Below are 57671 nucleotides of genomic sequence, written 5' to 3' on the forward strand. Positions count from 1 at the left end.
TGCTGATGCCCGGCGAGACCCTCGGGGCCTTCGACGGCTTCCGGATCTGTTTCGCCCGCGATCCCGAGGCCGTGACCGAGGGGCTGAGACGGATCGAACCGCTGCTCCGCCCCGTCCTCCAAGTTCCCCCGTCCGCTGCTGCCTTCAGCGGACCGAACAGCAATCTGCCGAACGGAGTCCTGTGACCATGAGCGCGTCGGACGCTGACGAGTCCCGTATGCATCTGTCCTTCGGGCAGGAGCAGTTGTGGTTCCTGGACCAGATGAACCCCGGGGAGACCACCTACAACGTCCCCACCGCCTACCGGCTGCGCGGCCCGCTGGAGCTGCCCGCGCTGGAGGGGGCGCTCAACCTGCTCGTCGCCCGCCACGACCAACTGCGGGTGACCCTGCACGCGGTGGACGGCGTGCCGCACCAGGTCGTCGCGCCGGCCGAGGACACCCCGCTGCCGGTCACCGATCTGTCGGGGCTGACGCCGAAGGAGCGGGAGCAGGCGCTCGACGCGGCGCTGAAGGTGGAGGCCGACACCCCGTTCGACCTGGCGGTGGGCCCGGTGCGCCGGTTCCAGCTGTTCAAGCTGGCCGACGAGGAGCACGTCCTGTCCCTGAACTACCACCACATCGTCACCGACGGCTGGTCCGGCGGGGTGATCAGCCGGGACATCACCGAGGCGTACCGGCAGCTCCGGGCGGGGCTCACCCCCGACCTGCCGGCCCCGGCCGCGACCTACGCCGACCATGTGGAGCGCCAGCGGGAGCAGCGCGCCTCGGGGCAGTGGGAGAGCGAGCTGGACTTCTGGCAGGAGCGGCTGGCCGGTCTGGAGGCGCTGGAGCTGCCCGCCGACCGGGTCCGCCCGGCGGAGCCCACCCGTAACGGCGAGACCTTCACCGTCAGCTTCCCGGCCGACCTGCTGAGCCAGGCGCGTTCCCTCGCGCAGGAGCAGGGCGCCTCGCTGTACATGGTGGTGGCGGCGGCGCTGAAAGTGGTGCTGGCCCGGTACAGCGGGCAGGACGACATCGCGATCGGGGTGCCGATGCTCGGCCGCACCGATCCCGAACTCGAAGACGTGGTCGGCCTGTTCATCAATATGACGGTGCTGCGCTCGGACCTCTCCGGCGGAATCACCTTCGCCGAGCTGATCGAGCGGATAGCGGACAACAACCTGGACGTGTACGACAACCAGGACGTGCCCTTCGACCATGTCGTGGACCGGGTGCAGCCGGTGCGGGACGCGGGGCGCAACCCGCTGTTCCAGATCGCCGTACAGCTGCTCGGCGAGACGACGACCGGGGACGCGCTCCAGCTGGACGGGCTGGAGACCGAGTCGATCCTGGTCTCCGGCGGGCGCTCCCGCTTCGACCTGTCGTTCAGCTTCATCGAGGGCGCGGACCGGCTGCGGCTCATCGTGGAGTACGCCACCGACCTGTACGACCGCCGCCGGGTGGAGGCGATGGTCCAGCACTTCCGGACGGTGCTGGGCGCGGCGGCCGCCGACCCGGACACCCCGGTCTCCAAGCTGCCGCTGCTCTCGGAGGACGAGCGCCGCGAGCTGCTGGAGGTGGGGTGCGGGGCCGACTTCGACTATCCGACCGAGCCGGTGCACGCCACCATCGCCCGGATCGCCCGGGAGCACCCGGAGCTGGTCGCCGCGGTGTGCCGCGGCAAGGAGATGACGTACGCCGAGCTGATGCGGCGGGCGGACAAGCTGGCCCGCCACATCCGCTCGCGCGGTGTGAAGCAGGAGCAGGTCGTCGCCATCGCGATGGACCGGGACCTCGACGCGCTGGTGGCGATCGTGGGCGTGATGGTCTCCGGGGCCGCGTACACGATCATCGACCCGTCGCACCCGAACGCGCGTCTGGACCACATGCTGCGGGACACCGCCGCCCCGCTCGTCATCACGCGGGACGCGAACGTCGGTGATCTGCCGCCGTCCAGCGGGTGGGAGGTGCTGCGGATCGACACCGAGTGGGAGACGGTGGAGGCCGAGCCCGACGACGTCGCCCTGGAGGAGTGGGCGGAGCCGACGTCCCTCGTCTACGTCCTCTACACCTCCGGGTCGACCGGCAAGCCCAAGGGCGTGATGATCGAACAGCGCGGGCTGCGCATGTTCATCGAGGCCTACCGGCGCACCTTCGGCGAGTGGGGCCACACGGACCGGCTGCTCCAGCTGCCCGCGCTCACCTTCGACATGTCGCAGGGCGAGATCTTCGCCGGGCTGATCAGCGGTTCCGCGATGGTGCTGGTGGCGCCGGAGGACGCCTCCTCGCCGGAGTCGCTGGGATCGCTGATGCGCGACCAGCGGGTGACCTACGCGGGTCTCTCACCGGCGATCCTGTCACTGGTGGAGGCGGAGCCGTATCCGGACCTGAAATACATCATGGGCGGGGCGGAGGCGCTGCCGGCCGAGCTGGTCAACAAGTGGAACCTGCCGGGCCGGATGTTCGTGAACCTGTACGGGCCGACCGAGGCGTCGGTGGCGACGACCGAGTACCTGTGTGAGCACCGCGAGTGGAAGTCGTCGCCGCCGATCGGGCGCCCGGAGTTCAGCCGGCTGCACTACGTGGTCGACAAGGAGTTCAACCTGGTGCCGGTCGGTGTCCCGGGTGAGCTGCTGATCGGCGGGGACGAGGGTCTCTCCCGCGGCTATCTGAACCTGCCGGAGCTGACGGACGAGAAGTTCGTGCCCGACCCGTTCCTCGGTGAGGGGCGCGTCTACCGCACGGGTGACCTGGTGCGCTGGACGCCCGACCTCCAGATCGACTTCATCGGGCGCCTGGACAACCAGGTGAAGCTGCGCGGTCTGCGTATCGAGCTCGGCGAGATCGAGTCGGGGCTGCTGACCCACCCCAAGGTCCGGATGGCGCTGGTGCTGCTGCGTGAGGACGACGGGGAGAAGCAGCTCGTCGGGTACTACACGGTCCTCGGCGACACCTCGCCGACGGTGGCGGAGCTGCGGGACCACCTGGGGCGGACGATGCCCGAGTACATGGTGCCGACCGCGTGGGTGGAGCTGGAGGAGTTCCCGCTGACCCCGGCGCGCAAGATCAACCGGGCGGCGCTGCCCGCACCCGCCAGCGCGGGCGGGGCGGTGGACTCGTACATCGCCCCGGTCACCCCGACCGAGGAGAAGGTCGTCGAGGTGTTCGGGACCGTGCTGGCGCAGGAGCGCGTGGGCACCGGTGCCAGCTTCTTCGAGCTGGGCGGCAACTCGCTCCAGGCGATGCGGGCGGTGAGCCGGCTGAACAAGCACTTCACGGTGAAGGTCAACGTGCGGCTGCTGTACGGCGGTGCCACGGTCGGCGCGCTCGCCACGGCGATCGACGAGCTGGTGGCGAAGGCCGGGAAGGCGGGCTCCCGTGCCTGAACCGGTCGCCTCACAGGCGGAGTTGGCACAGGCGGGAGCGGTCGCGCTGGGGGCCGCCGACCCGGAGCTGGCGCGGCTGCTGGACGCCGAGGTGGTGCAGCAGCACGCGACGCTGGCCATGGTGGCGTCCACCAGCATCGCCGACCCCTCGGTGCTGGCGGCAGCCGGATCGGCCCTCTCCAACGTCACGGCCGAGGGGTACCCGGGAGCCCGCTACCACCCCGGCGCCTCCCAGTTCGACCTGGTGGAGCGGCTCGCCGTGGAGCGGGCCAGGCAGGCCTTCGGCGCGGCGTACGCCAACGTCCAGCCGCACTCCTGCTCCTCGGCCAACCAGGCGGTACTGGCCGCGCTGGTCCGCCCGGGCGGCACCATCCTCGCCCTGGACCTGGACTCCGGCGGGCACCTCACCCACGGCTCCCCGGCCTCGGTGACCGGGATGCACTACCGGGCCGTGCACTACGGGCTGGACGCCGAGGGGCGGATCGACTACGGGCAGGTGGCGGCGCTGGCCGAGCGGCACCGGCCGAGCGTGCTCATCGCGGGAGCCAGTGCCCATCCCCGTACGCTCGACTTCGCGCGCTTCCGCGCGATCGCGGACTCGGTGGGCGCGTACCTGGTGGCGGACATCTCGCACATCGCGGGGCTGGTGGCGGCCGGGGAGCACCCGACGCCCATCGATCTGGCGCACGCCACGACGACCAGTACGTACAAGCAGCTCGGCGGGCCGCGGGGCGGGCTGATCCTGATCGGGCGGGAGCACGCGACACCCGGTCCCGACGGCCGTACCCCGCTGTCGCGGCTGATGCAGCGGGCGGTGTTCCCGCTGTCGCAGGGCACCCCGAACCCGGCGGCCATCGCGGCCAAGGCCCGGGCCCTCGCCCTGGTCGCGGAGCCCGCGTTCAAGGAGACGATGCGCCTGGTCGTGGACAACGCGGCGGCACTCGCGGACGTCCTGTCGGCGCTGGGCCACCGGGTCCTGACCGGCGGCACCGACAACCACATGGTGCTGATCGACCTGACGGGCCGCCCGATGACCGGAGTGGTCGCGGAACGGGCCCTGGAGGAGTGCGGCATCCTCGCCAACCGCAACCGGGTCCCCGACGACACCCGGCCGCCGCTGGTCACCAGCGGGCTGCGTCTTGGCACCAACATCCTGGCCCAGCGGGGCATGGGCCCGGCCGGGATGCGCAGCTGTGCCGCGCTGCTGCACCGGGTGCTGGAGGCGACGACGGTCCGGGGCGAGCGGGAGTACGTGCTCGACGCCGGGGAGCGGGACGCGGTCCGGGCGGGGGTCGCGGAGCTGTGTGCCCGCCATCCGCTGCCGCTGGGGGCATCGTCCGGGGAGCTCGCTCCGGCGGTCCCCGGGCCGCGGTCGGGAGGCTCGGCGTGACGCCGCGTCAGGACAACGGCGCGGCGCCGCCCGCACTGCTGCCGACCGACCGGCCGCGACAGAGTGAGCCCGCCGGGTGCACCGCCCGCCAGCGGGTGGTGCTCGACGGCGCCGCCGGGGCCGCCCCGGAGGAGGTGCTGCTCGCCGGGTTCGCCGCGCTGGTCCACCGGTACACCGACCAGGCGGAGTTCGGCTTCCGTGTCCGCACGCCCGGTGCGGGCTCCTTCCGGCTGAGCTGCGCCATCGGCGAGGGGACGACACCGGCCGATCTGGCCAGGTCCGTCCTGGAGAGCCGCGCACCGGTGGCGGACAGCGCGGAGCCGGCCGACTTCGAGCTGGTGCTGCTGCCGCGCAGCGACGGGGCGTACGTCCACCGCATCGTCCAACTCCGCTACGACGGCACGCTGTTCGACCAGGAGACCGTCCTGCGTCTGCTCACCCACTTCCGTACGCTGGTCGAGGACGCCATCAGGCGTCCGGAGGCCGCCGTCTCCCGGCTGCGGCTGCTCACCGACGGCGAACTGCGCCGCACCCTGGTGGACTGGAACGACACGGCGGCCGGACTCCCCTTCGACCGCTGCCTGCACGAGGCGTTCGAGGAGCGGGCGGCCGCCGCACCGGAGGCCCTCGCGCTGATCCGGGGCACCGAGCGGTGGACGTACGGCGAGGTCAACGCGGCGGCGAACCGGCTGGCGCGCCATCTGCGCGGGCTCGGCGCGGGCGTCGGCGGCCGGGTGGGCATCTGTCTGGACCGGTCGCCCGAGCTGCTCGTGGCGGTGCTGGGCGTCCTCAAGTCGGGCTCCGCCTACGTGCCGTTGGACCCGGACTATCCGCAGCAGCGGATCGCGGCGATGGTGACCGGCACCTCGTGCGCGGTGATCGTCTCCCGGAGCGGGCTCGCGTCCCGGCTAGCCGAGGCGGGTCCGCGGATCGTGGAGCTGGACCGGGACGCGGAGCTGTGGGCCGCCGTACCGCCGGAGGACGTCGACAGCGGGGTGGCGCCCGGGGATCTCGCCTACGTCATCCACACCTCGGGGTCGACCGGGGCGCCCAAGCCGATCGCGCTGCGCCACCGCGGGGTGATGAACAACATCGCGGACCTCAACTCCCGCTATGCCGTGGGCCCCGGGGACCGTGTCCTCGCGCTGTCCTCGCCCAGCTTCGACATGTCCGTCTACGAGTTCCTGGGCCTCACGGCCGCCGGGGGCACGGTCGTGCTGCCGGAGCCGGCGCTCGCCAAGGACCCGCAGCACTGGGCCGACCTGCTGGCCACGCACCGGATCACGGTGTGGAACTCGGCACCCGCCCTCCTCGAACTGGTCGTCGAGCAGCTGGAGCAGAGCGGCGCCCCACCGCTCGACGCCCTGCGCCTGGCGCTGCTGGGCGGGGACTGGGTGCCGCTCTCCCTGCCGGACCGGACCCGGAAGGTCGCGCCCGGGCTGCGGTTCGTCGCGCTCGGCGGGGCGACGGAGTCCTCGATCCACTCCACGCTGTACGAGGTGGGCGAGGTCGATCCGGGGTGGACGAGCATCCCGTACGGGCGGCCGATGGCCAACCAGCGCACGTACATCCTGGACGCCTCGCTCCAGCCGGTACCGCCCGGGGTCGCGGGCGAACTCCATCTGGCGGGCATCGGTCTGGCCACCGGCTATCTCGACCGGCCCGAGCTGACCGGGGAACGGTTCTTCGACTGGTCCTACGGTGAGGTCACCGGGGAGCGGCTCTACCGGACGGGGGATGTGGCCCGCTACGGCCCGGACGGACTGATCGAGCTGCTCGGCCGGTCCGACTTCCAGGTCAAGGTGAACGGTCACCGCATCGAACTCGGCGAGATCGAGGCGGTGTTGAGATCGCATGAAGCGGTCAGGGAGGCGGTGGTCGCCACCCGCCGGGACGCGGCCGGTGACCTGCGGCTGGTCGCCTACGTCGTACCGCGGCCGGGCCGCACGGTCCGGCCCCGGGTGATCAGCGCCCATCTCGCGGGCGCCCTGCCGCAGTTCATGGTGCCGGGGGCGGTCCTCGTCCTGGACCGGCTGCCGCTCTCCGCCAACGGCAAGACCGACCGCAAGGCGCTGCCCGCACCACCGCCCCCGGAGGACGGGGAGGCGTCCTACGTCGCGCCGAACACCCCCACCGAGAAGGCGGTCGCCGATATCTTCGCCACCGTGCTGTCGGCTCCGAAGGTCGGGGCGAACAGCTCCTTCCGCGCGGCCGGCGGCGACTCGCTGCAAGCCATGCGGGCGGTCAGCCGGCTCAGCAAACACTTCGGGATCAAGGTGAACGTACGTCTGCTCCACGGGGGTGGCACCGTCAGCGGTGTCGCCGCCGCCATCGACCAGCTCCTCAGCTCCGCCCCACCGAACGACGGAGGCCGCACACGGTGACCGCCATCCCCGCCGACAGCCTCGTCCCGCTCCGCGCGGACGGTGAACTGCCGCCCGTGTACTGCGTCCACCCGGTCTCCGGGTCGCCGTTCTGCTATGCCGAGCTGGCCGCGCGGCTCGACCCCGGCTCCCCCGTGTTCGGCTTCGAGGCCCCCGGCTTCGACGGGATCGGCGAGCCCGCCCGGTCGATCCGCGAGCTGGCCGAGGTGCACACCGCCACGCTCAGGGCCGCCCGCCCGCACGGGCCCTACCGGCTGCTCGGCTGGTCCCTGGGCGGTGTCGTGGCCTTCGAGATGGCCCGACTGCTGGCGGCCGGGGGTGAGGAGGTGCCGCTGCTGGTCGTGATCGACGCGGCACTGCCCGGCACCCAGCCCTTCCCGCCGGGGCCCGCGCTGGTCCGGCACTTCCTCCACGACTTCCTGGGGCTGGTGAGCGGCGGGGCGCCGGAGCTGGACAAGGCGCTGGCGGCGCTGCCCCCGGAGGCCGGGCCGCAGGAGCGGCTGGAAGCCATCGAGGATTCCGGGACGGTCCCGGAGGAGTTCGACGCGGAGTTCCTGCTGGAGCGGTTCACCCTGTTCCGGGCGCACGCCCACGCGATGGTGGACCACGTCATCGACGGCGTCCACGACGGCCCGACCACCCTGGTCAAGGCCGAGGGATCGGAGCCGCACCTGCTGCGCTGGGAGCCGTACGCGAGCCGGCTCGACCAGCACACCGTGCCCGGCGACCACCACTCCATCTGGCGGGAGCCGGGGCTCGCGGCCATCGCGGACGTCGTCAACCAGGCACTGCGCAGGGGAGCTTCGGTGTGAGCGAGGACAGCGGACGTACCGACGGGGGCACCGCCACGGCGCGGGAGCCGCAGGACCCGCCGCCCCGAAGCCTCTGGCACAACCGGGACTTCCTGGTCTTCTGGGTGGGCGAGGGCCTCTCCCTGTACGGCACCCAGATAGCCAACCTCGCCCTGCCGCTCACCGCGGTCCTGGTCTTCCAGGTCGGGCCCGAACAGCTCGGCATGCTCCGCTTCGCCCAGCTGGTGCCGTTCCTGGCGCTGGCCCTGGTCTTCGGCGTGTGGGTGGACCGGGTGCGCAAACGCCCGGTGATGCTGGGCGCCAACATCGTCCGGATGGTCCTGATCGCGCTGGTGCCGCTGCTGTACCACTTCGGGCTGCTGACCCTGCCCCTGCTGTACGTGCTGGCGTTCGGGGTCGGCACGGCGGCGGTGCTCTTCGACGTCAGCTGGATGAGTTACGTACCGGTGCTGGTGAAGGACAGGCGCAGTCTGCTGGAGGCCAACACCAAGCTCAACGCCACCTTGTCCTCGGCCGATGTGGCCGGCCCGGGCATCGCGGGCACGCTGGTCACCGCCTTCTCGGCGCCGGCGGCGATGGCCGCCAACGCGTTCTCGTACGCCCTGTCGGTGATCTCGCTGCTGCTGGTCCGGGCGCCGGAGCCGGACCCGCCCGCCCGGACCGAGCAGCGGCGGCTGCGCGCCGAGCTGGCGGAGGGGCTGCGCTGGGTGTTCGGCAACCGGTGGCTGCGCGCGATCGGGCTCGTCGGGTGTTCCTGCAACTTCTTCCTCACCATGGTGCAGTCCCTGTTCCTGCTGTACGCGGTGCGGGACAAGGAGCTGTCGGCGGCGACGGTCGGCTTCGTGATGGGCGCGGCGGCGGTGGGCGGTCTGCTGGGTGCGCTGATCGCCGGGATGGTGGTGCGCCGCCTCTCGGTGGGGACGGCCTACCGGGTCTCGGTCTCCATCATCTTCCTGGGCCCGCTGCTGATCCCGGCGGCGGGCGGCCCCTCGTGGCTGCTGGTGGGTCTGTTCGTCGCCTCGTTCTTCCTGGAGTACTTCGGCTCCAGCATCTCCAACGTGATCATCGTGAGCCTGCGGCAGAGCATCACTCCGCAGCCGTTGATGGGCCGGATGACGGCCGCGATGCGGATGCTGCTGTACGGCGGTGGGGCGCTCGGCGGCCCGGTCGGCGGGCTGCTGGCCGGGGTGCTGGGGCTGCACGCGGCGCTCTGGGTGGCGGGGGTGCTCTCGGCGACGATGCTCTTGCCGATCATCCTGTCCCCGGTCGGGAAGCTGCGCACGATGCCGACCGGGCCGCAGGAGCTTCCGGCCTGACCGGGCTGCCTGTTCCCCCTTCTCTCCGGCGAGGCGGATGCGGTGAACCGTGTCCGCCTCGCCGGCCGTTCGGCCGGCGGCTACCGCAGGACGACCGTGCGGACGTCGGCCATCTCCACCTGTACGGGCGCCGGCGCCTCGCGCCCGACCCCGGTCTCCCACTCGACCAGGCGGATCAGCGCCGCCTCACGGTTCCCCGGCGACTCGCGCTCCGCGCAGGCGGCGGCGAACCGCTCGACGATGGCGGAGAGCGGGACGGCGGGATTGGCCGCCAGCTCCTCGGCCGCGATCCGCAGGGCCAGCGGCAGCCCGCCGCACAGCCGCACCAGCCGTACCGCGGCCGCCTCCTGCCCCCGGAGCCGGCCGCCGCAGAGGCTGGTGAGCAGGGACGCCGCGTCATGGTCGGCCAGCGGGCCCATCGTGAGCACATGGGCGCCGTCGCGGACGGCCAGTCCGCTGAACCGCTGCCTGCTGGTGGCCAGGACGCAGGACGAGCCGCGCGGTATCAGCGGTCTCAACTGGTCGGCGCCGAGTGCCTCGTCCAGCACCACGAGCATCCGGCGGCCGTGCAGGAGGCTGCGGTAGAGGGTGGTGCGGCCGGCCACGTCGGCGGGCATCCGGGAGCGCTCGACGCCGAGGCTGGCCAGGAGCTGCTCCAGGGCGTCCGACGCGGTCAGCGGCCGGCCCTGGCGGCCCGTGCCGCACAGGTCCACGTAGAGCTGCCCGTCCGGGAAGCGGTCCAGCAGCCGGTGGGCCAGCTCCAGCACGAACGCCGTCTTGCCGACGCCCGGGGGGCCGTCGACGACGGCGATGGGGGTGCCGGCGCCGTAGACACACCGCTCGTCGTCCAACAGCTCCTCGAACCGTGCCAGTTCGGCGGAGCGTCCGACGAAGCCCCGGGCCTGCGGGGGCAGCTGCACCGGGCGGGAGAGGTCAGGGGCGCCGCCCCGTCTTCGCCCGGTGCTCCGCACCGACCCCTCGCCCTCCCTGCGCAGCCTCGGGTGACCGGCCAGGATCTGCTGGTGCAGGCTGCGCAGTTCGGCGCCCGGCTCGATGCCCAGCTCCCGGTTGAGCAGTTGCCGGGTCTCGGTGTAGACGGCCAGGGCGTGCGCCTGGCGTCCGCAGCGGTAGAGAGTGAGCATCAGCAGCCAGCGCAGCTTCTCGCGCAGCGGCTCCTCGCCCACGGCGGCGGAGAGTTCGGTGACCACCTCCGCGTGGCGCCCGGCCTCCAGCATGTCGGCGGCCCACTCCTCGACGGCGGTCAGCCGCAGGTCCCGCAGCCGGGTCCGCTCCACGGCGGCGAACGGTCCCGGGACCCCGGAGTACGCGTCACCGCGCCAGAGCGCGAGGGCCTCCTCGTACCACCGCACGGCCTCGTCCGGACTGCCCCCGGTCCGCGACCTGCGGGCCTGGGCGTGGCGGCGGGTGAAGAGCGTGGCGTCCACCTGATCCGGGTCCATGCGCAGGCAGTAGCCGCCGGAGACCGAGGTGAGGATCGCCCCCGCCTCGCGCCGGCTGCGCCCGGGTTCCAGCGCGCGCCGCAGCCCGGCCACGTAGGTATGGACCCCGTTCGTCGCAGTTTGCGGGATGTCACCGTCCCACAGCGCGTCGACGATGTTGTCGACGCCGACCACCTCGCCCGCCCGGCTGGCGAGCAGAGCGAGCACCGCTCGCTGCTTGGGGGGCCCCAGAGGCACCTCCTGGCCGTCCCGCCAGACACGTACCGGCCCTAAGAGCTGTATGCGCAACGGTTCCCCCGACGTGGACAACACTCGGTCGCCTCCTGAGTTCGTGATGGGTGCGCACCGCACCGCTTCGGTACGGCGGCTGGGTGATGGGTCGTCCGGGGCGCGGCTCGCGCCGGGTCCCGGTGGGGCGCCCCGGGAGGCGCCGCGACGGTGCACCGGATCCACGAGGGGGCTCCGGGACGGGCCGGTCCGGCCCACGGGCGCTCCGGGGAGGGCGGCGGGCCGGGCGGTGGAGCGGGACGGCTCCGGGTGGTCGCGCCCGGAGCCGGGCGGGCGCAGCTCAGGGCCAGTGGCCCGGACACGCCCGCGACATCGCGCTCCGCGTGGATGTTTCGCCGGCGGTTCCCCGGCGGGGTGAATGACATCGGGTGGAATTCAGACACCCGACAGGATTGCGGGCGGCACGTTTCCTTTCGCAGCCCGTACCTGCCTTAACGATCAACACGGCCTCGCCGTCGATGACCACTTCAGGCGCCTCTCTTCCGGCCATTCCTGTATCCATAAGACGTACGCGTAAGATAACAGTAGCGGGACGACAGTGGGTTGTCACTCACGCCTTTTCATACTGCCGATACAGGCCAACTCGGCCTGTGCGGCGGGTCTGTGGCGGTACGCGAGGTGATCCCTCCGCTTCCGCGCACTTCCCCGCCGGACGGCCGCGCATTCCCCGGACGTCCAGTTTATGTGCAGCGCCCTTCTGTCAAGCTTTCCGTTCCAGGTATTCACCGCCCGGCAAGATGCCGCCGCCTTCCCCTGCCCAGGATGCGGATTCGCCCACGTGGCCGGAACAATCGGCCCGATCCGGCCGGTTCGCAGGTTGCCTCGCGAAGAAAGATGGATGTATGGAGCCCCGCGGACAACGCTCCGGCCGAACCGGCCGCCCACCCCGCCTCTCGCAGGAGGCGATCCTCGTCGCCGCCCAGCGCATTCTCGACACGGAGGGTCCGGAGCACCTCTCCATGCGCCGGCTGGCCCGGGAGATGTCCAGTACGGCCATGGCCCTCTACCACCACGTACAGGACAAGGACGAGCTCCTCCTGCTGCTGCTCGACGCGCACGCCAGGCGCTACCCGCGCCCGGTGCTGCCGAGTGAACCGCGCACCCGGCTCCTCGCCTCCGCCCAGGTACTGCACGACCTCCTCGCGGACTGTCCGTGGATCGTGGAGGTGCTCTCCTTCGACGACTTCGTCAGCGAGTCCGCGCTGTGGATCGTGGAGAACATCGTCGACGCGGCGGTCGGGTGCGGGATGACGCTGGAGGACGCCGTGTACGCGTACCGCGTGATCTGGCACTACATCACGGGCGAACTCGCCATCCGCGTCAGCCGGGAGCGCCTCCGGACCCGGGCGGCGCGTCCTGAGTACCGTCAACACGCCCTGGACTTCGTGGACCCGGCGGACTTCCCCCGGCTGAGCGCGGTCGGCAGGCGGTGGGCCGGACTGACCTCGCGGGACGATCACCGCAAGGGCCTCGAAGCCGTCGTCGCCGGACTGCTGGAACAGCGGACCGGGGTGGCGCGGCGGCAGGCCGAGGTGGTGGGGGCCGCGGCCGATGCCGTGCGGGCATGTCCGTGCTGCTGACTAGCCCGGCGCCACAGGCGGGTTGAACCGGGAGAAGTCCGGTTCGCTCCAGCGCAGCCGCACCGCGTCCTGGGTCTCCTGGACGGCCTCGATGCGGAACTCCACCAGGCGCTGCGCTCCCGGTACGGCCGCCGCCCCGGCGTCGTCCCAGACGGTGTGCGCGCCACCGGAGAGCTGAAGGAGCGCTCCGGTCTCCCAGTCGGGCACCAACAGCCCTGCACGCGGGTGCAGTTCGAGGTTGCCCAGGGTGAGGAACATGGCGTTGCCCGCGTAGTCGGGCCAGCGCAGCCGGGTGGGCGTGAGCACCTGGAGGAAGCCGGGGTTGCCGCCGCGGTGCGAGGCGTCCGCGTCGCCGTCCGGGGAGGCGGTGGCGATGAAGAAGCTGTCGGAGGTGGCGAGGGTGAGCTGCTGGACGGTGCTCAGTGCCTCGCCCCGGCGGATCGCCGTACGACGGCCGCCCCGGTCCGGCGGGAGCAGGACGTACTCCCGCCGCTGGAGGTACTTGGGGCAGTTGCCGATCACCTGGTCGAGAGCGACCCGTACGCCGTCGGCCTCGGGCGTCGCGGTGCCGTTGAGGCGGATACGGCGGCGGGTGGCCGGCTCGACGGCGATCATGCCGACCTGGGTACCGCGCTCCCGGAGCACCGGGCCGAGCGGGTCGTCGGCCGCGGGCAGCGCGCCGATCGTCAGGGTGCGGGGGTCCGGCACCCCGAGGAAGCCGGGCTCGCCGGTGAGCAGGGTGCTCCAGAGCCGTCCGGCCGCGTCGGCCGCACCGAGAACGATCATCGGCTGCCGGGCCAGGAACTCCGCGGCGGCGTCCGGTACCGCGTCGCGGATGGCGCGGAGCGAGCCGGACGCCGGGTCCCGCAGCCCGGCCCGGTGCTGAACGGTGAGTTCCCCGTGGTGGTAGTCGGCCATGGCCCGCTCTCCGCCCTTCGCCCTCCGGTCGGCCCGCGACGGGGCCGGGCCCCCGGACGACTGTACCTCCCGTACCCGGGAAGGCCCCCGCGCCGGAGAGGAGTCCGGGGCGGGGGCCTTGTTCAGGGGTGACCGTGGGTCAGGACACCGTCAGCGGGCGGATCGCGGTGGGAGCGTGGGACGGGTCCGTGGCGATGTCCTCGAACTCGTTGACCGAGGCGATGTCGGTGCCGCTCATCGAGATGTTGGTGACCCGCTCCAGGATCGCCTCGACGACGACCGGGACCCGGAACTCCGCGGCGAGCTTCTTCGCCTCCTCGAAGGCGGACAGCAGCTGGTCCGGTTCGGTGACCCGGATGGCCTTGCAGCCGAGGCCCTCGACGACCTTGACGTGGTCGACGCCGTAGACGCCCAGCTCCGGGGAGTTGAGGTTCTCGAACTCCAGGTTGACCTGGAAGTCGATGTCGAAGTTGCGCTGCGCCTGGCGGATGAGGCCCAGGTAGGAGTTGTTCACCAGGACGTGGACGTACGGGATGCGGTGCTGCGCGCCGACGGCCAGCTCCTCCAGCATGAACTGGAAGTCGTAGTCGCCGGAGAGGGCGACGACCGTGCCCTCCGGGTCGGCGGTGGCGACGCCCAGGGCGGCCGGGATCGTCCAGCCGAGGGGGCCCGCCTGGCCGCAGTTGATCCAGTGGCGCGGCTTGTAGACGTGCAGCATCTGCGCGCCGGCGATCTGGGAGAGCCCGATGGTGGTGACGTAGCGGGTCTCGGGGCCGAACGCCCGGTTCATCTCCTCGTAGACGCGCTGCGGCTTGAGCGGCACGTTGTCGAAGTGGGTGCGGCGCTGGAGGGTCGCCTTGCGCTCCTGGGTGGAGGCGGCCCAGGCCGAGCGGTCCTTCAGCTTGCCCGCGGCCTTCAGCTCGCGCGCCACCTCGACGAAGAGCTCCAGCGCGGCCTTGGCGTCGGAGGCGATGCCGAGGTCGGGGGCGAAGATCCTGCCGAGCTGGGTGGGCTCGATGTCGACGTGGACGAAGGTGCGGCCCTGGGTGTAGACGTCCAGCTTGCCGGTGTGGCGGTTGGCCCAGCGGTTGCCGATGCCGAGGACGAAGTCGGACTCCAGGAAGTTCGCGTTGCCGTAGCGGTGCGAGGTCTGCAGGCCCACCATGCCGGCGTTCAGCTCGTGGTCGTCGGGGAGGATGCCCCAGCCCATCAGGGTCGGGATGACGGGGACGCCGGTCAGCTCGGCGAACTCCACCAGCAGCTCGGAGGCGTCGGCGTTGATGATGCCGCCGCCCGCGACGAGCAGCGGGCGCTCCGAGGCGTTGAGCAGCTCCACGGCCCGCTCGATCTGCTTGCGGGAGGCGGCGGGCTTGTGCACCGGGAGGGGCTCGTACAGCTCGGGGTCGAACTCGATCTCGGTGAGCTGGACGTCGATCGGCAGGTCGATGAGGACCGGGCCCGGACGGCCGGTGCGCATCAGGTGGAACGCCTGCTGGAAGACGCCGGGGACCTGGGCGGCCTCCAGGACGGTGGTCGCCGCCTTGGTGACCGGCTTGGCGATCGAGGCGATGTCGACGGCCTGGAAGTCCTCCTTGTGCAGGACGGCGGTCGGGGCCTGGCCGGTGACGCAGAGGATCGGGACGGAGTCGGCGATGGCGGAGTACAGACCGGTGATCATGTCGGTGCCCGCCGGGCCCGACGTGCCGATGCAGACACCGATGTTGCCGGCCTTCGCCCGGGTGTAGCCCTCCGCCATGTGGGAGGCGCCCTCGACGTGCCGGGCCAGCGTGTGCCGCACCCCGCCGGAGGCCTTGAGGGCCGCGTAGAAGGGGTTGATCGCCGCACCCGGCACACCGAAGGCGTTGCTGACGCCTTCGCGCTTGAGGATCTCAACTGCCGCACGGGCAGCGGTCATACGAGGCATTGAGTGCTCCTGCTCGGGATTGGTGGAGTCGGGCTCTGTCGCGCCACCTGAGAGCACCAATTCCGTATTGCGGAAAATTAGTTCTGCTATACGGAAGCAATCTAGGACGCGGCGCGGTCGCCGTCAAGAGCGGACGCCTCCGGCGGCTCGGGAGCGGGTCCGGGCGCCCGTCGGCCGTAAGTACGCCCATTCCCTCCCGGAAACCCCGCTCCTGGTGGACGATGGGATGACGAGGGGGGCACGGAGCGCAGCCGTCCCGCGCGTCCGTGCCGAGGGGAGACGATCGTGAAGTCCGTGCCGGTACGGTGCCCGGTCTGCGGCCGGGACCACGCCTACGTCACACCGGCCTACCCGTGCCCGTGCGGAGCGCCCACCGCCCCGCCGCTGCTGGACGGCGCCCCGCCGGTCCCGGTCGCCCGGCGCACCTGGGACGAGGACTGGGTCACCGTCCGGTGCCCGGCCTGTGACCGGCGGGACCAGTGGCCCCAGCCGGAGCTGTGCTGCCCGTGCGGGGCCCTGCTGCGGATACCGGTGCGGCCGGTGGACGAGGCGGACCCGCCGGCCGGGCCCGTCCCCCCGGCGCACATCCCGCTGCCGCGCACCGGCGCCCACCCGCGCCCCTCGTTCCGGCCGCGGACGATCCGCACCGGGCATGACGCGGTGAGCGCGGCCGCCCTCTACCTCACCTGGCTCGGCTACCGCGAGGTGGCCAGGCCCCGGGTGCGCACCGCGGGCGGGATCGATCTGAAGGCCACCGGACTCGTCGCCCAGGTCGACGCCACGACCCGGCCGGTGGAGCTGCGCGCGGTGGAGTGCCTCTGGCTGAACGCCCTGGGCGCGTCGGCGGCCGGGGTGTTCTTCTCGCTCGCGGGGTACGGGGCCGAGGCGCGGGCCCGGGCGGACGGTGTCGGCCTGCCGCTCTTCGTCATGGACCTCTCGGGGGCGCCGCGGCCGGTGAACAGCCCGGCGGACGAGCTGGTCAGCACCGGGGCCTGAGCTCCAGGTCCTCAAGGTGGCATCGGTGCCCGGGGCCTGAGCGCCAGGTCCTCAAGGTGGCGTCGGTACCCGGGGCCTGAGCGCCAGGTCCTCAAGGTCGCGTCGCTGCCCGGGGCCTGAGCGCCGGACGCTCCGGGGAGGGATGTTTTCGGGCCACCCCGTACCGGCGGCCCGCCGGGCGCGGCACACTGAGTACATGCGTATCCGCTCCGCCAGACGCTCCGATCTCCGCCTTCTCCAGGACATCGAGCGCGCCGCAGGGGAACCCTTCCGCACCCTCGGCATGCATTCCGTGGCCGACGACGATCCGCCCCCGCTCGACCTGCTGGAGAGCTACCGGCGGGCCGGCCGGTGCTGGGTGGCCAGCGATCCCCTCTCCGCCACCGGCGACCGTCCGCTCGGCTATGTGATCGCCGACCCCGTCGACGGGGCGCTGCACATCGAGCAGATCTCGGTGGACCCGGTGGCGGCCCGCCGGGGCATCGGCCGCCTGCTGATCGACCGGCTCGCCGCACTCGCCCCCGGACAGGGACTCACCGCGCTCACCCTGACCACCTTCAGCGATGTGCCGTGGAACGCCCCGTACTACACCCGCATCGGCTTCCGGGTGCTGCCCGAGAGCGAGATCGGCGACGGGCTGCGCACGATCCGCGGGGAGGAGGCGCAGCACGGCCTGGACCGCTGGCCACGGGTCTGCATGCGGCGCGACCTCCTGCCCGCCCGGCCCTCGGCGCCGGCTGCGACCACGGCTTCGGCGTCGGCGACCGTGGCTGTCAGTGGCGCCCCGTAAGCTGAAGGCATGGATTTAACTCCACGTCATACCGAACAGCCCGGCGTCGCGTCCGCCGCTCAGGCGAACGAGGCCATCCGCGCGCTCGTCGACTCGCGGGCGGGCCAGGACTGGTCCGCCATGGAGTCGGCGACGTACGAGGTGCTGCTCATCGAGTGGGCGGCGGCGACCCGGTCGGTCGGCTCCGACATCATCGAAGCCGCCTGACCGGACCGCCACCGCGAGATGCCCGGTCGCGGCTGCCGGGCGGCCTTCAGTCGGCGTACATCTCCCGCAGCTCGATCTTGCGGACCTTCCCGCTGACCGTCATGGGGAAGGAGTCGAGGACCCGCAGCCCGCGCGGGATCTTGTAGTGGGCCAGCCGCTCCCGGCAGTACGCGGTGATCTCCTCCAGGACCGGCGGGTCGGCCGGGTCCCGGGCGATGACGCAGGCCAGGATCTCCTCCCCGTAACGCTCGTCGGGCACGCCGACCACCTGGACGTCGGCGATCTTCGGGTGGCCGTGCAGGAACTCCTCGATCTCCCTCGGGTACACGTTCTCGCCGCCCCGGATGATCATGTCCTTGATCCGGCCGACGACCTGGACGTATCCGTCACCGCGAGGTCCCCGGTGTGCATCCAGCGGCCCGCGTCGATCACTTCGGCGGTCCGGTCGGGCTGGTCCCAGTAGCCGAGCATCACGCTGTAGCCCCGGGTGCACAGTTCGCCCGCACGGCCGCGCTCCAGGGTGACACCGGTCGCCGGGTCGACGACCTTGACCTCGATGTGCGGCAGCGCCCGGCCGACCGTGCCGGTGCGGCGCTCCAGGTCGTCGTCCCGGCGGGTCTGGGTGGAGACCGGCGAGGTCTCCGTCATGCCGTAGCAGATGGACACCTCGGCCATGTGCATCTCGGCGATCACCCGCTTCATCACCTCGACCGGACAGGGCGAACCGGCCATGATCCCGGTGCGCAGCGAGGAGAGGTCGTAGCGGGAGAAGTCCGGCAGGTTCAGCTCGGCGATGAACATCGTGGGGACGCCGTAGAGCGCGGTGCAGCGCTCCCGCTGGACGGCGGCCAGCACGGCGGCGGGTTCGAAGGACGGCCCCGGGATCACGATGCACGCGCCGTGCGAGGTGATGGCGAGGTTGCCCATCACCATGCCGAAGCAGTGGTAGAAGGGCACCGGCAGACAGACCCGGTCGGCCTCCGTGCAGGCGATCATCTCCCCCACGAAATAGCCGTTGTTGAGGATGTTGTGGTGGAAGAGGGTGGCCCCCTTGGGGAAGCCGGTGGTGCCCGAGGTGTACTGGATGTTGATGGGGTCGTCGCAGGACAGCTCCGCTTCGCGCGCGGCCAGTTGTGCGGTGCTGACGGCCGGGGCGGCGGCGGTCAGCTCGGTCCAGGACGGGTCGCCGATGTAGTGGACGGCCCGCAGGGTGGGGCAGTCGGCCCGGACCTGGCCGACGAGGGCGCGGTAGTCGCTGGTGCGGTGGGCGAGGGAAGCCACCAGCAGACAGATGCCGGCCTGTTTCAGGACGAACTCCAGCTCGTGCGCCCGGTAGGCGGGGTTGATGGTGACCATGACGGCCCCGATGCGGGCGGTGGCGTACTGCAGGAGCACCCACTCGGGGCAGTTGACCGCCCAGATGCCGACCCGGTCGCCCTCTCCACCCCCGACGCCATCAGGGCGCGGGCCAGCTCGTCGACGTCCGCGCCGAACTCCGTGTACGTCCAGCGACGGCCGGAGACCACGTCGACCAGCGCCTCGCGGTCCCCGTGGGCGGCGATCGCCCGGTCCAGGTTGCGGCCGATGGTGTCGCCGAGCAGGGCGGTGTCGCCGGTGCCGTGCGCGTAGGACAGGCTGCTCACGTGTAGTCCCCCTCGTCGAACTCGGTGCCGGAGCCGAGGGCGGTGCGTTCGCGCAGCTCGATACGGCGGATCTTGCCGGAGACGGTCTTGGGCAGTTCGGCGAACTCCAGTTTGCGGACCCGCTTGTACGGGGCGAGCACCGCCCGCGCGTGCTCGAAGAGGACCTTCGCGGTCTCCGGGCCCGGCTCCCAGCCCTCCGCGAGCACCACATACGCCTTCGGGACCGAGAGCCGCAGCGGGTCGGGGGCGGGCACCACGGCGGCCTCGGCGACCGCTTCGTGCTCCAGCAGGGCGCTCTCCAGCTCGAACGGCGAGATCTTGTAGTCGGAGGACTTGAACACCTCGTCTCGCCGGCCCACGAAGGTGATGTAGCCGTCCTCGTCGCGCGCCCCGATGTCACCCGTGCGGTAGTAGCCTCCCGCCATCGCCTCGGCGGTGCGGTCGGGATCGCCGTGGTAGCCGGTCATCAGGCCGACGGGACGGTCGGCGAGGTCCAGGGAGATCTCGCCCTCGCTCGCGCCCGGCTGGCCCGTGACCGGATCGAGCAGGACGACGGCGTACCCGGGGCTCGGGCGGCCCATGGAGCCGGTCTTGAGGAGCTGGCCGGGGGTGTTGGCGACCTGGACGGCACTCTCCGTCTGGCCGAAGCCGTCCCGGATGGTGACACCCCACTCCCGCCGGACCGTCTCGATGACCTCGGGGTTCAGCGGCTCGCCCGCCGCGACGGCCTCGCGCGGCGGGACCTTCAGCCGGCTCAGGTCGGCCTGGATGAGCATCCGCCAGACGGTGGGCGGAGCACAGAAGCTGGTGACGCCCGAGCGGTCCATCTCGGCCATCAGGCGGGAGGCGTCGAAACGGGTGTAGTTGAAGATGAAGACGGTGGCCTCCGCGGTCCACGGGGCGAAGAGGTTCGACCAGGCGTGCTTGGCCCAGCCGGGCGAGGAGATGTTGAGGTGGACGTCGCCGGGCCGGAGTCCGATCCAGTACATCGTCGCCAAGTGGCCGACGGGGTAGGACACGTGGGTGTGCTCGACCAGTTTGGGCCGGGCGGTGGTGCCGGAGGTGAAGTACAGCATCAGCGGCTCGTCGGCGTCCGTCTCCCGGCCGGGCGTGAAGTCGGCGGAGGCGTCGGCCACGTCCGCGTAACGCCGCCAGCCCGCCACCTCCTCACCCACCGCGATCCGGGTGTACTCCCCCGGCACCTCGTCGAACTTCCCGGTGTCCGCGTCCCGCACCAGCACATGGCGCACCCGGCCGCGCTCCACCCGGTCGCGCAGATCGGCGGGGCCGAGCAGCGGGGTGGCGGGGATGATGACGGCGCGCAGCTTCATCGCGGCGAGCGCGGTCTCCCACAGCTCCACCTGGTTGCCGAGCATCACCAGGAGCCGGTCGCCCTCCCGGACCCCTTGCCCCTTCAGCCAGTTGGCGGCCCGGTCGGAGCGCTCGGACATCGCCGCGAAGGAGACCTCGGTGCGCCGGCCGTCCTCCTCCACGATGTGCAGCGCGGTGCGGTCGTTGTCCTGGGCGATGACGTCGAACCAGTCCAGCGCCCAGTTGAAGCGGTCGGGGCGGGGCCAGCGGAAATCCGCACAGGCCCTCTCGTAGTCCTCGCGGTGCTCCAGCAGGAAGTCCCGGGCGGCCCGGAACGTCTCCGTCGCGCTGGTTGCCGACATGTGCCCTCCTCGTCGCGGACCGGACCGGTCGCCTGACATCATGCAAAGAGTGACCCAGGTCTCACCACCCCCGGACGGGGGTGGCATCACCCCTCGTACGGGGGATGGTTCGCGCGGTGGAGGGGCGTCGGAGTGCCGGAGGCGGTCGATGCGGTCGAGATGCGGGCGGCACTGGCGGGGTTGCGCCGGACGAGCGGGCTGCCGGTCGCGTTCGGCGGTCTGCTGTCCGACGCGCGCCACGCGCGGATCGCCGAGCTGACCGGGGCGCAGACCAGCGCGTTGCGCGGTCTGGTCGTCTCGGCGGGGAGCGGGCTCGGCGGCAAGGCCATCGCGCTGTCGCGGCCCTGCGCGGTGACGGACTACGCGGCCTCGCGCCACATCAGCCACGAGTACGACACGCCGGTGGCGGCGGAGGGGCTGCGCTCGGTCGTCGCGGTCCCCGTCGTGGTGCGGCGGACGGTGCGGGGCGTGCTGTACGGGGCGTTGCGCACGCCGGTGAGCCTCGGGGACCGGACCTTCGACGCGGCGGTCGCGGCGGCCCGTGACGTGGAGCAGGCGCTCGCGGTCCGCGACGAGGTGCGGCAGCTGCTCGCCCTGACCCGGGAGCAGGTGACCGATCCCGGTAGGGCTCCGGGTGCCTGGGAGGACGTGCGCGAGGCCCATCGGGAGCTGCGCGGCCTGGTGCCGAGGGTCCTCGACCCGGCGCTGCGCGACGAGTTGCTGGGCGTCTGCGGGCGCCTCGCCTCGGCTGCCGGGGCGCGGGCCCCGGCGGCCCGTGCGGTGCGGCTCGCACCGCGCGAGGTGGACGTCGTGGCGTGTGTGGCGGCGGGCGCGACGAACGCGGCGGCCGCCCGTCAACTGGGGCTGCGGCCCGAGACGGTGAAGGGGTACCTGCGCTCGGCCATGCGCAAGCTGGGGGCGCACACCCGGCTGGAGGCGGTGGTGGCGGCGCGGCGGGCTGGGCTGCTGCCGTAGAGGTACCCGGTCCCCGGCACCCGGGCCGCTCGGTCCCCGAAGTCCAGGAACGTGCCGAACCGGACGTCGTACGCGGTCGCGTCCGTCATCGCCGCCGGCATCGCACCGCCTCCTCGGTGATCTCCGCCCGCTCACCGCGCCGCAGGGTGCGCAAGGCATGCACGGTCGGGTTCGCCGTGTCCCCGTCCCGCTCGACCCGCCAGACCGCCTCGAAGAACCCGTCGACCAGGACGGTTCCGTACGACTGGTTGACCGAGGCGGGGCCGAACACCCCCAGGTGGCGCAGCACCGTGGCGTCCGGCGCGGGGACCGGCGCCGAGGAACGGCCGAGCCAGTGCTCGACCGTCGTCAGGGCCACCTGCCCGCCGCGCTCCCACAGCCCGCGCGGGGTGACCTGGACCAGTGGCAGCAGGCACCGGGCGGCCACCGTGAGCGCGAGCGGGTCGCCTGCGGCCACCGGCCGAGCAGCTCCTCGCGCAACTCCTTGACGACTCCGTCAGGGCGGAGAGCTCCCGGGGGTCGAACTCGGCCAGCCGCGCGTGGAGCTGGAAGTACGGCGGCCCGGTGTTCTGGGCCTGGAGCCCGAGGAGGTGGGCGACCGCGTCCTTCGCGGACATCGCGGACCGGCGCAGCAGGAGCCGGCGGTCCAGGGTCGCCCGGTTCAGCGCCCGGTCGAAGAGGACGGCGGGGTGCTTCCTGGCAGCCATGGTTCGTACGGTGGCGGCCCCCGCGGACAGGTACGGTCCGCGAGCTCCGAGGTACGGAGGTTACGCCCACCGGCCCCACGCCCCGCGCGCCCCTCCCCCGTCCGCCCCATGATGAACCGGTGATCAGTGTCCTCTTCGCCGTCCTCACCGCGCTCAGCAACGGTTCCGCCTCGGTGCTCCAGCGCCGGGCCGCGATGGAGGTGCCCGACAGCGAGGCGATGCGCCTCTCCCTCATCGGCCACCTGGTGCGCCAGAAGGTGTGGCTGGCCGGGATCGCCCTGGTGATCGTGGCGGCCGTCTGCCAGGCGGTCGCGCTGGCGACCGGGCCGATCTCGGTGGTGCAGCCCATCTTCGTCATCGAGCTGCCGGCGACGCTGCTGCTCGCCGGCTGGATGATGCGGGTGCGAGCGCCGCGCACGGTCTGGTACGGCGTCGTCGCGCTGACCGCCGGTCTCGCCGTCGGGCTGGCGTCGGCCGCACCGGACGACGGCACCGACGCCGTGCGGGGTGCGGACTGGGTCCCGGCGCTGGTGCTGACCGGGGCGTTCGAGGCGGTGCTGGTCGTCGCCGCGCTGCGGGTGCGCGGCAACGCCCGGGCGGCCCTGCTGGGGCTGGCCGCCGCCTGCGGCTACGCGCTGACGGCGGCCCTGATGAAGGACGCCATGGCCCACCTCGGCCCGGGCGGCGGGGCCCTCGCGCTGCTGGCGTCCTGGCAGCTCTACGCGACGGCGGCGGCCGGGGTGGGCGCCCTCTTCCTGCTGCAGAACGCCCTTCAGGCGGGCAGCCTGGTGGCGGTGCAGCCGATGCTGACGCTCGGGGACGCGCTGATCAGCATCGTGTACGGGGTGACCCTCTTCGAGGAGGAGCTGCGCACCGGCTGGTGGCTGCTGCCCGAGCTGGCCGGACTGGGTCTCATCGCCACGGGCTGTGTGGTGCTGGCCCGCTCCCCGCTCGCCACCGACACGCTCGGGCCGCAGCCACCCCCGCCCCGGGTGAGCTGAGACCGGATCAGACCTGGCCGACCGGTGTGACCCGCTCGTCCTGCGGTACGGGCCCCGGGGGCGTGCCGTCGCCGAACGGGCGGCCGCCGAGCTGTTCGCGGTGGTGCGGGGTGGTCCAGCCGGAGAGGTCGGGGCCGAGGGGGACGATGCCGGTCGGGTTGATGCCCGTGTGCACCTGGTAGTAGTGGCGCTTGATGTGGTCGAAGTCGACCGTGTCCCCGAACCCGGGGGTCTGGTAGAGGTCGCGGACGTACCCCCACAGGACGGGGTCCTCGGTGATCTTCGTACGGTTGCACTTGAAGTGGCCGTGGTAGACCGCGTCGAAGCGGACCAGGGTGGTGAAGAGGCGGATGTCGGCCTCGGTGATGGTGTCGCCGACCAGGTAGCGGCGGTCCGCGAGGCGGGCGGAGACCTGGTCGAGGCGGGCGAAGAGGGCCTCGTACGCCGCGTCGTACTCCTGCTGGCCGCTGGCGAACCCGGCCTTGTAGACGCCGTTGTTGATGTCCCGGTAGATGCCCTCCATGACCTCGTCGATCTCCGCGCGCAACGGTTCCGGGTAGAGGTCGGGGGCGCCGGGGCGGTGCAGGGCGGTCCACTCGGTGGCGAGGTCCAGGGTGATCTGCTGGTAGTCGTTGGTGACCAGCTTGCCGCTGGGTACGTCGACGATCGCGGGGACACTGACCCCGCCGGGGTAGTCCTGCTCCCGGGCGTCGTACGCCTCGCTCAGGTAGCGGATGGCGAGCACCGGGTCCTTGCCGCCGGGGTCCAGGGTGAAGCGCCAGCTGCGGTCGTCCTGGACGGGGTCGGTGACGGCGAGGGACAGGGCTTCCTCCAGGCCGAGGAGACGCCGGGAGACCAGGGCGCGGCTGGCCCAGGGGCAGGCGCGGCTGACGACGAGCCGGTAGCGGCCCGCCTCGACGGGCCATCCGTCCTGCCCGTCAGCGGTGACGCGGTCGGCGAAGTGGCTGCGGGACCGCTTGAACGGCTGGTGGCCGTAGGAGGTGTTGCCGTCGCTCCCGGCGCTCTTCTGGGATGTGTCGCTCATGCCGCGCTCCTCGTCGTATCGGTGCGTTCTTCCCGTTCCTGCCGTCTGCCCCGCCGGTCGGCTGCGACATCGGCCAGCGCCACGATCAGTGCGGCCAGCACGAAGGCGACCGAGACGATCAGCCCGTGGTCGTACGCGTCCGCCCAGCCCTCCGTCCCGACCTGGGCGAAGAACACCGCGCCCACGGCCGCGATCCCGACCGCGGAGCCGACCCGCTGCCCGGTCTGGAGGGTGCCCCCGGCGCTTCCGGCCCGGTCCACGGGGACCTCGGCGAGGGTCAGCGTCTGGTTCGGGGCGATCACCAGACCGCTGCCGAGGCCGGCCAGGAGCAGCGGGGCGGCCATCGCCCAGCCCGCGCCGCTGCCGGGAACCCGGTGGACGGCGAGCGCGGTGCCCGCGAGGCCGAGGGCGACCATCGTGAGTCCGGCCGCCACCAGCGGGCGGCCGAACCGCCCGACGAGCCGGCCGCCGATCGACGCGGCGACACCGGAACCGAGGGCGAAGGGGGTGATGGCGAGTCCGGCCTGGAGGGCGGAGTAGTCCTGGCCGGACTGGAGGTAGAGGGTCGTGACGAAGAAGATCGAGGTGAACCCGGCGAAGTAGAGCAGGATCAGCAGGCACCCCAGCCAGTAGGAGCGCAGCCGGAACAGCGAGAGGTCCAGGACCGGGTGGGTGGGGCCGCCCGTGCACCGCGCCTCCCAGGCGACGAACGCTCCGAGCAGCGCGGCGGCGAGCACGACCAGCAGCCACTTGCCGTTGCCGGGCCACTGCTGGGCCTGGACGAACGGCAGCAGCAGGGCCAGCACACCGGCGCCCAGGAGCAGCACGCCGACCGGGTCCAGGTCGCGCGGCCGGACCCGGCCGGCGGAGGGGGTGTCGGGGAGGAGGCGGCGGGCCAGCAGGAGGCAGACAGCGCCGAGCGGGAGGTTGACGTAGAAGACCCAGCGCCAACCGTGGTCGGGGCCCGCCGCCTGGATGAGCAGTCCGCCGAGCAGCGGGCCCACGGCGGTGGAGATCCCGACGACCGTGCCGAACATGCCGAAGGCGCGGCCCCGCTCCCGCCCGGAGAACATCTGCTGGATGAGCGCGGAGATCTGCGGCGAGATCAGGCCGCCCGCGATGCCCTGGACCAGACGGGCGATCACCAGCCACATGCTGGACTGGGCGGCTCCGCAGGCGGCGGAGGCCAGGGTGAACAGGGCGAGCCCCGCCATGAAGACGGCCCGCCGGCCGCGCGCGTCGCCGAGGCGCCCCGAAGGGATCAGGAAGAGGCCGAAGGCGAGGGCGTAGCCGGAGAGCACCCATTGCAGGTCGGACTCGGGGGTGTTCAGGCCCTCGCGGATGGAGGGGAGGGCCACGTTGACGATGGAGACGTCCAGCAGGGTCATGAAGCCCGCCACCAGGCAGACCGCCAGCGCCTTCCAGCGCCGGGGGTCGGGGCCGCCGGGGGCGGCGTCGCGTCCGGCCGGGCCGGGATGCGCCGCGCTCTGTGCCATGGTTCGCACCTTAGGTCGCGCCGAGTGTTTCCTCATCCGGGACGCGATCGCGGCGGGTCCCGGACGGTGTGGCCGGCACGGCGTGTCCGGGGCGGCCGGGGGTACCTGTTCCCGCATGACTGTGGAGAAGACGAGCGTCCTCGTCCTTGACTGTGCCGAACCCATGGAGCTGGCCGAGTTCTACGCCGGTCTGCTCGACGCGGAGACCCGGATCGGCTCCGACCCCGACTTCGTGGAGATCGTCGGCAACGACGGTGTCCGGCTGGCGATCCGCCGGGACCACGGCTACGCACCGCCGAGCTGGCCCCGGCCGGAGGACTCCCAGCAGGCGCATCTGCGGATCCTGGTGAGCCGTGAGGACATCGACGAGGCCGAACGTGAGGCGATCTCGCTGGGGGCCAGGCCCGTCGACACCGGTGACAGCAACAGCGGTCCGCGCGACGTCCGGGTGTACGGGGACCCGGCGGGCCACTCGTTCTCGCTGGCGGTGTACCCGCTGCCACAGGACTGAGGACCGGGCCGGGGAGCCGGCGGCTATAGGCAGGGAGCAAGGGGCTCTTCGGGGCCCCTTCGCTCTTGCGCACGATAGACAGGAAAGTTTCCCAACACTGTTGCGCCAATTGGAAGGAACCTTTACTTTCAGTTCTGCCGCCATGGCGTCTCCCACCCCCGTCCGAAGGGAGCACCACCATGTACCAGCGCACCACTCCCCCCACCGAGCCCGCCCCCACGGCCGGCCGGCGCGGATTCGCCCGTAAGGCCCTGCTCGCCGCGTCCGCGCTCGGCGTGGTCGCCGCACTCCTGGCTCCCGTCCGGGCGGGGGCCGCCCCGGCCCCCGCCGCCGCTCCCCGGGCGACGACCCCGCTCGCCGCCAACGGTCAGCTCTCCGTCTGCGGCCGCCGGCTCTGCAACGCGTCGGGGCAGCAGGTCGCCCTCAACGGCATGAGCACCCACGGCACCCAGTGGTACGCCCAGTGCGTCACCGACGGGTCGCTGAACGCCCTGGCCTCCGACTGGCGCGCCGACGTGCTGCGCGTCTCCACCTACGTACAGGAGGGCGGGTACGAGACCGATCCGGCCGGCTTCACCGCCCGGGCGCAGACGTTCATCGACGCGGCGCACGCGCGCGGCATGTACGCGGTCATCGACTGGCACATGCTCACGCCGGGCGACCCGAACGCGAACCTCGCGCGGGCCAGGACGTTCTTCACCGCGATGGCGAAGAAGTACAAGAACCACCCGGGCGTACTCTACGAGATCGCCAACGAGCCCTCCGGGGTGAGCTGGCCGGCCATCAAGTCCTACGCCGAGCAGATCATCCCGGTGATCCGGGCACAGGACCCCGACGCGGTGGTCCTGGTCGGGACGCGGGCCTGGTCCTCGTTCGGGGTGTCGGAGGGCTCCGACGAGTCGGAGGTGGTGAACAACCCGGTCCGCGCCTCCAACATCATGTACACCTTCCACTTCTACGCGGCCTCGCACCGCGAGGAGTACCTGAGCGCCCTGGACCGGGCATCCGACAAGCTGCCCGTCTTCGTCACGGAGTTCGGGACGCAGAACTACGCGGGCGAGGGCGCCGACGACTTCGCCATGTCGCAGCGCTACCTCGACCTGATGAAGCGCAAGAAGATCTCCTGGACCAACTGGAACTACTCCGACGACCACCGCTCCGGTGCCGTCTTCAGGACCGGCACCTGCAACGGCTCCCACTGGACCGGGACCGGGGTCCTGAAGGAGGCCGGGGTCTGGATCCGCGAGCGCATCCGTCAGTGACCCCGGCCCGCCCCCTGCGCCGTCCGGCCGTACGGCGGCGCAGGGAGGGAGGCGTCGGTGACAGGACGGGCCCCGTGCCGGAACCTGCTCGGCGCCGGGCCGACCGGATGGTGGACGGCCGTCTCACAAGGGCGTGTTGCCCGGATATTGCCGCACGTGAAGGGCGTCTGGCGACCGCGCGAACCGGCCCGGGGATGGTCCGGGTGGAGCCCGGTGACCTGTTCTCCATCCGGATGATGCCGGGAATTAACCGGTGATGCCTTGTCATGCCCTGTTCTACGCGCATAGTTTTTGGCCCTCACTACCAAGTTGGGGGCACCTCCCGTGCAGATATCCAGATCCGGTTCCGTCCTGCTGACCGGCGCCGTCGCCGTCGCGCTCGCGGTGACCGCCCTGCCCGCCGCCCACGCGGCCCCGTCCGCCACCGCGGTGATCGCCGAGGTGTACGGCGGCGGGGGCAACTCCGGCGCGACGCTGACCCGGGACTTCGTCGAGCTGGCCAACGCCGGCTCCACGCCGTTCGAGGTCGGCGGCTTCAGCGTCCAGTACCTGCCGGGCACTCCGTCGGCCGGTTCGCAGTGGCAGGTCTCCGCGCTCACCGGGTCGATCGCCCCCGGCGGCCGCTACCTGCTGGCCCAGGCCGCGGGCACCGGCGGCACCGTCGCTCTGCCCACCCCGGACGCCACCGGCGCCATCGCGCTGGCCGCCGGAAGTGGCACGGTGGCGCTGGTCTCCGGCACCACCCCGCTGACCTGCAGGACCGCGGCCGACTGCGCGGCGGAGCCCCGCATCGTGGACCTGGTCGGCTACGGTTCCGCGGTCGTCCGGGAGGGCAGCGGCCCGGTCCCCGGCGCCGCGGCGACCGCCTCCGTCGCGCGGGCCGCCTCGCTCGCCGACACCGACGACAACGCGGCCGACCTCTCTGCCGGCGCCCCGACCCCCGTCAACGCGGCGGGCGAGACGTCCGGCGGCGGCCAGGAGCCGCAGGAGCCCGGCCCGACCGAGCCCGGCCCCGTACGCATCCACGACATCCAGGGCACGAGCCGGCTCTCCCCGCTCGACGGCACGGCGGTCACCGCCGTCCCGGGCACCGTCACCGGCGTACGGACCACGGGTTCGCGCGGCTTCTGGATCCAGGACACCGCGCCGGACGGCGACGCGCGCACCAGCGAGGGCCTGTTCGTCTACACCGGCTCCGCCGCACCGGCCGTGCAGGTCGGGGACGCGGTCCTGGTGAGCGGCAAGGTGGCCGAGTACTACCCGGGCACCGGCACCCAGTCGATCACCCAGCTCACCGCACCCCGCACCACCGTGCTCTCCTCCGGCAACGCGCTGCCCGCGCCGGCCGTCCTCGACTCCCGTTCGGTGCCCGGCCGTTACGTGCCTTCGGCGGGCGGCGGCGCGATCGACGCGCTGCCGCTGGAACCGCGCCGGTACGCCCTGGACCTGTACGAGTCGCTGGAGGCCGTCCGGGTCGAGATCGCCGACACCCGGGTGACCGGGGCGACGACGGCGTACGACGAGATCTGGGTGACGGTCAAGCCCAGGGAGAACCTGACCCGGCGCGGTGGCACGCTCTACGCCTCGTACGAGGACCAGAACACCGGCCGCCTCAAGGTGATGTCGCTGGACCCGGCACAACCGGTGCCGACGGCGAACGTCGGTGACGTGCTGAAGGGCCGCACCACCGGCGTCCTGGACTACGCCAGTTTCGGCGGCTACAACGTGCAGGCCACCGAGCTGGGCACGCTCGTCGACAAGAAGCTGCGGCGCGAGGTGACCCGCAAGCAGAAGAGGGACGAGCTCGCGGTCGCCACGTACAACGTGGAGAACCTGGACGCGGGCGACGACCAGGCCAAGTTCGACACGCTGGCCGAGGGCGTCGCGGTGAACCTCTCCTCCCCCGACATCGTCTCGCTGGAGGAGATCCAGGACGACAACGGCGCGGTCAACGACGGCACGGTGGGCTCCGAGGCGACGCTGAAGCGGTTCACGGACGCGATCGTGGCGAAGGGCGGGCCGCGTTACGCCTGGCGCTACATCGCCCCCGAGAACAACAAGGACGGCGGCGAGCCGGGCGGCAACATCCGCAACGTCTTCCTCCACAACCCGAAGCGGGTCTCCTTCACCGACCGGCCCGGCGGCGGGGCCACCACGCCGGTCGAGGCCGTGAAGACGCGGCGGGGTGTGAAGCTCTCCGCCTCCCCCGGCCGGATCAACCCGGCGAGCCCGGCCTGGGCGGACAGCCGCAAGCCGCTGGTGGGCGAGTTCACCTTCCGGGGCAAGCCGGTCTTCGTCATCGGCAACCACTTCGCGTCCAAGGGCGGCGACCAGCCGCTGCACGGCCGCTACCAGGAGCCGACGCGCTCCTCGGAGACGAAGCGGATCCAGCAGGCCGCCGAGGTGAACACGTTCGTCACCTCGCTGCTGAAGGCGGACAGGTCGGCGCGCGTCGTCACCCTCGGGGACTTCAACGACTTCGCGTTCTCCCCGACCTTCACGGCGCTGACCAAGGGCAGGGTGCTCAAGCCCCTGATCACCACGCTGCCCGCCTCGGAGCAGTACAGCTACGTCTTCGACGGCAACTCCCAGACGCTGGACCACATTCTGACGAGCCCGGCGATCCGGCGTTTCGACTACGACGTGGTGCACATCAACGCGGAGTTCGCCGACCAGGCGAGCGACCACGACCCGCAGGTGGTGCGGGTGAAGGTCGGCGGCTTCTGGCACTGAGTCCGGAGCCCGGCGGGCCGGACTCTCAGGTCCGGCCCGCCGGGGCACCCGCCTGACGCGGCAGCGTGACCGGGCCGGCCGAAGGCGTCCCCTCCAGGAAGAACCCTGACACCAGCTCCGCCACCTCGACGGCCCGCTCCAGCACCACCCAGTGGTCGGACTCCGGAACCGTCAGGAACCGGCTGCCCTCGATCGTCCCCGCGAACTCCCGCTGCCGCTCCGGCGAGGTCACCGTGTCGTGCTCCCCGGCGAAGACCAGCGCCGGTACGCCGCTCAGCCCGCCGGAGAAGTCCGGCCGGTCGGCCAGCGCCCGGTAGAGCGAGTCCGCCGCGTGCGGCGAGTGGGTGAGCGCGTGCAGGAACGATCGGCGCACATAGCGTCGGGCCAACTCCCGTCGGTGTACCGGCCGTTCGGGGTCCAGACACATCAATGCGTCGGCGGCCAGCGCCGCGAACCCGTCCAGGTCCCCGCCCGCCAGCAGTTGCCGGGCCCGCTCCCAGCGGTCCACCTGGGCCTCGTCGATATGCGTCGGTACGCCGCCGAGGACGAGCCGGGCCACCCGCTCGGGATGGTGCTGGGCGAAGCCGAAGGCGATGGCGGTGCCGTAGGAGAAGCCGAAGAGGTTCAGCCGGGGGATGCCGAGGTCGTCGGCGATCGCAAGGACGGCCCGGCGCAGCAGGCCGGCGCTGGGGCCGGGCGGGAGGGGGTCGGCGGAGCCCATGCCGGGCAGGTCGGCGGTGACCACGTCGGTGGCCGGCCCCAGGTGGTCGTCCATCTGGGGCCAGCCGTACATGCCCTGGAGGGCGCCGCCGAGGACGAGCGCCGGTTCGGTGGCGGGGTCCGCTCCGCCGCTGCGGTCGTACGGCAGGACGCGATAGCCGTAGCGCACTCCGTCCACCGACAGCGTCCGGATGATCTCCTGGGGCATGGTTCCCCAACTCCCTTCCGGTCAGGCCCTGGTGAGGACGAGCGCCGCGTTGTGGCCGCCGAAGCCGAGCGAGGTCTTGACGGCGCAGTCGAAGGCGGCGCCGCGGGCCTCCTTGGCGACGATGTCCATCGGGATCCGCGGGTCGGGGGCGTCCAGGTTGACGGTGGGCGGGACGAGTTGGTGCTGGAGGGCCAGCACGGTCAGCGCGGCCTCGATGCCGCCCGCCGCGCCGAGGGTGTGCCCGGTCATCGCCTTGGTGGAGGTCACCAGCGGGCGTTCGCCGAGGACGCGGCGGAGCATGGTCGCCTCGATGAGGTCGTTGGAGAGCGTGGAGGTGCCGTGCGCGTTGACGTGTCCGACGTCGGCCGGACGGAGCCCGGCGTCCGCGAGGGCGGTGCGCAGGGCGCGTTCGATGCCGAGGCCGTCGGGGTCGGGCGCTACGGCGGAGTGGGCGTCGCTGGAGGCCCCGTAACCGCTCACGCGGGCACGGACGGTGGCGCCGCGGGCGCGGGCGTGCTCGGGGTGCTCCAGGACGAGGAGGCCGGCGCCCTCGCCGACGACGAAGCCGTCGCGGTGGCTGTCGAAGGGGCGGCAGGCGGCCGTGGGGTCCTCGCGGCGGGTGGAGACGGCCTTGAGGCTGCAGGCGCTGGCGATCAGGAGGCGGCTGCAGGTGGATTCGGCGCCGCCCGCGATGACGATGTCGCAGGCCCCGGAGCGGAGCATCTGGTGGGCGGTGCCGATGGCGACGGTGCCGGAGGAGCAGGCGGTGGAGACGGCCTGGCTGGGCCCCTGTACGCCGAGGTCCAGACTGACGCTGCTGGCGGCGCCGTTGACGACGCTGAGGGGGGCGAGCTTCGGGGAGACCCGGCGGGCGCCGCGGCCGGTGAGGACGGCGTGCTGCTCGTCGTAGAACGGCAGCCCGCCGTGGGCCGAGCCGATGACGATGCCGACCCGGCCGCTGTCCCAGACCGCCGGGTCGAGCCCGGCGTCCGCGACGGCCTCGCGGGCGGCGATGACGGCGAGCTGGGCGAAACGGTCCATCAGCCGCTGGGCGGCCACCCCGAGCACGGCCTGCGGGTCGCAGTCGGTGACGGAGTAGAAGAAGTCGCAGGGCAGCTCGGCCAGTTCGGGCCTGGGGCCGACGGACGGGGCGAGGCCCTCGGTGACGCCGTGCCAGGCCGCCCGCACGCCGGTACCGGCCGCGGTGACCAGGCCGACCCCGGTGACGGCGGCGGCGAACGGGGCGAGCGGCGTGCGGCGGTAGGCCCCGGGCGCGGGGGCCGTGGCGGCGCTCATGCGGTGGCCTTGACGTGGACGACCTCGATCAGCCGGCCGAGGGTGTCGCGCGAGGTGAGCGCGACATCCTCCAGGTCGACGTCCAGCCGGTCCTCGATGAGCAGCCGCAGCTCCTCCAGGGCGAGGGAGTCCAGCCGCAGCCGGTGGAGCGGAACGTCGGGGCGGATGGCCTCGGGGTCGGTTCCGAACTTCGCTACCAGCAGGGCGCTGATCTCTTCCGAGGTTCTCATTGGCGCTCCTGGGCTCAGTGACGCGGTGACGCCGGCCGCGCGTTGGGGGTGAGGTGGGATGGGCCATCGGGGGACGCCGGCTGCTCCGGAAGGACCCTTTATACGCCTTCACCGAGGGGTTCCCGGCCCGCGTTCCCCCGTGCGGTGGGAGGGCTGTCCAGGTGTACGAATCCCCCGGTACGGCCGGACGGGGGTGCAGGATGGGGGGACGGACCGTACGAGGAGAAGGAGAGGCCCATGGCGGCGGAAGCGGACGGCGCGGCGCAGGTCGAGGTCAGCCCCACCGGCTGGGTGGCCCGCCAGGCGGAGCTGTACGAGTCGTCCGGCGGCACGAAGGGCACGACCCAGCTCGGGGTCCCCTGTCTGCTGCTGGACTACGTCGGGCGGCGCAGCGGGACCGTGCGGCGCACGGTGCTGATGTACGGGCGGGACGGCGAGGACTACCTGATCGTGGCCTCCAACGGCGGCTCGGACCGCCCGCCGTTGTGGTACCTGAACCTGCGGGCGAACTCCGAGGTCGAGCTGCGGGTGGGGACCGAGCGCTTCCCGGCTCTCGCGGCGACGCTCCCGGCCGAGGAGAAGGCCCGGGTCTGGCCACGCCTGGTGGAGCTGTTCCCGCGCTACGCGCAGTACCAGGCGGGCACCGAACGCGACATCCCGGTGGTCCGGCTGACGAGGCGCTGACCGGCGGGTCCCTCGCGGTGGCGGACGGCCCGTCAGCCCCCCTTATGGAGCGGCGGTCCGGTCCGTAAACTCCGCGATCATGACGACAGAACCGGTTCAGCACGACCCGTCCGCCCTCGGCGGCCCCGCCCTCTTCGACACCATGTCCACCATGCGCGCCATGCGCCGCCTCAAGCCGGAGCCCGTGCCGGACGAGCTGATCGACCAGCTCATACAGGCGGCCGTCTGGGGGCCCAGCGGCGGCAACATGCAGTGTTACGAGTACGTCGTGGTGACCGACCGCGAGGTGATGGCCCGGCTCGCCCCGCTGTGGAAGCGGTGCGTCGACTCCTACCTCGTCGACGACCGGGAAGTACGCGCCGAAGGGCATGGACGACGCGGCGTACGGGCGGATGGTGGCGGCCATCGAGTACCAGCGCGACCACTTCGCCGACACCCCGGTGCTGGTCGTGCCGTGCTACCGCTTCCCGGAGCCGCGGCTGGACGAGGAGGGCCTGATCGCCTCCGCGCAGGCGCTCGGACCCGCGGCGTCCGAGCGGATGATGACCTCGCAGACGCGGTTCCAGGCGCTGGCGGAGGGTTCCTGCGTCTACCCGGGCGTCCAGAACCTGCTGCTCGCCGCCCGGGGCCTGGGGCTCGCGGCGAACATCACCATCTGGCACCTGTTCCTGGAGCAGGAGTGGAAGCAGGAGCTCGGTATCCCGCAGGACATGGCGACGTTCGCCGCCGTTCCGGTGGGCTGGCCGCAGGGCAATTTCGGTCCGGTGCGGCGCCGTCCGGTGGCGGACGTCATCCACCGGAACCGCTGGTAGCCAGGACGGGGCCGATCGGCCCATCACACCCCCTGCCGGGTGATACACCCCGTCACCCGACAGGCCCCAACGGACCGTCAACTCCCCCTGTTCTGAGGCTGGTTGCTGGACACGCCGACAGCCGGCCAGCATGGTCATGCCGTTCTCACCCCTCTAGCCTGGGTGCGCTCGCAGCCCCTCGGTCCTTCCCCCCAGGGCCGAGGGCTTCTCTCTTCTCCTCCCGCGGACTTCCCCACAGATTCCCCCCAGAGCAGGAGCACCCATGCCCAGAAGCCCCGTCGCCCGCACCCGGGCCCGCGCGTCCGTCCTGGCCGCCCTCACGGCCACGGCCCTGGTCGCGACCGGACACCCGGCGACCGCCGCCCCCGCCCCGCCCACCGCCGAACCGCTGAACCGCGCCTTCGACCGGGCCGCGCGGGAGTACGGCGTACCGCGCGATCTGCTGGCCGCCGTCGGCTACGGCGAGAGCCGGTTCGACGGCCACGCGGGGCAGCCCAGCCAGGCCAACGGCTACGGCGTGATGCACCTGGCCAGCAACCCCGAGAACCGCTCCCTGGAGAAGGCCGCGGCCCTGACCGGCGAGCCGGCCGACCGGCTGCGCCGTAACTCCGCGGCGAACATCCTCGGCGGCGCCGCCGTCCTGCGCGACCACGCCGACCGGCTCGGCCTGGACCGCGCGCAGCGGCGCGACGTGAACGCCTGGTACCCGGCGGTCGCCCGGTACAGCGAGGCCGAGGGACCGGCGGCGGCGCTCTACGCGGACACGGTGTTCACGTTCCTCGCCGAGGGCGTGACCGCGACGGCTCCCGGCGGCGAGAGGGTACGGGTCCCCTCCCGCCCGGTCGCCCCGGACAAGGCCGAGGTCTCCGCCGCCGGGGTCTACGCGCAGAGCCCCGACTACCCCTCGGCGCTCTGGGTCCCCGCATCCGCCCAGAACTACGCCACCGGGCGGACCGCGACCGTCGACAAGGTGGTCATCCACGTCACGCAGGGTTCGTACGCCGGTTCCATCAGCTGGTTCCAGAACCCGGCGTCCCAGGTCAGTGCCCACTACGTGATCCGCTCCTCGGACGGCGAGATCACCCAGACGGTCCGCGAGGCCGACACCGCGTGGCACGCCCGCAGCGCCAACTCCTCGTCCATCGGCCTCGAACACGAGGGGTACGTGGACAACCCGGCCTGGTTCACCGACGCGATGTACCGCTCGTCCGCCGCCCTGACCTCCCATCTCAGCGCGCGGTACGGCATCCCGAAGAACCGGACGCGCATCGTCGGCCACAGCGAGGTCCCCGGCAACGACCACACCGACCCCGGGGTGCACTGGGACTGGAACTACTACATGCAGCTGGTCGGGGGCGGCCCCGGCACCGGCGGCGACAGCCTGACCTTCCCCTCGTACACGCTCCAGCAGTCGGGGTCCTCGGGCCCGCAGGTGAAGGCCGTCCAGCAGCTGCTCAACGCCCAGGGGTACCCGGCGGGCACCGCCGACGGCGTCTTCGGTCCGGCCACCAGGACCGCCACCCAGGCGTTCCAGCGGGCCCGCTCCCTCACCGCCGACGGCGCGGTCGGCCCGAAGACCTGGGCGGCCCTGCTCTCCGCCGGCACCACCCCGGCCCTGGCCCGCGGCAGCTCCGGCGACGCGGTGAAGCGCCTCCAGCGCTCCCTGACGGCGGCGCTCGGTACCACGGTGGGCGTGGACGGCGGTTTCGGCCCGACGACGGAGAGCGCCGTACGCTCCTTCCAGACCAGCCGCGGCCTGGACGCCGACGGCAAGGTGGGCCCGGCCACGTGGGGGGCGCTGCAGGCGGGGCGCTGAGGCGGGGACACGACCGTGAGCCGGTGTGACCCGGGGGGCTCCCTGGGTCACACCGGCTCAGCGGGATGCCGGCCCGCCGTGACGGTTGCCCGCCCGGCGTCGACCGGGGTGTCTCAGGCCACCGAGGCGAGCGGCTGGCCGCCGCTGTCGTGGTGGATGGGGGTGTGGGCCCCGGTGAGCGGTGTGCCGCTGCCGCCGCGCCGCACCGCGACGATCTCGGCCGCGATGGACAGGGCCGTCTCCTCCGGCGTACGGGCTCCGAGGTCGAGGCCGATCGGCGAGTGCAGCCGGGACAGTTCGCGGTCGGTGAGGCCGACCTCGCGCAGTCGGTCGTCGCGCTCCAGGTGGGTGCGGCGCGAGCCCATCGCGCCGACGTAGGCGACCGGGAGGCGCAGTGCGGCCTCCAGCAGCGGTACGTCGAACTTGGCGTCGTGGGTGAGGACGCAGAGCACCGTACGGGCGTCGGTGGCGGTCTGTGCGAGGTAGCGGTGGGGCCAGTCGACGACGATCTCGTCGGCGTCGGGGAAGCGCGCCGCGGTGGCGAAGACCGGTCGGGCGTCGCAGACGGTGACCCGGTAGCCGAGGAACTTCCCGGCCCGGACCAGCGCGGCGGCGAAGTCGATGGCGCCGAAGACGATCATGCGGGGCGGCGGAACGCTGGACTCGACCAGGAGCTGGACCGGCCGGCCGCAGCGGGAGCCCTCCGCGCCGATGGCGAGCGGCCCGGTGCGGCCCGCGTCCAGCAGGACCCTGGTCTCGGCCGCGGCGGTCCGGTCGAGCGCCGGGTGGCCGCCGAGCCCGCCCTCGTAACTCCCGTCGGCCCGGACCAGGAGCGGGAGCCCGAGCAACTCCTCGGGCCCGTCCGTGACACGGGCCAGGGCGGCCGCCGTCCCCTCGGCGGCGGCCGCGAGCGCGGCGGCGAACACCGGCCGGGCGGGATCGCCCACCCGTACCGGTGTGACCAGGATGTCGATGACGCCGCCGCAGGTCAGGCCGACCGCGAAGGCGTCCTCGTCGCTGTAGCCGAAGCGCTCGCGGACGGACTTCCCGTCCTCGACGGCCTGTTGGCACAGTTCGTAGACCGCGCCCTCCACACATCCGCCGGAGACCGAACCGATCGCCGTACCGTCGCGGTCGACGGCGAGGGCCGCACCCGGCTGCCGGGGCGCGCTGCCGCCGACCGCCACCACGGTGGCGACGGCGAACTCGCGTCCCTGCGAGACCCACCGGTTCAGCTCTTCGGCGATGTCCAGCATGGCGTGTCTCCTTAGGTGAAAGGGGGGAGGGCGAACGGCGACCGTCAGTGGACGCCGAGCCAGCTCTCGATCGGGTTGAGGGCGAAGAAGACGAGGAAGATCACGGTCAGCCCCCACATGAAGGCCCCGACCTCGCGGGCCCTGCCCTGGGCGAGCTTGATGGCGGAGTAGGCGATGACGCCCGCGGCGACACCGGTGGTGATGGTGTACGTGAAGGGCATCAGGACCACGGTCAGGAAGACCGGGATGGCGACGGAACGGTCGCTCCAGTCCACGTGCCGGGCGTTCTGCATCATCATCGCGCCGATGACGACGAGGGCGGCGGAGGCCACCTCGGTCGGCACGATCGCGGTGAGCGGGGTGAAGAAGAGGCAGGCGGCGAAGAAGAGGCCGGTGACGGCGGAGGCCAGCCCGGTCCGGGCCCCCTCGCCGACCCCGGTGGCCGACTCGACGAAGACCGTCTGGCCGGAGCCCGAGGCGACACCGCCGATGACGCCGCCGGCGCCGTCGATGAACAGCGCCTTGGACAGGCCGGGCATCCGGCCCTTGTCGTCGGCGAGCTCGGCCTCGGTGCCGACGCCGATGATGGTGGCCATCGCGTCGAAGAAGCCGGCCAGGACCAGGGTGAAGACGATCATGCCGACGGTCATCACGCCGACGTCGCCCCAGCCGCCGAACTCGACCTCGCCGAAGAGCGAGAAGTCGGGGGCGGAGACCGCGCTGCCGTCCAGAGCCGGCGGGCCGCTGCTCCACGCCTTCTCGTCGATGTCGGCGACCGCGTTGACGACCAGGGCGATCAGGGTGCCGACGATGATGCCGATCAGGATCGCGCCGGGGATGTTGCGCGCCTGGAGCATGAAGATGAGGAGCAGGGTCACGCAGAAGATCAGGACGGGCCAGCCCGCGAGTTCACCGGCCGGGCCGAGGGAGACGGGGGTCGCCACACCCTGGTGGACGAATCCGGCCTTGTAGAGGCCGATGAGGGCGATGAAGAGCCCGATGCCCATGGTGATGCCGTGCTTGAGCGCGAGCGGGATGGCGTTCATGATCATCTCGCGGAGGCCGGTGACCACCAGGAGGCAGATCACCACACCGTAGATCACACACATGCCCATGGCCTGCGGCCAGGTCATGTTCGGCGCGACCTGCGAGGCGAGCACACCGGAGACGCTGAGCCCGGCGGCGAGCGCCAGGGGCACCTTGCCCACGAACCCCATGAGCAGGGTCGTCGCGGCAGCCGCGAAGGCGGTGGCGGTGATCAGTCCCGGCTGGCTGAGGAGGTTGCCGTTGACGTCCTCCCCGCCGAGGATCAGCGGGTTGAGCAGGAGGATGTACGCCATGGCCATGAAGGTCGTGACGCCGCCACGCACCTCGCGCGCGACCGTGGAGCCTCGTTCGGATATGTGGAAGTAGCGGTCGAGCCACGATCTTCCGGCGGGGACGCGCGAGCCGGGGCCCGCGGCCTCCGCGCTGGTCTTTGGTTCCACTGACTGCTGGGTCATGATGCCTGACTCCCAAGGTTCACAGGGGCACCCGCTTGGAGATTCCTGAATGCGGGATTTGGGATGACTGCGTCGGCTGCACGACCCGGGGACGGCCGGGGCGGACTGTTGAAGCAGATACGGATGTGCCGGCGGCACGGATGATCCGTGAGGCGTTGCCGTGCCGGTCGGGCACGGCGAAGAACCGCGAGCGGTGCGGTGCTCGGTGTCTCCGGGCGGTGCGGGATGCGGAGAAGTGTGACGTTCTCGGCTCAGCACACCGCCCGGAGAGTCGGGGGGGGCCGCTCGGAGGCCGCCGGGTGACGACCGGTGGGAGATCACCCGGCGGGCTCTCAGGTACCGGTGAGGTGCTCGGGGCGTACCGGTGTCCTGTTGAGCTCAAGGCCCGTCGCGTTCCGGATCGCCGCGAGGACGGCCGGGGTGGACGACAGGGTGGGGGCCTCGCCGATGCCGCGCAGCCCGTACGGGGCGTGCTCGTCGGCGAGTTCGAGCACGTCGACCGGGATGGTCGGCGTGTCGAGGATGGTGGGGAGCAGGTAGTCCGTGAAGGACGGGTTGCGTACCTTCGCGGTCTTCGGGTCGACGATGATCTCCTCCATCACGGCGACGCCCATGCCCTGGAGGGTGCCGCCCTGGATCTGGCCGAGGACGGAGAGCGGGTTGAGCGCCTTGCCGACGTCCTGCGCGCAGGCCAGTTCGATGACCTTGACCAGGCCGAGCTCGGTGTCGACCTCGACGACCGCGCGGTGCGCGGCGAAGGAGTACTGGACGTGGCCGTTGCCCTGTCCGGTGCGCAGGTCGAACGCCTCGGTGGGGCGGTGGCGCCACTCCAGCTCGATGTCGATCGCCTCGTCCTCCAGGACGTCGGCCAGGTCGGCGAGGATCTCGCCGCCGTCGGTGACGACCTTGCCGCCTTCCAGGAGGAGTTCGGCGGTGGCCCAGGCCGGGTGGTAGGTGCCGAACTTGGCGCGGCCGAGCTCCAGCACCTTCTCCCGTACGGCTTCGCAGGAGTTCTTGACCGCGCCGCCGGTGACGTACGTCTGGCGGGAGGCGGAGGTCGATCCGGCGGAGCCGACCCGGGTGTCGGCGGGGTGGATGGTGACCTGGTTGACCCCGAGTTCGGTACGGGCGATCTGGGCGTGCACGGTGACGCCGCCCTGGCCGACCTCGGCCATCGCGGTGTGCACGGTGGCGACCGGCTCGCCGTTGATGACCTCCATCCGCACGCGAGCGGTGGAGTAGTCGTCGAAGCCCTCGGAGAAGCCGACGTTCTTCAGGCCGACCGCGTAGCCGATGCCGCGGACGACGCCTTCGCCGTGGGTGGTGTTGGAGAGCCCGCCGGGCAGCGCCCGGATGTCGACGGAGGTGCCTTCGCTGCCCGCCGACAGCCACTCCTGCTCGGGCGGCAGCGGCCGGGACTTGACCCGGCGCAGCAGCTCGGCGACCGGGGCCGGAGAGTCGCAGGGCTGGCCGGTGGGCAGCAGGGTGCCCTGTTCCATGGCGTTGAGCTGGCGGAACTCCACCGGGTCCATGTCCAGCTTCGCGGCGAGCTTGTCCATCTGCGCCTCGTAGGCGAAGCACGCCTGGACCGCGCCGAAGCCGCGCATCGCGCCGCAGGGCGGGTTGTTGCTGTAGAGGGCGATCGCCTCGATGTCGACGTCCTCGATCTTGTACGGGCCGACCGAGAGCGAGGAGGCGTTGCCGACGACCGCCGGGGAGGCGGAGGCGTAGGCGCCGCCGTCCAGGACGATGCGGCACTTCATGTGCGTGAGCTTGCCGTCCTTGGTGGCGCCGTGCTCGTAGGTGAGCTTGGCCGGGTGCCGGTGGACGTGTCCGAAGAAGGACTCGAACCGGTTGTAGACGATCTTGACCGGTTTGCCGGTGCGGAGCGCCAGCAGGCAGGCGTGGATCTGCATCGAGATGTCCTCGCGGCCGCCGAAGGCCCCGCCGACGCCGGAGAGCGTCATGCGGACCTTCTCCTCGGGCAGGCCGAGGACGGGGGCGATCTGGCCGAGGTCCGAGTGCAGCCACTGGGTGGCGACGTACAGCTCGACACCGCCGTCCTCCGAGGGCACGGCGAGACCGGACTCGGGGCCGAGGAAGGCCTGGTCCTGCATGCCGAAGGTGTACTCGCCCCTGACGATGACGTCGGCGCGCTCGGCGGCCGCGTCGGCGTCGCCGCGGATGATCGGCTGGCGGTGCACGATGTTGGGGTGCGGGACGTGGCCGATGTGGTGGTCGTCGCGGCCCTCGTGCACGAGCACGGCGTCGGGGGCGGTCGCCGAGGCCTCGTCGGTGATGAGGGGCAGCTCCCGGTACTCGATCCTGATCTTGGCGGCGGCGCGGCGCGCGGTCTCCGGGTGGTCGGCGGCGACGATGGCGACCGGCTCACCGTGGTGGCGGACCTTGCCGTGGGCGAGAACCGGGGTGTCCTGGATCTCCAGGCCGTAGTTCTTCATCTCGGCGGGCAGGTCGTCGTAGGTCATCACCGCGTAGACGCCGGAGGTCGCCAGCGCCTCGGAGGTGTCGATGGAGACGATCTCGGCGTGCGCGACGGTGGAGCGCAGCGTCTGGCCCCACAGCATGTCCTCGTGCCACATGTCGGAGGAGTACGCGAACTCCCCGGTGACCTTCAGCGTCCCGTCGGGGCGGAGCGTGGACTCGCCGATGCCGCCCTTGGTGGGTGAACCCTGGGTGATCTTGGTGGGGGTTCCGGCCGGTACGGTCTGGGCCTTGGGCACCGTGGCTTCGGGGCGCGTCGTGGCTTCGGGGCGCGTCGTGGCTTCGGGGCGCGTCGTGGCTTCGGGGCGCGTCGTGGCTTCGGGGTGCGTCGTCATGACTGGACCGCCTCTCCCTGGCGGGCGGCCGCGAGGCGGACCGCGTCGAGGATCTTCTCGTACCCCGTGCAGCGGCACAGGTTGCCGGAGAGCGCCTCGCGGATGTCCTGGTCGGACGGGGAGGGGCTGTTCTCCAGCAGTTCGTCGGCGGCGACCAGCAGGCCGGGGGTGCAGAAGCCGCACTGGACGGCTCCGGCGTCGATGAACGCCTGCTGGATCGGGGAGAGCGCGGCGGCCTCGCCGGTCTGGCCGTCGGTGGGCTTGGACTGCCAGCGCTTGGCGACGTCCAGGCTGGTGCCGCAGGCACCGGAGGCGCAGCCGTCGCCGGGGTGGGCGTCCTCGCGGTGCCTGGCGTAGTCGGCCAGGCCCTCGACCGTGACGACCTCGCGGTCCTGGACCTGGCCGGCGGCGACGAGGCACGCGCAGACCGGGACGCCGTCGAGGCGGACCGTGCAGGACCCGCACTCGCCCTGCTCGCAGGCGTTCTTGGAACCGGGCAGCCCCATACGCTCACGCAGCACGTAGAGAAGGGACTCGCCCTCCCACACGTCGTCGGCTTCCTGCGGACGGCCGTTGACCGTGAAATTGACTCGCATGGTTACGCAGCTCCTTCCAGCGTGCGGCCCGCACCGCGGTACTGCTCCCAGGTCCAGCCGAGCGTGCGGCGGGCCATGATGCCGACCGCGTGCCTGCGGTACTTCGCCGTGCCCCGTACGTCGTCGATCGGGTTGCAGGCGCCGGAGGCCAGCGCGGCGAACTGCTTGGCGATCGCGGGGGTGATGATCTTGCCGCTCTCCCAGAACCCGCCCTCCTTCAGCGCGGCGTTCAGGAAGGCCTCGGCCTCCTTGGCCCGGATGGGGGTCGGGGCGGCGGAGCCGATGCCGGTGCGCACGGTGCGGGTCTCGGGGTGCAGCGCGATACCGAACGCGCAGACGGCGATGACCATGGCGTTGCGGGTGCCGACCTTGGAGTACTGCTGGGGCCCGTCGGCCTTCCTGATGTGCACGGCGCGGATTAGCTCGTCCGGCTCCAGGGCGTTGCGCTTGACGCCTGTGTAGAAAGCGTCGATGGGAATCAGCCGCGTTCCGCGTACGGATTCGGCCTCCACCTCGGCCCCCGCGGCGAGCAGCGCCGGGTGGGCGTCACCGGCGGGCGACGCGGTGCCCAGGTTGCCTCCGACACCGCCGCGGTTGCGGATCTGCGGGGATGCGACGGTGTGCGAGGCGAGCGCCAGACCGGGCAGCTCGGCGCGCAGGTGTTCCATGATGTCGCTGTACGGCACCGAGGCGCCCAGCCGTACGCTCTCCTGGCCCACCTCCCACTCGGACAGCTCACCGATGCGGTTCAGGTCCAGGAGGTACTCGGGCCGCCGGTGGTCGAAGTTGATCTCGACCATCACATCCGTGCCGCCCGCGATGGGCACAGCCGTGGGGTGCTCGGCCTTGGCGGCGAGCGCCTCCTCCCAGCTGGCGGGGCGAAGGAAGTCCATGAGTGGCTCTCTTCTTCTCAATCGGGTCGTTCACCAGGGCTGGGGACGGCCGGCCCTCGACTGGCTCGTATGGCTCGTTCATGTGGTGTTCATGTGGTGTGTGGCCCAGTACACAAGCCAGGACCCGGCGGGTGCAGTCACCGAAACACTGAAGGAGTTGGCTGGTCTCCGTCCTCGTCTTGTAGATTCGAACGAATGGCGGGGATCAGTAACCTCGCCGCAATTCACAGGTACCCGTTCCCCCGTCCACCCCTCCTTCACCCACCTGCTCCCACCCCTACGGAAAAGATCGGCGGCGACGAGATGCGGCTGCGCGCACTGCTGGAGACCGACGCGCTGGGCCTGCGGCTGCTCGGCGGCGAGGACGAACTGGACCGCACGGTCCGGGGCGTCATGACGACCGACCTGCGCGACCCCAGCCGCTATCTCTCCGGCGGCGAGCTGGTGCTGACGGGTCTCGCCTGGCGCCGGGACGCGGGCGACTCCGAGCCGTTCGTCCGGATCCTGGCGGGCGCCGGGGTGGCCGGGCTCGCGGCGGGTGAGGCGGAGCTCGGCGACATCCCCGCCGACCTCGTCGAGGCGTGTCTCCAGCACCGCCTCCCGCTCTTCGCGGTGCACGAGACGGTGGCGTTCGCAACGATCACCGAGCACGTCGTACGCCAGGTCTCCGGCGAGCGGGCGGGCGATCTGGCGGCCGTGGTGGACCGCCACCGCCGGCTGATGACGTCGGGTCCGGCGGGCGGCGGCCCCGAAGTGGTCCTGGACCTCCTCACCTCCGACCTGGACCTGCGGGCCTGGGTCCTCTCCCCCACCGGTCGGCAGGTCGCCGGGGCGGGCACACCGCTGCCCGGTCAGCTGGGCGCGACCCTGGCCGGACACCACTTGGCGGCGACCCGCACCGGACGCCGGGGCCCGTACCGGGCGGCCGTCGCCGGTACGACGTATTCCCTCTTCCCGATCCGCAACACCGGGCGGGGCGCGGTCCCGGCCGCCCGGGACGTCCGGGAGTCGGTGCTCTCCGACTGGCTGCTCGCCGTCGAGGCGGACGCCTCGGACTGGCCCGCCGCGCGGCTCGACCTGCTCCAGGGCGTCACCCAGCTGATCGCGGTCGAACGCGACCGCCGCGACGCGGCCCGTACGGTACGCCGACGGCTCGCCCAGGAGGTCCTGGAGCTGGTCCAGGCAGGCGCCGCCCCGGCGGAGATCGCGGCCCGGCTGCGGGTCGCCGCACCGGTCCTGCTGCCGGGGCTCGGCGTGGCCCCGCAGTGGCAGGTCGTGGTGGCCCGGGTCGACTGGACCGCCGCGGACGCGGGAGGACCGGGCGGCGTCCCGGGTGACATCGCGGGCGGCCCGGTCGCCCAGGCGCTGCTGGAGGAGATCCTCGTCGACCCGGCGGTCAGCGGCCCCGACTCCGCCGACCGCATCGCCGTCGCCCACACGGGCGAGGAGGCCATCGCCCTGGTACCCCTGCCGGCCGTGCCCGCCCCCCGCCCGGAAACGGTAGGCGACCCCACCGACAGCGACACCGGCACCGCCGCACCGGAGACCGGGACCGGCGGGGCCGCCCCCGAGGCACAGGGCCCCGCGCTGCACGCCGACGCGCTGCTCACCGCCGTACGCGAACCGCTCTCGGCGGGACTCGCCGACGACGGGCGGCTGACCCTGGGTGTCAGCGCTGCCGTGCACTCGGCCGAAGGGCTGCGCGGCGCGCTGGAGGAGGCCCGGCACGCCCGCCGGGTGGCGGCGGCCCGTCCGGGGCGGGTCTGCGCGGCCGGCCACCACGAGCTGGCCTCGCACGTGCTGCTGCTGCCGTTCGTCCCCGACGACGTCCGCCGGGCCTTCACCGCCCGGCTGCTGGACCCGCTGCGCGACTACGACCGGCGCCACCGCGCGGAGCTGATCGAGACGCTGGAGGCCTTCCTGGACTGCGACGGCTCCTGGACCCGCTGCGCGGCCCGGCTCCACCTCCACGTCAACACGCTGCGCTACCGCGTCGGACGTATCGAGCAGTTGACGGGCCGTGACCTTTCGCGGCTGGAGGACAAGCTCGACTTCTTCCTCGCCCTGCGGATGAGCTGACCCCCGGGCCCCGCCGGAGGGCGGCCCCTCTCCCCCTGTTTGTGAATTCCTTCACCTGACATCGGTCGGACCCCTTGGCCCGGCGTGCCGATCCGTGCTGAGATGCGGCCAGACTCAACAGCACAATGGCGCGCTCGGGGAGGGCAATGTGGCGCATACCGCCATGTCTGGTTCCGGAACGACAGCAGATGACGAGCCGCCGCTCCAGACAGCGGTATGGCGGCTGAGGTCCCGCGCCTGTTGGACGGACGCGGCCGCCCTGCTGGAGCCGCACGCGGCGAGCGACCCGGCGGCGGCGCTCCAGCGCACCGCCCTGCTGACCGAGCGGTGCCTCTACACCGGCGAGGGCTGGACCGACGCCGAGGACGCGCTGCGCGGCGCGGAGGCGCTGGCCCGCAGCGATGACGAGCGCGGCGGGGCCGCCTGCGAACGGGGCCATCTCGCGTACGCCTCGACCCTCCTGGGCGTACGGGACCGGGCCGACGAGGCGAGCGTCGCGCTGAGCCGGGCGGCGGCGCTGCTGGCGCCCACCGCCCCCGGACGGCCGCTGCTGGACTTCCGGCGCGGGCTGATCGCCCAGAACATCGCGGACTCCCCGCAGTCCGCGCGGGCCGCCTACCGCAGGGCGCACGCGGGTGCGGATACGCGCGGCGACGCGCTGCTGCTCTCCTTCACCTGGCGCCAGCTCGCCTCCCTCGCCCTCCAGGAGGGCGAGCTGGCCGAGGCCCGGCACGGGTTCGCGGAGTCGCTGCGGATACGCGAGGAACTGGGCTATCTGGTGGGTACGGCCCCGGCGCTGATCTCGCTGGCGGAGGCGGAGCCCGAGCCGGAGGCGGCCCGGCTGCGCGCGGAGGCGGGCCGGCTGTTCCGGCTGCTCGGCGGGGTGCCGACCTGGCTGGCGCCGCACATCGCACTGCCCGGGCCCCGGCCGGCGGCGGCGAGCTGAGGACCGGTGCGCCCGCCCCGCCCCTCGGGGCGGGGGGCGCACAACGGGCCGGTCAGCCGTCCGCGCCGGTGAAGTGCTCCCGGACGAGGGCCTGCACGACGGCCAGGTCCTGGGCGATCAGGGCGTCGAGCAGCGCGGTGTGTTCAGCGGCGTCCGCCAGCAGGTCGGCCCGGCGGGTGGCGGGGCCGGCGACCAGCGGCCACTGCGAACGGCGGTGCAGTTCCTCGGCGATCGCCACCAGCTGCTCGTTGCCCGACAGCGTGAGCACGGCCCGGTGGAAGGCCCGGTCGCACTCGGCGTAATTCGCCCGGTCCCCCACCGCCGCCGCCGCGACCGTCGCGTCGGCCAGCGGGCGCAGCGCGCCCCACCGTTCCGCCGGGACGGTGCGGGCCAGTCGCAGCATCACCGGTACCTCGATCAGGGCACGTACCTCGGCCAGCTCCGCCAGCTCGCGGGGGCCGCGCTCGCTGACCCGGAAGCCGCGGTTCGGCACCACCTCGACGGCGCCCTCGGTGGCCAGCTGCTGCATCGCCTCGCGCACCGGGGTCGCGGAGACCCCGAAGCGGGCGCCGAGCGCCGGGGCGGAGTAGACCTGGCCGGGGACCAGCTCACCGTCGACGAGAGCGGCGCGCAGGGCCTGGAGGACCTGGCCCCGGACGGAGTGGCGGACCACCCGCGGCGCGTTCGGCTCGCCGTGGGTGTGCTCGCCCCGGGCCGTTGCCCCGTCCCGCGGACGGTCGCCGCACATCTGTTCGGGCGCCCGGCCGGTCGCCGGGGTGCCCGCGTACGCGCCGGGCGCGTACGACGGCCGTACGCCCTCTCGCGCGCTGCCCTGCTCCACCCGGACCTCCTCGGCCTGCCGCGCGGGCCGGCTCGCGTGCGCCCGGTCCCACGTGCACGATAGAGGGAGGTGGCCGCAGTTCAAACATCGATCGCGTCGGGTAAGGTAAGCCTTACCTGCTAACGATCCCGATTCGGCGGTCCCCGCATGACCCTCACTCCGCTGCTCACCGGCGCCGCGACGTCTCCCGTGACCGTCGCGTACGACCGTCTGACCGAGGTCTTCCCCGGGCTGCGCGCCGAGGTGCTCGGCGAGGGCATGAGCACCCCCTCCGGCGTCGGCTGGGTCGGCGCGGCCGAGCTGGCCGCGGGCGGTCCGGCCCTGGACGCCTTCCTGGCCTGGGACGATGCCCAGGTGCTGCGGGACTACGGACAGCAGGCCCGCCCCGACGTGGTGGCCAGCTTCGGCCTCCACCGGTACGCCTGGCCCGCCTGCCTGCTGGTGACCGTGCCCTGGTTCCTGCAGCGCCGGGTGCCGCGTATCCCCGTCGAGGACGTCGCCTTCCAGCGGGCACTGGGACATCTGACCGTGCGGGTCCGTGAGTTCGCCTGCCTGCCGGACGACCCGGCGGCCTCCCTGCCCGGCGCCCGGGTGGTCCCGGACGAGGCCGCGCTGCGCGGCGAGGTCCTGGCCTCCCTCACCGGGCACCTGGAGCGGGTGCTGGAGGGGTTCGGGCCGCGTATGCGGCGGGGGAAGCGGGCGCTGTGGGGCATGGCGACGGACGAGATCGTCGAGGGCCTGTGGTACGTCGCGCACCTGCTCGGCGAGGAGCGCCGCGCGATGGCCGAGCTGGAGCTGCTGCTCCCCGGCACCACGAAGCCGTACATCGGCACCGCGGGCTTCCGCGAGCTGACCGGGCCCGAGGGCCAGTCGCTGCCGACCCGGGACCGGGCGAGCTGCTGCCTCTTCTACACCCTGCGTCCCGAGGACACCTGTGTGACCTGCCCGCGCACCTGTGACGCGGACCGGGTGCGCAAGCTCGCCACCGCTTCCTGATCCACACCGCCCGTCCGGATGACGTGGAACCGAACGTGACTCGGCTTCTCCGTACGCCGGTTCGAGAATATTCCACCCATCGATAGCCTCTCCCACCCCCATGGCGTGCTCTTGTCCCGAAACCCCCGGAGCGGGACGGGAATTCCGTCACGATGGCGCACGAAACGCCCTACGTGATGCAAGGGACCGCGCATGAGACTGACCGACATATCGCTTGACTGGCTGCTTCCGGGAGCCGTTCTGCTCGTGGGGGTCATGGCGGCGGTGACGGTGGTCGCACGCGGCAGGCGTACCGCCGGCAAGGCCGCGGCCGACGACTCCTGGGAACGCAGCGAGGAGCGCCGCAGGCGCAAGGAAGCGCTGTACGCCACCGCCTCGTACGTCCTGCTGTTCTGCTGCGCGGCCGTCGCCGCCGCGCTCTCCTTCCACGGGCTCGTCGGCTTCGGCCGGCAGAACCTGAACCTCACCGGGGGCTGGGAGTACCTGGTCCCGTTCGGACTCGACGGCGCCGCGATGTTCTGTTCCGTGCTGGCCGTACGGGAGGCGAGCCATGGAGACGCGGCGCTCGGCTCCCGGCTCCTGGTGTGGACGTTCGCCGGGGCAGCCGCCTGGTTCAACTGGGTGCACGCCCCGCGGGGCATGGACCACGCGGGCGCTCCGCACTTCTTCGCGGGGATGTCCCTCTCGGCCGCGGTGCTCTTCGACCGCGCGCTGAAGCAGACCCGCCGGGCCGCGCTGCGCGAACAGGGCCTGGTGCCCCGTCCGTTGCCGCAGATCCGGATCGTCCGCTGGCTGCGGGCGCCCCGGGAGACCTTCGGCGCCTGGTCGCTGATGCTCCTGGAGGGCGTCCGCACGCTGGACGAGGCGGTGGACGAGGTACGGGAGGACCGGCGGGAGCAGGAACAGGACCGGCTGCGCCGCCGGGAGCAGGCCAAGCTGGACCGGGCCCACATCAAGGCGCTCAACCGGCAGAACCGCGCCTGGGGGCGCGGCCGGGGCGGCCACCAGGTGGACGTCCCCGCCCTCGCCCCGGCTTCGGGCGGCGCGGCGCCGCCCGTCGCGGAGCCCGCCATAGCCGAGCCGGGTCAGCTGCCTCTGCGACCCCGGCCATCCCTGCAAGCCGTCGGCCCGAAGCAGCCGGCGGACGGTTCGAGCGCCAGAAGTCTCGGCCCCTCGAACCCGGGAAGTGACCCCCGGGCGGTCGACCTCACCGCCGAGGACGACACCCAGACACTCCCCCGGCTCGACTCGCTGGAACAGAAACTGAAGGATCTGGAGCAGCAGTTCGGCTGAGCGTGCGGGTCGCTCACCCGCACGCACCGCGGCGAAGAGGCCCGTTCAGGCCCGCTCGCCGCGCAGCTCGAACCAGACCACCTTGCCCAGGGCCCGCGCCTCGACTCCCCAGGCGTCGGCCAGACTTCGCACCAGGATCAGCCCCCGGCCGTGCGTACCGTCGTCGGCGTTCGGTACGTACGGCGCGGGCAGGTCCGCCTCGAAGTCCTGGACCTCCACCCGCAGCGCCCCGGGCGTCGCCGTCGCGGTGACCACGGCCCCGTGCCGGGTGTGGATCAGCGCGTTGGTCACCAGCTCGCTCAGCAGCAGCTCCGCCGCGTCGATCTGTTCGGGGCCGGAGCGCTGTCGGAGGAACTCCCGTAATTCGTGCCGGACTTCTCCCACCGCCGACCGTTCCGTATGGCCCACTCTGCGGCGCATCCGGGCCGGCTGCTGCGCCTCGCCCGTTTGTCTGCGCCCCCGAGGGCCGCGCCCCTCGCCGGCCTGGGCCCGCTTCTGACGCTTCACCATGTCCCCCGCCCGCACAGCTGATCCGACCTCCTCGGTTCCAGCCGTCCGTCGAACGGCCTCACGGGATGCATGCCCCTGTGCGCACACGGTCACGCCTGTCGGGCGGCGGGACGAGCGCAGGCGGAGGCAGCGGGGGGCGCACGGGGAGACTCACCCCGCACACGCCCGCGGCGGTGCTCCCGGGCAGCGCCGGGGCGCATCAGGAACGGGGCGCATCAAGGGCGGGGTACGTTACGCAGGTTGGAGCGGGCCATCTGCAGCATCCGGCCCACGCCGCCGTCCAGCACGACCTTGCTCGCCGAGAGCGCGAAGCCGGTGACCATGTCGGCCTTGATCTTCGGCGGGATGGAGAGCGCGTTGGGGTCGGTCACCACATCGACGAGCGCCGGCCCCTTGTGCTTGAAGGCGTCCTTCAGCGCGCTCTGCAACTGCTTGGGCTTCTCGACCCGCACCCCGTACGCCCCACAGGCGCGGGCCACCGCGGCGAAGTCCGGGTTCTTGTTGGCGGTGCCGTAGGCCGGCAGTCCGCCGACCATCATCTCCAACTCCACCATGCCCAGCGAGGAGTTGTTGAACAGCACCACCTTCACCGGCAGGTCGTACTGGACGAGGGTGAGGAAGTCGCCCATGAGCATGGAGAATCCGCCGTCGCCCGACATCGCCACGACCTGCCGGTTCCGGTCGGTGAACTGGGCCCCGATCGCCTGGGGCAGCGCGTTGGCCATCGAGCCGTGGCTGAACGAACCGATCACCCGCCGCTTGCCGTTGGGCGTCAGATAGCGGGCGGCCCACACGTTGTTCATCCCGGTGTCGACGGTGAACACCGCGTCCTGGTCGGCCATCTCGTCCAGGACGGAGGCGACGTACTCGGGGTGGATCGGGGTGTGCTTCTCGACCTTGCGGGTGTACGCCTTGACGACGCCCTCCAGCGCGTCGGCGTGCTTCTTCAGCATCCGGTCGAGGAACTCGCGGTCGCCCCTGGGCTGCACCCGGGGCGTCAGGCAGCGCAGCGTCTCGCGCACATCGCCCCATACCGCGAGGTCCAGCTTGGAGCGCCGGCCCAGGTGTTCGGGACGGACGTCGACCTGGACGATCTTCACGTCGTCCGGGAGGAAGGCGTTGTACGGGAAGTCCGTGCCGAGCAGGATCAACAGGTCGCACTCGTGGGTCGCCTCATACGCGGCGCCGTAGCCCAGCAGCCCGCTCATGCCGACGTCGTAGGGGTTGTCGTACTGGATCCACTCCTTGCCGCGCAGCGCGTGCCCGACCGGGGACTTCACCTTCTCGGCGAACTCCATCACCTCGGCGTGCGCGCCCGCCGTGCCGCTGCCGCAGAACAGCGTCACCCGTTTCGCCTCGTCCACCATCCGGCAGAGCTTGTCGATCTCGTCGTCGCCGGGACGGACGGTCGGCCGTGAGGTGACGAGAGCGTGCTCGACGGTCTTCTCGGGGGCCTGCTTGGAGGCGATGTCGCCGGGCATGGAGACGACGCTGACGCCGCCGCGCCCGATGGCGTGCTGGATGGCCGTCTGGAGGAGGCGCGGCATCTGCTCCGGGTTGGAGATCATCTCGTTGTAGTGGCTGCACTCCTGGAAGAGCAGCTCCGGATGGGTCTCCTGGAAGTAGCCGAGCCCGATCTCGCTGGACGGAATGTGCGAGGCGAGGGCCAGGACCGGGGCCATCGAGCGGTGCGCGTCGTACAGGCCGTTGATGAGGTGCAGGTTGCCCGGACCGCAGGAGCCGGCGCAGGCCGCCAAGGACCCGGTGATCTGGGCCTCGGCTCCGGCGGCGAAGGCGGCGGTCTCCTCGTGCCGGACATGGATCCAGTCGATGGCCGAGTTGCGCCGAATGGCATCCACGACGGGGTTCAGGCTGTCGCCGACGACACCGTACAGGCGCTTGACGCCCGTCCTGGCGAGGATGTCGACGAACTGCTCCGCCACGTTCTGCTTGGCCATGGGTGCGCGCCTTTCCTGCCCGTGCTCCGTGCACTGTCGGTTGTCCGGACTCCGGAGGCCGAAACATCGGCCGGACGTACGGCCTCCGGAGTCCATCAACCCATGGCCCGCGCGGTTACGCCTCCCAGACCGCCGCGCAGGTGCGGTCGTCGGCGTACCCCTTGATCCGCAGCTGGGTGTCGGCGAGGAAGGCGGGCAGTCCGGGTGGTCCCGACGGCCCCCAGCGCTCGGCGAGTTCGTCGGGGAGCTCCGGCTCACCGCGCATCGGCTCGGCGAACCCGTTGCTACAGAGCAGCAGCGTGTCCCCCGGACGGGCCACGGAGGCCCGGAAGCGGAAGATCTCGGCGGGCGGCGGGGCGGGGCCGTCGCTGTACGGGGAGGGGGGCGTGGTGATCTGGAGGTCCATGGTCAGCCGGTCGCCGTCCGGGCTCTCCTCGCTCTCGCCGCCCGAGGAGGAGGAGGAGGAGGCCAGGTCCGGGATCGTGGGTTCAAGGTCCTGCCAGAGCCCGTCGCGGAGCCGGAACAGGCCGCCGCTGCCGACGCCGAAGAAGACCCGGGTGCGGCAGGCGGGGTCGGCGGAGAGCAGCAGGCACCGCAGGCTCGTGGTGTACTCCGCCGGTTCTCGGCCCAGTTCGGCGGCGCGGGCCCGGAGCCTGCCGTACGTACGGTCGGTGAGCCGGTGCAGCCCCGACTTCAGGTCGGCCCGGCGGCCGGCCCTTATGTCCTCGGAGAGCCGGGCGTGGCTGCGGGCCACGGCACCGCCGATCCAGCGGCAGGCGTCGGCCGCCGCGAGGTGCGCCTCCTCGCCGGCCCGCACACCGCCGGCCACGGCGACGAGCACGAGGGCGCTCTCCTCGGCCCCGAACCGGGCGGTGAGCAGCGCGTCGCGCCGAGGCTCGCCCCGGAACCGGGCGGAGTCGCCCCGCACGGAGGCGGCGCGCAGTGTGTACGTCCCGTACCGGGCGCCGTCCAGCACGGTGTCGGGGACCAGGGAGTCCAGGTTCTCCGAGGTGGCGGCGGGCAGGGCGGCGGGCTCGGCGTCGTAGGTGGGCGGCCGGTCCCCGAGGTGGTCGACGAGTGGGCGGGCCCCGCCGCCGCCGTCGGCCGGGGCGTCGCTCGCGGCCCAGTCCGGGGGGAGCTCACGCGGGGCGTCGGGATCGGCGACGGTGACGGTGGCGGGTTCGGTGACCGGTGGGGCGAGCGGCGGCTCGGGCTCGGGCGGCTTCGGCGCGGCGAAGGTGCGGGGGCCGGGCGGGCCTGCGGGGGCTTCCCAGGGGGCCGGGAAGACGGTGTTACGGGGTCCGGGGACGGCGGCCGGAGCCGCGTACGGCTCCGGCCGCGCTCCTGGCTCCGGCCCTGGCTCCGGTCCCAGCTCCGATCTCAGCTCAGGTGCCGGCCCCGGATCCGGCTGCGCTCTCACCTCAGATTCCGGCCCCGAACTCAGCTCCGGCTCCGGCCCCGGATCCGCTCTCAGCTCCGGTTTTGATCTCAGCCTCCGATCCGCCTCCGGCTCCGCTGCCGGTCCCGGCCACCGGTACGCGTCCCCGGCCGTCTCCGGGCCGGTGTCCCGCTGGTGGCCCACCGTTCCGCTCACGGTGTCCGACACGGAGTCGAAGCGGTCGTCGAGGCTGTCGGGCGCACTGCTCGGACCGGTGTCCGGGGCGGTCTCGTCGTACAGCTTCCGCCACCAGTCGTCCTCATGGGCGGCGGGCTTCTCCCCCTGCTGACTCATGCCCTTATTGTCCACCGCGGAGCCCGCCCGAAAACGGGGCATCCGGAAAAAGTGGCCCGGAATGAGGTCCGCCGGTCGGCCCCACCCCCCACGGGAAGGACGCCCGGCGGACCGGTCGGTGTGATCAGCGGATCACCGGTTCAGCGGCTCGGCGGATCAACGGACGGCATAGGAACGAAACACCCGAAGAGGCCGCGTTCCGGCAGTTGTTGATGCTGCGGTGGCGCCACAGTGGCAGAGGGGCCAGGGGTGCAGGGGATGATGTGCGCGGCGGGTTTGCGCCGTGGCCCTTTTCCGCCACGGCGCGAGCGGCCGGCACGGGCGCTGCGACGCGCGATCACCACACCGGGGAGGGTCGGGGAATGCTGGGTGCGATAGGTCTGGACGAGAGGCAGGAAGCCGCGTACCGCGCGCTCGTGGCGGCGGGGGCGGCGGAGCTCTCCGATCTCGCGCACCGGCTGTCCCTTCCGGAGGCGGACGCCGAGCGGGTGCTGCGGCGGCTGGAGCAGCAGGGGCTGGCCGCGCAGTCCTTGGCCCGGCCGGGCCGCTGGGTGGCGGCTCCGCCCGGAGTCGCGCTGGGGGCCCTGCTGATCCAGCAGCGCCACGAGCTGGAGCAGGCGGAGCTGGCGTCGGCGCTGCTGGCCGAGGAGTACCGGGCGGAGGCGAGCGAGCCCGAGGTGCACGACCTGGTGGAGGTGGTGACCGGGGCGGCGGCGGTCGTCCAGCGCTTCCACCAGTTGCAGCTGGGGGCGGCGTCCGAGGTGTGCGCCCTGGTCACCGGGAAGCCGGTCGCGGTGACCGGGATGGAGAACGAGTCCGAGGAGCGGGCGGCCTCGCGCGGGGTGGCCTACCGGGTGGTCGTCGAGCGCGAGGTGCTGTCGCTGCCGTCCGGGATCCGGGAGCTGTCGGCGGCGCTGAGCCGGGACGAGCAGTGCCGGGTGGTCGACCGGGTGCCGACGAAACTGGTGATCGCCGACGGAACCCTCGCCATGGTGCCGCTGACCGGGCGCGGCGCCGAGCCCGCCGCCCTGGTCGTGCACGCCAGCGGGCTGCTGGAGTCGCTGATGGGTCTCTTCGAGGCGGTGTGGCGGGAGGCCATGCCGTTGCGGCTCGGGGAGGGCGGTCGCGGGGTGCGCGAGGACGGTGTCGGGCCCGATCCGACGGACCTGGAGATCCTGTCCCTGCTGCTGACCGGGCTGACCGACGCGAGTGTGGCCAAGCAGCTGGAGCTGGGGCTGCGGACCGTGCAGCGCCGGGTCAAGGGGCTGATGGAGCTGACCGGGGTCTCCACCCGGCTCCAGTTGGGCTGGCATGCGTACGAGCGGGGCTGGGTGGCCCGTACTTCGTCCGGCTGAGACGTCATCGGCGCAGGTCGCCGGGGTGCGCTGACGGGCGGAGCGGTGCACTCTCCGGCAGGCTGGTCGGATGAGTGTGTGGCAGCTCGTCGCCGTGGGCCTGGTCATGCTGCTGGGCCTGGTCGGGGTGCTGGTGCCGGGTGTGCCGGGTCAGGCGATCGTCTGGGCGGCGGTGTTGTGGTGGGCGCTGACGGACATGACCCCGACGGCCGGGGGTGTCCTGATCGGCGCAACGGCCCTGATGCTGGTCAACCAGGCCCTGAAGCCGCTGCTACCGCCGCGCCGCCCGGGTGAGTCGGGCGCGCCCCGCCGGACGGTGATGATCGGCGGGGTCGCGGGGATCGTGGGGTTCTTCGTGGTGCCCGTGGTGGGCGGCATCGCCGGGTTCGTGGGGGCGATCTACGGCGTGGAGCGGCTGCGCCTGGGCAGTCGCGGGGCGGGCTGGACGTCGGTGCGTTCGGTGATGCGGGCGACGGGTTACGCGGTGCTGGTGGAGCTGTTCGCCTGCCTGCTGGTGGCGGGTGCCTGGCTGGGCGCACTGATCTGGGGCTGACCGCACCCGGTGCGGGGAGCCGGTCCGCGCGCGGCGCACTGCAGGTGCCGTACGGCGTAGGAGCGCCACGGTCGCCACCGTTCGGCGCCCGGCGTTGCGAACGGATCCACGTCCGGGTCCCCGAGCGACCGCATCCGGATCAGCGCGGCGGTCGGCCCGTCCATCCCGGGCAGCGCCGCCAGCGTCCGTTCCGCCTCCTCCCGGTCGGCTCCCGCGTCCAGCCGCGGCTCCCCGTCGGCGAGCGCGGTGGCCAGGGCCCGCAGGGCGGGTTCCGGGACGGCGCCGGCGAGGACGCCAGGCTCGGGGAAGACATGGGTGAGCGCGCCGCACGGCACGTCCAGCACCTTCCCGTACCGCTCGACCAGCTCCTGCGCCCGCCCCCGCCCCACCAGCGCCCGCACGGCCTCCTCCTCCGGGTCGGCCGCTCCCGGCGACCGCAGTCCTGGGCGGGCGGCGACCAGCGGGGCGAGCCGGGGGTCGGTGGCCAGGGCCTCGTCGACGGCGTACGGATCGGCGTCGAGGTCGAACAAGCGCCGCAGCCGCTGTACGGCGGTGGTCAGGTCGCGCAGGTCGGTGAGGTGGATCCGAGCCTCCAGCCACGGGCCGGGCGAGACCTCGTCGACGGCGGCGATCCCGGTCCCGTACGGCAGCCGCAGGGTACGCCGGTAGGTGCGGCGCCCCGGTGGCCCGACCAGCTCCTCGACCCGGGCCACGGCCCGCTCCCCCAGCAGGTCGAACAGGGCGCCGGTGGCGTACGGGCCCCGATGGGCGAGCCGCAGCTCAATTCCGGCCCGCAGCCCCTCGCCCCGGCCCCCGCCGAGCCCGGTCCCGGCCTCCGCGCGCAGGGCGCTGGGGGTGCGGGCGTAGATCCGGCGGATGGTGTCGTTGAACTGGCGCACGCTGGCGAACCCGGCCGCGAAGGCGATCTCGGTGACCGGCAGGCGGGTGGTCTGCAGGAGCACCCGGGCGGTGTGGGAGCGCTGGGCGCGGGCGAGCGCGACGGGTCCCGCGCCGAGTTCGGCGTTGAGCTGGCGCTGGACCTGACGGGCGCTGTAGCCGAGCCGCCCGGCGAGTCCGGGGACGCCTTCGCGGTCCACCACGCCGTCGCCGATCAGGCGCATGGCCCGGCCGACGACGTCGGCGCGCACGTTCCACTCGGCCGAGCCGGGCACGGCGTCGGGGCGGCAGCGCCGGCAGGCCCGGAAGCCGCCCGCCTGGGCGGCGGCCGCCGTCGGGTAGAAGCGCACGTTGGCGCGTCGGGGGGTGACGGCGGGGCAGCTCGGCCGGCAGTAGATGCCGGTGGTCACGACGGCGAAGAAGAACGCGCCGTCGAACCGCGCGTCGCGGCTGCTCACCGCCTCGTACCTGCTCCGTTCGTCCATCACACCGTCCAGTGTGCGGCAGCCCCCGCTGCCGCACTCGCGGTTCTCGGACGTCGCCCTCGTGCCCCCGACGGTTACCGCACCCGGCCGCGCTTGGCCTGTATGGCCGCGCGCCCGGCGGCGCCCTTGCGCTTCCAGTCCTTCAGGATCTCCGAGCGCACCCGGGCGTCGGTCTTGGCGACGATCCGCTGATTCTCCCGCAGCAGCTTGCGGTAGCTCTCCAGCCGCCGGTCGGGCAGGGAGCCGTCCTCCAGCGCGCCGAGGACCGCGCACCCGGGCTCGCTCCGGTGGGCGCAGTCGTGGAACCGGCACCGGGCGGCCAGCTCCTCGATCTCGGCGAAGAGCTCACCGACCCCGGTCCCGGCGTCGAAGAGGCCCACCCCGCGCAGCCCGGGGGTGTCGATGAGGACGCCCCCCTGCGGCAGGACGAGGAGGTTGCGGGTCGTGGTGGTGTGCCGGCCCTTGCCGTCGACGTCCCGGGCGGCCCGCACCTCCATCTCGTTCCGGCCGAGCAGGGTGTTGGCGAGGGTGGACTTGCCGGCGCCGGAGATGCCGAGCAGGACGCTCGTACCGCCGGAGACGACGGCCCCGAAGACGTCGAGCCCCTCCCCCGTGGTGGAGCTGACGGGCAGCACCTGGACGCCGGGGGCGGTGGCCTCGACGTCCTGGACGAGGTGGGACAGGGTGGCGGCGTCGGG

General features: G+C 72.7%; 43 protein-coding genes and 3 pseudogenes (2 of these 46 only partly in view). 24 read left to right on the plus strand and 22 right to left on the minus strand.

Annotated features, from left to right (window positions below; genetic code table 11):
• The 6 genes in view from ACIQAK_RS21140 to ACIQAK_RS21165 are tightly spaced (at most 2 nt apart) and all read left to right on the plus strand, a layout consistent with a single transcriptional unit that may run on beyond the window.
• A protein-coding gene (locus tag ACIQAK_RS21140; RefSeq protein WP_366390055.1) for a pyridoxal phosphate-dependent aminotransferase crosses the window boundary here: on the plus strand, window positions 1-185 show its 3' end. It extends 958 nt beyond the left edge of the window; the window shows 185 of its 1143 coding nt (coding positions 959-1143); its start codon lies off the left edge, out of view; its stop codon occupies window positions 183-185.
• A 2-nt stretch (window positions 186-187) separates the two neighbouring features.
• Entirely contained in the window at window positions 188-3367 is a 3180-nt protein-coding gene (locus tag ACIQAK_RS21145; protein ID WP_366390054.1) for an amino acid adenylation domain-containing protein, read from the plus strand.
• The gene (gene glyA / locus ACIQAK_RS21150; protein ID WP_366390053.1) at window positions 3360-4757 is read left to right on the plus strand and encodes a serine hydroxymethyltransferase; all 1398 of its coding nucleotides are present in this window, start codon (window positions 3360-3362) and stop codon (window positions 4755-4757) included. Before ACIQAK_RS21145 ends, glyA begins: the two co-directional genes overlap by 8 nt.
• A complete protein-coding gene (locus ACIQAK_RS21155; RefSeq protein WP_366390052.1) occupies window positions 4754-7141 on the plus strand; it encodes an amino acid adenylation domain-containing protein in 2388 nt (795 codons plus the stop codon). The genes glyA and ACIQAK_RS21155 overlap by 4 nt, the downstream gene beginning before the upstream one ends.
• Window positions 7138-7953 carry an alpha/beta fold hydrolase gene (locus tag ACIQAK_RS21160; RefSeq protein WP_366390051.1) on the plus strand — a complete coding sequence of 272 codons (816 nt, stop codon included), beginning with the start codon at window positions 7138-7140 and terminating at the stop codon, window positions 7951-7953. The genes ACIQAK_RS21155 and ACIQAK_RS21160 overlap by 4 nt, the downstream gene beginning before the upstream one ends.
• Window positions 7950-9269: an MFS transporter gene (locus ACIQAK_RS21165; protein ID WP_366390050.1), complete on the plus strand. Its 1320-nt coding sequence runs from the start codon at window positions 7950-7952 to the stop codon at window positions 9267-9269. Before ACIQAK_RS21160 ends, ACIQAK_RS21165 begins: the two co-directional genes overlap by 4 nt.
• 80 nt (window positions 9270-9349) lie before the next feature.
• Here the strand turns inward: ACIQAK_RS21165 and ACIQAK_RS21170 are convergent, their stop codons facing one another.
• A complete protein-coding gene (locus ACIQAK_RS21170; RefSeq protein WP_401848716.1) occupies window positions 9350-11080 on the minus strand; it encodes a BTAD domain-containing putative transcriptional regulator in 1731 nt (576 codons plus the stop codon).
• A 779-nt stretch (window positions 11081-11859) separates the two neighbouring features.
• Between ACIQAK_RS21170 and ACIQAK_RS21175 the strand changes: the two genes are divergently transcribed.
• Window positions 11860-12597 carry a TetR/AcrR family transcriptional regulator C-terminal domain-containing protein gene (locus tag ACIQAK_RS21175; protein ID WP_366390048.1) on the plus strand — a complete coding sequence of 246 codons (738 nt, stop codon included), beginning with the start codon at window positions 11860-11862 and terminating at the stop codon, window positions 12595-12597.
• On the opposite strand, the gene ACIQAK_RS21180 is transcribed toward ACIQAK_RS21175, so the two are convergent.
• Both ACIQAK_RS21180 and gcl read right to left on the minus strand, forming a co-directional pair.
• The gene (locus ACIQAK_RS21180) at window positions 12598-13515 is read right to left on the minus strand and encodes a pyridoxamine 5'-phosphate oxidase family protein (RefSeq protein WP_366390047.1); all 918 of its coding nucleotides are present in this window, start codon (window positions 13513-13515) and stop codon (window positions 12598-12600) included.
• 139 nt (window positions 13516-13654) lie between these two features.
• Complete coding sequence (gene gcl / locus ACIQAK_RS21185) at window positions 13655-15439, minus strand: glyoxylate carboligase (protein WP_366390046.1); 1785 nt, start codon at window positions 15437-15439, stop codon at window positions 13655-13657.
• A gap of 285 nt (window positions 15440-15724) precedes the next feature.
• Between gcl and ACIQAK_RS21190 the strand changes: the two genes are divergently transcribed.
• From ACIQAK_RS21190 to ACIQAK_RS21200, 3 genes are all read left to right on the plus strand, one after another.
• Complete coding sequence (locus ACIQAK_RS21190; protein ID WP_366390045.1) at window positions 15725-16435, plus strand: hypothetical protein; 711 nt, start codon at window positions 15725-15727, stop codon at window positions 16433-16435.
• A gap of 196 nt (window positions 16436-16631) precedes the next feature.
• Window positions 16632-17225 carry a GNAT family N-acetyltransferase gene (locus ACIQAK_RS21195; protein WP_366390044.1) on the plus strand — a complete coding sequence of 198 codons (594 nt, stop codon included), beginning with the start codon at window positions 16632-16634 and terminating at the stop codon, window positions 17223-17225.
• 9 nt (window positions 17226-17234) lie between these two features.
• On the plus strand, window positions 17235-17432 hold the full coding sequence (locus tag ACIQAK_RS21200; RefSeq protein WP_366390043.1) for a hypothetical protein: 198 nt from the start codon (window positions 17235-17237) through the stop codon (window positions 17430-17432).
• Between the two features lie 46 nt (window positions 17433-17478).
• Here the strand turns inward: ACIQAK_RS21200 and ACIQAK_RS21205 are convergent.
• Together ACIQAK_RS21205 and ACIQAK_RS21210 are read right to left on the minus strand one after the other, a co-directional pair.
• A pseudogene (locus ACIQAK_RS21205) lies at window positions 17479-19075 on the minus strand (AMP-binding protein).
• Window positions 19072-20748, minus strand: coding sequence for an AMP-binding protein (locus tag ACIQAK_RS21210; RefSeq protein WP_366390042.1), 1677 nt, complete (start codon window positions 20746-20748; stop codon window positions 19072-19074). Before ACIQAK_RS21210 ends, ACIQAK_RS21205 begins: the two are co-directional and overlap by 4 nt.
• A 132-nt stretch (window positions 20749-20880) precedes the next feature.
• Between ACIQAK_RS21210 and ACIQAK_RS21215 the strand changes: the two genes are divergently transcribed.
• On the plus strand, window positions 20881-21723 hold the full coding sequence (locus ACIQAK_RS21215; RefSeq protein WP_366390041.1) for a helix-turn-helix transcriptional regulator: 843 nt from the start codon (window positions 20881-20883) through the stop codon (window positions 21721-21723).
• 32 nt (window positions 21724-21755) lie between these two features.
• On the opposite strand, the pseudogene ACIQAK_RS21220 reads toward ACIQAK_RS21215, so the two are convergent.
• Window positions 21756-22430: pseudogene (locus tag ACIQAK_RS21220) on the minus strand (DNA glycosylase AlkZ-like family protein); the annotation flags it as partial.
• Between the two features lie 119 nt (window positions 22431-22549).
• Here ACIQAK_RS21220 and ACIQAK_RS21225 point away from each other — a divergent pair.
• Window positions 22550-23431, plus strand: a complete 882-nt coding sequence (locus ACIQAK_RS21225; RefSeq protein ID WP_366390040.1) for a DMT family transporter — start codon at window positions 22550-22552, stop codon at window positions 23429-23431.
• Between the two features lie 7 nt (window positions 23432-23438).
• On the opposite strand, the gene ACIQAK_RS21230 is transcribed toward ACIQAK_RS21225, so the two are convergent.
• The gene (locus ACIQAK_RS21230; RefSeq protein WP_366390039.1) at window positions 23439-24476 is read right to left on the minus strand and encodes a glutathione S-transferase C-terminal domain-containing protein; all 1038 of its coding nucleotides are present in this window, start codon (window positions 24474-24476) and stop codon (window positions 23439-23441) included.
• Window positions 24473-25972 carry an MFS transporter gene (locus ACIQAK_RS21235; protein ID WP_366390038.1) on the minus strand — a complete coding sequence of 500 codons (1500 nt, stop codon included), beginning with the start codon at window positions 25970-25972 and terminating at the stop codon, window positions 24473-24475. The genes ACIQAK_RS21230 and ACIQAK_RS21235 overlap by 4 nt, the downstream gene beginning before the upstream one ends.
• A gap of 115 nt (window positions 25973-26087) precedes the next feature.
• Here ACIQAK_RS21235 and ACIQAK_RS21240 point away from each other — a divergent pair, with 115 nt between their 5' ends.
• The 3 genes from ACIQAK_RS21240 to ACIQAK_RS21250 all read left to right on the plus strand — a co-directional run bounded on the left by ACIQAK_RS21240 (window position 26088) and on the right by ACIQAK_RS21250 (window position 30478).
• A complete protein-coding gene (locus ACIQAK_RS21240; protein ID WP_366390037.1) occupies window positions 26088-26483 on the plus strand; it encodes a VOC family protein in 396 nt (131 codons plus the stop codon).
• Between the two features lie 179 nt (window positions 26484-26662).
• Window positions 26663-27745, plus strand: coding sequence for a glycoside hydrolase family 5 protein (locus ACIQAK_RS21245; RefSeq protein ID WP_366390036.1), 1083 nt, complete (start codon window positions 26663-26665; stop codon window positions 27743-27745).
• Window positions 27746-28069: 324 nt separating this feature from the next.
• Window positions 28070-30478, plus strand: a complete 2409-nt coding sequence (locus ACIQAK_RS21250; RefSeq protein ID WP_366390035.1) for an endonuclease/exonuclease/phosphatase family protein — start codon at window positions 28070-28072, stop codon at window positions 30476-30478.
• Between the two features lie 25 nt (window positions 30479-30503).
• Here the strand turns inward: ACIQAK_RS21250 and ACIQAK_RS21255 are convergent, their stop codons facing one another.
• Genes ACIQAK_RS21255 through ACIQAK_RS21265 form a run of 3 tightly spaced genes read right to left on the minus strand, consistent with a single transcriptional unit; the run spans window position 30504 to window position 32932 of the window.
• Window positions 30504-31406, minus strand: a complete 903-nt coding sequence (locus tag ACIQAK_RS21255) for an alpha/beta fold hydrolase (protein WP_366390034.1) — start codon at window positions 31404-31406, stop codon at window positions 30504-30506.
• A gap of 21 nt (window positions 31407-31427) precedes the next feature.
• A complete protein-coding gene (locus ACIQAK_RS21260) occupies window positions 31428-32702 on the minus strand; it encodes a beta-ketoacyl-[acyl-carrier-protein] synthase family protein (protein ID WP_366390033.1) in 1275 nt (424 codons plus the stop codon).
• Window positions 32699-32932 (minus strand): acyl carrier protein, encoded by a 234-nt coding sequence (locus tag ACIQAK_RS21265; protein ID WP_366390032.1) that lies wholly within the window; start codon window positions 32930-32932, stop codon window positions 32699-32701. Before ACIQAK_RS21265 ends, ACIQAK_RS21260 begins: the two co-directional genes overlap by 4 nt.
• A gap of 237 nt (window positions 32933-33169) precedes the next feature.
• On the opposite strand from ACIQAK_RS21265, the gene ACIQAK_RS21270 reads away from it, so the two are divergent.
• The 3 genes and pseudogenes from ACIQAK_RS21270 to ACIQAK_RS21280 all read left to right on the plus strand — a co-directional run bounded on the left by ACIQAK_RS21270 (window position 33170) and on the right by ACIQAK_RS21280 (window position 36244).
• Window positions 33170-33616 carry a nitroreductase family deazaflavin-dependent oxidoreductase gene (locus tag ACIQAK_RS21270; protein ID WP_366390031.1) on the plus strand — a complete coding sequence of 149 codons (447 nt, stop codon included), beginning with the start codon at window positions 33170-33172 and terminating at the stop codon, window positions 33614-33616.
• Between the two features lie 79 nt (window positions 33617-33695).
• Window positions 33696-34428: pseudogene (locus ACIQAK_RS21275) on the plus strand (nitroreductase family protein).
• A gap of 262 nt (window positions 34429-34690) precedes the next feature.
• Entirely contained in the window at window positions 34691-36244 is a 1554-nt protein-coding gene (locus ACIQAK_RS21280; protein WP_366390030.1) for a peptidoglycan-binding protein, read from the plus strand.
• Window positions 36245-36357: 113 nt separating this feature from the next.
• Here the strand turns inward: ACIQAK_RS21280 and ACIQAK_RS21285 are convergent, their stop codons facing one another.
• From ACIQAK_RS21285 to ACIQAK_RS21305, 5 genes are all read right to left on the minus strand, one after another.
• Window positions 36358-37500: an XdhC/CoxI family protein gene (locus ACIQAK_RS21285; protein WP_366390029.1), complete on the minus strand. Its 1143-nt coding sequence runs from the start codon at window positions 37498-37500 to the stop codon at window positions 36358-36360.
• A 44-nt stretch (window positions 37501-37544) separates the two neighbouring features.
• Window positions 37545-39002 (minus strand): NCS2 family permease, encoded by a 1458-nt coding sequence (locus ACIQAK_RS21290; RefSeq protein ID WP_366390028.1) that lies wholly within the window; start codon window positions 39000-39002, stop codon window positions 37545-37547.
• Between the two features lie 332 nt (window positions 39003-39334).
• Window positions 39335-41839, minus strand: a complete 2505-nt coding sequence (locus tag ACIQAK_RS21295; protein ID WP_366390027.1) for a molybdopterin cofactor-binding domain-containing protein — start codon at window positions 41837-41839, stop codon at window positions 39335-39337.
• Window positions 41836-42435, minus strand: coding sequence for a (2Fe-2S)-binding protein (locus ACIQAK_RS21300; protein ID WP_366390026.1), 600 nt, complete (start codon window positions 42433-42435; stop codon window positions 41836-41838). Before ACIQAK_RS21300 ends, ACIQAK_RS21295 begins: the two co-directional genes overlap by 4 nt.
• A gap of 2 nt (window positions 42436-42437) precedes the next feature.
• Window positions 42438-43328 carry a xanthine dehydrogenase family protein subunit M gene (locus tag ACIQAK_RS21305; protein ID WP_366390025.1) on the minus strand — a complete coding sequence of 297 codons (891 nt, stop codon included), beginning with the start codon at window positions 43326-43328 and terminating at the stop codon, window positions 42438-42440.
• A gap of 303 nt (window positions 43329-43631) precedes the next feature.
• On the opposite strand from ACIQAK_RS21305, the gene ACIQAK_RS21310 reads away from it, so the two are divergent.
• The gene (locus ACIQAK_RS21310; RefSeq protein ID WP_366390024.1) at window positions 43632-45407 is read left to right on the plus strand and encodes a PucR family transcriptional regulator ligand-binding domain-containing protein; all 1776 of its coding nucleotides are present in this window, start codon (window positions 43632-43634) and stop codon (window positions 45405-45407) included.
• A 163-nt stretch (window positions 45408-45570) separates the two neighbouring features.
• Window positions 45571-46353 (plus strand): hypothetical protein, encoded by a 783-nt coding sequence (locus ACIQAK_RS21315; RefSeq protein WP_366390023.1) that lies wholly within the window; start codon window positions 45571-45573, stop codon window positions 46351-46353.
• Window positions 46354-46405: 52 nt separating this feature from the next.
• Here the strand turns inward: ACIQAK_RS21315 and ACIQAK_RS21320 are convergent, their stop codons facing one another.
• Entirely contained in the window at window positions 46406-47194 is a 789-nt protein-coding gene (locus tag ACIQAK_RS21320) for a GntR family transcriptional regulator (RefSeq protein ID WP_366390022.1), read from the minus strand.
• A 147-nt stretch (window positions 47195-47341) separates the two neighbouring features.
• On the opposite strand from ACIQAK_RS21320, the gene ACIQAK_RS21325 reads away from it, so the two are divergent.
• Entirely contained in the window at window positions 47342-48190 is an 849-nt protein-coding gene (locus tag ACIQAK_RS21325) for a (2Fe-2S)-binding protein (protein WP_366390021.1), read from the plus strand.
• A 192-nt stretch (window positions 48191-48382) separates the two neighbouring features.
• Entirely contained in the window at window positions 48383-49483 is a 1101-nt protein-coding gene (locus tag ACIQAK_RS21330) for a DUF2637 domain-containing protein (RefSeq protein WP_366390020.1), read from the plus strand.
• Window positions 49484-49528: 45 nt separating this feature from the next.
• On the opposite strand, the gene ACIQAK_RS21335 is transcribed toward ACIQAK_RS21330, so the two are convergent.
• The 3 genes from ACIQAK_RS21335 to ACIQAK_RS21345 form a co-directional block, all read right to left on the minus strand.
• Window positions 49529-49891, minus strand: a complete 363-nt coding sequence (locus ACIQAK_RS21335; protein ID WP_366390132.1) for an ATP-binding protein — start codon at window positions 49889-49891, stop codon at window positions 49529-49531.
• A gap of 317 nt (window positions 49892-50208) precedes the next feature.
• Complete coding sequence (locus ACIQAK_RS21340; protein WP_366390019.1) at window positions 50209-51951, minus strand: pyruvate dehydrogenase; 1743 nt, start codon at window positions 51949-51951, stop codon at window positions 50209-50211.
• Window positions 51952-52066: 115 nt separating this feature from the next.
• A complete protein-coding gene (locus ACIQAK_RS21345; protein WP_366390018.1) occupies window positions 52067-53683 on the minus strand; it encodes a protein phosphatase 2C domain-containing protein in 1617 nt (538 codons plus the stop codon).
• Between the two features lie 362 nt (window positions 53684-54045).
• Between ACIQAK_RS21345 and ACIQAK_RS21350 the strand changes: the two genes are divergently transcribed.
• Entirely contained in the window at window positions 54046-55038 is a 993-nt protein-coding gene (locus tag ACIQAK_RS21350) for a helix-turn-helix domain-containing protein (RefSeq protein WP_366390017.1), read from the plus strand.
• 70 nt (window positions 55039-55108) lie between these two features.
• Window positions 55109-55591: a DUF456 domain-containing protein gene (locus ACIQAK_RS21355; protein WP_366390016.1), complete on the plus strand. Its 483-nt coding sequence runs from the start codon at window positions 55109-55111 to the stop codon at window positions 55589-55591.
• Here ACIQAK_RS21355 and ACIQAK_RS21360 read toward each other — a convergent pair.
• Both ACIQAK_RS21360 and rsgA read right to left on the minus strand, forming a co-directional pair.
• A complete protein-coding gene (locus ACIQAK_RS21360; RefSeq protein ID WP_366390131.1) occupies window positions 55516-56973 on the minus strand; it encodes an AlkA N-terminal domain-containing protein in 1458 nt (485 codons plus the stop codon). The two genes, ACIQAK_RS21355 and ACIQAK_RS21360, sit on opposite strands and share 76 nt — an antisense overlap.
• Before the next feature lie 74 nt (window positions 56974-57047).
• On the minus strand, window positions 57048-57671 hold the 3' portion of the coding sequence (gene rsgA / locus ACIQAK_RS21365) for a ribosome small subunit-dependent GTPase A (protein ID WP_366390015.1). 531 nt of this gene lie beyond the right edge of the window; 624 of the gene's 1155 nt are visible here — the last part of the coding sequence; its start codon lies beyond the right edge, outside the window — the gene reads right to left on this strand; its stop codon occupies window positions 57048-57050.

The organism is Streptomyces sp. NPDC088706 (assembly GCF_044752765.1).
In the GTDB taxonomy this organism is placed as follows: Bacteria; Actinomycetota; Actinomycetes; order Streptomycetales; family Streptomycetaceae; genus Streptomyces.

Bases quoted from the DNA above. Each gene is read 5' to 3' on its own strand.
- ACIQAK_RS21280 (WP_366390030.1), top strand. From the start codon at position 34,691: ATGCCCAGAAGCCCCGTCGCCCGCACCCGGGCCCGCGCGTCCGTCCTG.
- ACIQAK_RS21235 (WP_366390038.1), bottom strand. From the start codon at position 25,972: ATGGCACAGAGCGCGGCGCATCCCGGCCCGGCCGGACGCGACGCCGCC.
- ACIQAK_RS21350 (WP_366390017.1), top strand. From the start codon at position 54,046: ATGCTGGGTGCGATAGGTCTGGACGAGAGGCAGGAAGCCGCGTACCGC.
- ACIQAK_RS21285 (WP_366390029.1), bottom strand. From the start codon at position 37,500: ATGCTGGACATCGCCGAAGAGCTGAACCGGTGGGTCTCGCAGGGACGC.
- ACIQAK_RS21180 (WP_366390047.1), bottom strand. From the start codon at position 13,515: ATGGCCGACTACCACCACGGGGAACTCACCGTTCAGCACCGGGCCGGG.
- ACIQAK_RS21260 (WP_366390033.1), bottom strand. From the start codon at position 32,702: ATGAGCGCCGCCACGGCCCCCGCGCCCGGGGCCTACCGCCGCACGCCG.
- ACIQAK_RS21210 (WP_366390042.1), bottom strand. From the start codon at position 20,748: ATGTCGGCAACCAGCGCGACGGAGACGTTCCGGGCCGCCCGGGACTTC.
- ACIQAK_RS21360 (WP_366390131.1), bottom strand. From the start codon at position 56,973: ATGGACGAACGGAGCAGGTACGAGGCGGTGAGCAGCCGCGACGCGCGG.
- ACIQAK_RS21270 (WP_366390031.1), top strand. From the start codon at position 33,170: ATGGCGGCGGAAGCGGACGGCGCGGCGCAGGTCGAGGTCAGCCCCACC.
- ACIQAK_RS21195 (WP_366390044.1), top strand. From the start codon at position 16,632: ATGCGTATCCGCTCCGCCAGACGCTCCGATCTCCGCCTTCTCCAGGAC.
- ACIQAK_RS21265 (WP_366390032.1), bottom strand. From the start codon at position 32,932: ATGAGAACCTCGGAAGAGATCAGCGCCCTGCTGGTAGCGAAGTTCGGA.
- ACIQAK_RS21345 (WP_366390018.1), bottom strand. From the start codon at position 53,683: ATGAGTCAGCAGGGGGAGAAGCCCGCCGCCCATGAGGACGACTGGTGG.
- ACIQAK_RS21310 (WP_366390024.1), top strand. From the start codon at position 43,632: ATGCGGCTGCGCGCACTGCTGGAGACCGACGCGCTGGGCCTGCGGCTG.
- ACIQAK_RS21230 (WP_366390039.1), bottom strand. From the start codon at position 24,476: ATGAGCGACACATCCCAGAAGAGCGCCGGGAGCGACGGCAACACCTCC.
- ACIQAK_RS21300 (WP_366390026.1), bottom strand. From the start codon at position 42,435: ATGCGAGTCAATTTCACGGTCAACGGCCGTCCGCAGGAAGCCGACGAC.
- ACIQAK_RS21295 (WP_366390027.1), bottom strand. From the start codon at position 41,839: ATGACGACGCACCCCGAAGCCACGACGCGCCCCGAAGCCACGACGCGC.
- ACIQAK_RS21240 (WP_366390037.1), top strand. From the start codon at position 26,088: ATGACTGTGGAGAAGACGAGCGTCCTCGTCCTTGACTGTGCCGAACCC.
- ACIQAK_RS21305 (WP_366390025.1), bottom strand. From the start codon at position 43,328: ATGGACTTCCTTCGCCCCGCCAGCTGGGAGGAGGCGCTCGCCGCCAAG.
- ACIQAK_RS21175 (WP_366390048.1), top strand. From the start codon at position 11,860: ATGGAGCCCCGCGGACAACGCTCCGGCCGAACCGGCCGCCCACCCCGC.
- ACIQAK_RS21255 (WP_366390034.1), bottom strand. From the start codon at position 31,406: ATGCCCCAGGAGATCATCCGGACGCTGTCGGTGGACGGAGTGCGCTAC.
- ACIQAK_RS21200 (WP_366390043.1), top strand. From the start codon at position 17,235: ATGGATTTAACTCCACGTCATACCGAACAGCCCGGCGTCGCGTCCGCC.
- ACIQAK_RS21245 (WP_366390036.1), top strand. From the start codon at position 26,663: ATGTACCAGCGCACCACTCCCCCCACCGAGCCCGCCCCCACGGCCGGC.
- ACIQAK_RS21315 (WP_366390023.1), top strand. From the start codon at position 45,571: ATGTCTGGTTCCGGAACGACAGCAGATGACGAGCCGCCGCTCCAGACA.
- ACIQAK_RS21340 (WP_366390019.1), bottom strand. From the start codon at position 51,951: ATGGCCAAGCAGAACGTGGCGGAGCAGTTCGTCGACATCCTCGCCAGG.
- ACIQAK_RS21330 (WP_366390020.1), top strand. From the start codon at position 48,383: ATGAGACTGACCGACATATCGCTTGACTGGCTGCTTCCGGGAGCCGTT.
- ACIQAK_RS21290 (WP_366390028.1), bottom strand. From the start codon at position 39,002: ATGACCCAGCAGTCAGTGGAACCAAAGACCAGCGCGGAGGCCGCGGGC.
- ACIQAK_RS21325 (WP_366390021.1), top strand. From the start codon at position 47,342: ATGACCCTCACTCCGCTGCTCACCGGCGCCGCGACGTCTCCCGTGACC.
- ACIQAK_RS21355 (WP_366390016.1), top strand. From the start codon at position 55,109: ATGAGTGTGTGGCAGCTCGTCGCCGTGGGCCTGGTCATGCTGCTGGGC.
- ACIQAK_RS21145 (WP_366390054.1), top strand. From the start codon at position 188: ATGAGCGCGTCGGACGCTGACGAGTCCCGTATGCATCTGTCCTTCGGG.
- gcl (WP_366390046.1), bottom strand. From the start codon at position 15,439: ATGCCTCGTATGACCGCTGCCCGTGCGGCAGTTGAGATCCTCAAGCGC.